The following is a 56,850-nucleotide window of genomic DNA, read 5'->3' on the forward strand; positions in this document are numbered from 1 at the left end:
ACAAAATGAGCGTTAATATCATTTATTGACTCTTTCGATTCCTCCGTGTCGGGCACGCCTTCAGTAGCCGGCATGGCTTCTTCCGGATCAGCTTCTACCTCGGCAGAATCCTCTTCCGTAACGGGTGTCTCTGACGGCTCAGCAGCTGGTGTTTCCACAGGTGGGATATGGGGCAGCGGCGGCCGTGATGAGCGGGCCGCGTTGGCTGGCCATGCTGGGCGCCGGGCTCGGCTCAGCATGGCGCTTTCTTCGTCAACAGGCCTTGCAGTTCTTGCCGGTAATAGACCACGGCCACGTACGCGTAATAGAGCACGAGCAGGATTGTCACAGTAAGCAGGTACTGCGACCAGGTGAACATCTTGAGCATGGCAGGAAGGGGTATAGTGGATAGAAAAAGGCAAGGCAGTAGCCAGCGCACTAGTAATTAGTGCGTGTAAATCAAATAGTTATAGGGGTGTTGCTAGTAAGGCAGACGCTTCTTCTTCTGGTTTTCTATGCTATCCAGAAAGCTGCGAATATCCTTGCCGTAGGTTTCGAAGTGATGGTTGACGATGTTGATAATCAAGTCGGATAGACCCACGCCATCGGCCGCCCGGGTGATGACAGATAGTGCCTCGTGGGTATCTTCGTCCACGTAAATAGTTTTCGGCTTACGGCTGCGAATCGGAACCAGGAAGGTATCAGCGTAGGTATCCTGCTCTGGCGTCTGCTGCTCTACAGCGGCGCGCTGTTTCTTCTGCTTTTGCTTGCTGCTTTCTGCCGGCGGGGCGGGCGGCGGCGCAACGGGCGCGGGCGCTACAGATGCCTCAGGCTCAGGCGTTGGCTCTGGAGCCGGGGCGGGTGCCGCCGGCTTTTCTTCTACTGGCGCGGCTGGTCGGTTGGCAACGAACGCCATCACATTGCGCAGATTCGGGGTTTCCTTAGTGGCCATTGGATCGGTCGTTACAGGGCTTCGTTAGGAGCGGCAGCATCTTCGGGCGCAGTGGCCGCGGCAGCATCGGGGAATATAATGCGCGCCATTTCTTCAACCAAGCTACTGATTCCCAGGCGCATGTACTCTTTGCCTAGCGGGAACATCGTCGAGCGCATGCCCTCTTTCTTGTAGTTCACGCTCTGCTCTACCCGGCTTTGCAGGAACGGAATGCCCTGGGCCGCAAACACCTCTTCCGTGCGGGTATAGAAGTCCTGCTTTTCGCTCTTGATGTGCTTGTTCCAGAACGCATAAAACTGCTTCAGGCGGCTATCGGGCTGACCCATAATGAATTGTTGCAGCACGGAAGCATAGGTAAGCGTAGCCGAAATGCTGAGCTTATCCGCTTCCACCGGAATGAAGATGTAGTCTGTCTGTTTCCACAGCTCAATAATACCCGGCACGTTGATGGTGCCCGGCGTGTCGATGAACACCAGGTCAAACTGCCCCTCCATCTGCTGGGCAATGTCCAGCGCGTCCTTTACCTCGCAGGCAACAACGGGGTAGGCCTGCCGGTCAAGTGCCTCAAATTCAGCCGCTCGTTGTGGATTGTTCTCCAACTGCTCCAAGTCACCATTGCGCATTCCCTCCAACGAGTGCTGCGGATAGTCGCAGTCGATGACGGCCACCTTCTGGTTGGCTAGGAAGTGAAAGACCGAGGCCGCCAGCACGTTGATGGTGGTTTTGCCTACCCCGCCCTTTTGCGACGAAATGGAAATGTACGTGGTCTTACTCATAGGGGGAAAGTGCTAGAGAGTGGCAAGGTGGGCAGCAGGGAAACTCTGCACCCAGCAAAGAAATTGTGTAACTCTTTCACTGTTTACAAATTTAGGTGAGTAATTGAATAAAGCAATAACAAAGAATTTAAAAATGCATAAATCAATTTATGTATCTACGCATTTTGTTAGCTTTGGAAATGCTTGTGCATGGAAATGCACACGATTATACGCGTTTGCTTGCTCACCTATCTAGCTGCTTATCTATCTATGGATTTACCCACACACGGATTTACATAAATCTATACGCAGACAAATGCACAGTTATACAACTGCACAATTGCACAACTACCTAATTGCGCAGTTGCACAAACATTTATTTGCACAAATGTACGTGTGCGCATATGTCTTTCTATATGCATTGCTATTGCTACCAGAATTAGCAATTTTGCCGGGTCGGTGGCGGCCGGTGTTACGGAGCCGCGCCACCCGTTGCCGGTCGTGTTTTTCTACTACCAAAAGTTGTTCAGCAAGCCATGTCTTTGTGCGCACAATCCTTCGGATTATCCGCCCCAGACTTCGGGAGAAATGACGCAAGCTATCTCCCGGTTTTGCTTGCTGCGCAGCCCTATCATACCCCCACCATGGAACAAGCTATAGTGCCCACTACCGGGGCAGATACAGAGGAAGAGGCCGTCAAGGACCGGCACATAAACGTTCGTATTTCAGCCGCTGATAAGCGCATAATTGAGGAAAAGGCCAAAAAAGCGGGGCTGAAAACGGGTGATTTCATGCGCCGCGCCCGCCCTGGGGCGCAGCATCACCGAGAAAGTGCCGAACGAATTGCGCCGCCAAATAGCCACTGTTGGGAGCAATATCAACCAGCTTGCACGCCTCGCAAACGCGGGTAAACTGTCGGGCGCGAGCACGGAACAGTTGAATCAGTTGGTGGCGGGCCTGTTGCAGACGCTGAAATGATAGCGAAAACGGTCACAGGAAACGACTTCAGCGGGGCGCTGGAGTATGGGGCCGGCCTGCGCTCCGACCGCACCAACAAGCAGGCAGAACTACTGAGCGTTGCCAACGTGGGCAGCGTAGACGCCCCCGGCATCGCAGCCGAAATGCGGGCCGTGGCGGCACTTAGTGACCGCATCCGAAAACCGGTATGGCATACGGTGCTATCGTGGGCTCCTGAGGAGCAGGTGAGCCGAGAGCAAAAGATCCAGGCGGCGGCCCTGTACTGCGAGTTGATGGGGGCCAGTTTGGAGCGCCATCAGGTGGCCGTCTACGAGCACAAGGACAAAGACCATCCCCACATTCACATCTACCTCAACCGGGTACCCATCGACGGCGGCGCGGCCCTGCGCAGTGATCAGAACTTCGCCCGCAACGTGGTGGCCACGCGCCAGATTCGGGAGCAGCTGGGCATGGCGCCGTTACCCGCCCGGCGCGTGAGCACGAAGGACCTTGGCCCCGAACGGGAGGCCGCGCGCGGCTACGTGCGAGAGCAGCTGACAGCTGCCATGCAGGACGCTTCTGTGCGAACACTGGCCGGGTTGCTGGACCGCCTGCACCAGCGCCAGATAAGCACCTACCTCAAACGCGACGCTAAGGGTGTGCTGGTAGGCACCAGCTTTGAATATGCTGGCCAGCGCGTCAAAGGCACGGAGGTAGGAGTACGAGCCAAAGAGCTGCGGTCACACTTTGCCCCCTTCGGCCGCGAGGCCCTGCGCACCCCCGAGCACAGCAACCCAGTGGCCCGCCAAGACAGCGCGGCCCTGCTGACGCTCACCGACCAATACGCCGAGGTGCCCGCGCCGGCCACCGACGACGCCCAGGTGAATGAGAACAGATTGAAGAAACGTCGGCGCCGGCCGAAACTATAACCCCAGCTCAAACACGATGGAAGACGAAAGAGGAATGCGCAAGATCATGGACTTTATGCGGCTAATCAGCCTGCTACTGGTCCTAGTCCACGTCTACTACTACTGCTACGGCTACTTTGTCGAGCAGCACCTAACGGCGGGGTGGCTTGAAAAGCTACTCACGCGCTTCAGCACGAAAACCGCCCTGTTCCACGCGCCCTACGTGACGAAGGCGGCGGCAGCGGTGTTTCTGATGCTGTCCTGCCTGGGCACCCGCGGCAAGCCCAATGAGCACCAGACGTGGAAACCCATTGCCGGGTACTTTCTTGCGGGCCTGGTGGTGTTTTTCGGTAATGGGTGGCTACTGGCCCAGCCCTACACGGCTACGGCGCTGGCGACGCTCTACGTGAGCACAACGGCTACTGGGTATCTGCTATTGCTGCGGGCGGGCAACACGCTCGGGCGGCTGCTGAAGGTGAACCTGATGGGCGACATTTTCAACGCGGCTAACGAGAGCTTTCCGCAGGAGGAACGCAACATGCCCAACGAGTACTCGGTGAACCTGCCGACCACCTACCAGCTCCGGGGCAAACAGCGCCGGGGGTGGGTAAACATCGTGAATCCGTTTCGGGGCACGGTGGTGTACGGCACCCCCGGCTCGGGTAAGTCGTTTGCCGTCATCAATCAATTCATCAAGCAGCACCTGGCCAAAGGGTTTGCCATGTACGTGTACGACTTCAAGTTTGACGACCTGAGCCGCATCGTCTACAACGAGCTGCTGAAGAATCAGGATAAGTACGCGCAGCCGGTACGCTTCTACGTCATCAATTTCGACAACCCGCGCAAGAGCCACCGCTGCAACCCGCTGCTGCCGTCGATGATGACCGACATTGTAGACGCCTACGAGTCGGCCGCCACGATCATGCTCAACCTCAATAAAAAGTGGATTGAGAAGCAGGGGGAATTCTTTGTCGAGTCGCCCATCAACTTTGTGGCCGCCATCATCTGGTTTCTCAAACTCTACGAAAAGGGCAAGTACTGCACCTTTCCCCACGTGATTGAATTTCTGGGCCGCGAGTATCAGGAGATGTTCCCCATCCTGGGCAGCTACCCCGAGATTGAAAACTACGTGCGGCCCTTCATCAGTGCCTTCGAGGGCGACGCGATGGAGCAGTTGGAGGGCCAGATTGCCAGCGCCCGCATTCCGCTCAGCCGCCTAGCCAGCCCGCAACTCTACTGGGTGATGAGTGGCAATGACTTCACCTTGGATATCAACAACCCCGAGGAACCCAAGGTCCTGTGCGTGGGCAACAACCCCGACCGGGAAGTGATCTACGGGGCCGCCCTGGGCCTTTACAACGCGCGCCTCGTGAAGCTGGTCAACAAGAAGGGCAAGCTTAAAACTTCCATCATCATCGACGAGCTACCGACCATCTACTTCAAAGGACTGGATAAGCTCATTGCGACGGCCCGCAGCAACAAGGTATCTACCTGCCTGGGCATTCAGGACAAGAGCCAGCTGGACCGCGATTATGGCAAGGCCGAGTCCGCCGTGATTCAGAACACCATCGGCAACGTGATTGCCGGCCAGGTAACGGGGGAGAGTGCCGAGGCCTTGAGCAAACGATTCGGCCGCATCGTGCAGCGCCGACAGTCGGTGAGCATCAACAGCCGCGACACGTCGAACAGCATTTCTACCCAGTTGGACAGTATGATTCCCGCCAGCAAGATTTCCAATCTGACGCAGGGGACGTTTGTCGGCGCAGTGGCCGACAACTTCGGGGAGGAAATTGAGCAGAAGGTGTTCCATGCCCGAATTATGGTAGACGTGGCGAAGGTAAAGGCGGAAGAAGCTGCCTATGAGGAGATTCCGGATATCACTAACTTCCGCCACCCCGAAACCGGCGAAGATCAGACCGAGGAAGTCATTCGCCGGAATTACAAATCAATCAAGGATGATATAGCTTTGATTGTGCAAACGGAATTGAGCCGTATTGCTGCCGACCCTGACTTACTACACCTAATTAAAAACAACAAAGCCAAGGCCAAATGAACAGAGACCTGATAGGCAAGCGCCTCGCCCAGCTGCGCGACGAGCTGGCAGCACCCGGAGAAGCGAAGTGGAGCCAGGTACGCCTAGCCAACGAGTTAGGGCTGACGCAGAACGTGGTAGCCCGCCTGGAGAAGTCCGCCGCGGGCAGTAATGAATCCCTGCTGACCCTGCTATTATTCTACCACCAGCGCGGGTTCAACATCACCTGGATTCTGCTTGATGACAACTCGCACGTGTCCAGAATGCGACTCGACGAAACGACGCCTACCCTGGATAAACGCAGTGTGTTGGAGAAGTTGGCCGGCCTGCGCGAGACGGTAGACAGTGAAGTAGTGAAGCTGATGGAGACGATTGCGGACTAAATAAATATTGATTTAAGCATTACTCAAAGTTCTATTAGTAAAATAACGAGTCGACCGGAGCAAATCAGTATATTTGTTTATGCTGGCTCCTACGCAGGGTGCGAGTGGTATAACTCACTTACTAACAAGACTATGCTTGAACAAAACGACCGCAAGGCCACGCCCGAGCAGGCACCGGCCCCGCAAGTAGTAGGGCCAGCCACGCCAAAGAAAACCGAACCGCTCGCCGTGGACGAACTGCGAGATGAGTTCCTTCGCAATGCCCCCGAGGTGGTCGATGCCCTACGCCGAAAAGGCAAGGGGCAGGAAGCGGCTCAACTAGAGCAGGCGGCCAAGCTCATCGGGGTAGCGGTTGGCGCCCAGCCCCAGCAGCCTACCCAGGCAGACGCGCTGAAAGGCGAGTCGGTAAGCAGCGTGCTCAAGAATATCTGGGACGTAATCGACAAAGACCCTGAGTTGAGGAAGATGCCGCAGGCGCAGGGCTTGCGGCGCTCAGGTAAGGCACTCGATGATGCGGGCCTACTCAACATCACCCTTCGCAACGGGGTGGTGGTGAGCTTCGTCGGCAATTTTATGGAGAACTTCAGCCTGGCCCAGCGGGCGGCCCCAGCCCCAGCCGAGAAGAAGGACGCGCCGCAGGTGAAGGAGTCGCCGGCATCGGCCGCCCGCGCCATGGCCACGCCCACTGTTGCAACAGAACGCCCCGCCTCGTTGCTCAAAAGCGAGTCCATGCAGAAAGCCAAGGAGCTGTTTGAGCAGCGCAACCACGAAGTTACCCAGCACACGATTCCCGGCACTGGCTTCACGAAGGCTGATCTGCCGGTGGAACTGCTGAGTAAGATGGGGGTGCAGGTAGACGAACTGGAGCGGTCGGGCCAGCTGGCCAAGCTGCTGAAGGGAGAGAAAACGGATCTGATTTCTTCGTTCACCCTACGCGGTGAGCAGGGGGAGCCGATACCGTTTGCGGCCAAGCTCGTGTTGCGCCGTGATGCCGCCGGCGCGCCCAGCTTGCAGTTCGACCTACCCAAGCACACGCTGGTTATTCCTCAGCAGATTCTAGGCAAGGACATAACGCCGGTGATGAAAGAGCAGCTGGCTACTACCGGCGTGGTGCCGCTGGCGGAAGGCTTTCGCGATGGCCAGGGCAAGACGTTCGCCGCATACGTGGCCGTGGATAAGGAAATGAACCGGGTGGTGGCCGTGCGCCGGGAGGGCATCGAATTGCCCAAGCAGGTGCTGGGCGTGCAGCTCAGTCCCCAGCAAAACAAGCAACTGCTCGACGGCTACCCTACCCGAGTGGAGGGCATGACCAATGCTAAAAACCAGGTGTTTGATGCCGTGGTGCAGCTGGACCCGATCAAGCGCCAGCTTACGTTCCGTGACGCGCAGCCCCAGCAGAAGCAGGAAGAGAAGCAACAGGCTCCACGTGCGAAAGTGCGGCTGTAGTGCTTTCTTTGGCTAGCCCAAACTCGGGACTGGCTTGACAATAGAAAATCAGCCATGTACTCACATCGGCTGATTTTTCTGTTTTTGGTGCTTCCTGAAATTTAGGGAGCTATAGTTGATTAATAATCAGCATCTTTCATGGAATTGGAAATTTCCGATTCTCTGGGAAACCTACTCTGCCTACCTACTTTCTATACAACCCGAGATATCGGAGTTTATAGAATACCGCCCTACTCTATTGCAACGCTCTTTGTCTTACCTCTCATGCAACAACCCCGCGAGCCTGAACTAAATTTTACCCAAGTAAAGAAGGAAGTGAATCTGGTTGACCTGGTGCTGACGCTGGGTTATCAGCACAACCGCGCTAAGAGTGGCCCCGACATCAACAAGGGGAAGTTCCACGTCTTCGATTACCAGGGCAACCCGAGCCTAGACCAAGTGATTATCTACAAGGCTCCCAGTGGCGACTACCTGTACTTTAACCGGGCCAACGACCAGGACAAGGGCAGTGTAATTGACTTCCTGAAGCACCGCATTGAGCACCCGCGCATTGCCGGTATTCAGGCCACGCCGGGCAAGAACATCTGGGCCAGCATCATCGAGAATGCCCGCCGCTTCCTCAACCTGCCAGCGCCCAGCCGGGCCAACAGCCCCGCACTGAAAGCCGCTATTCCGGCCGTCGAGCGCGGGGATCAGTTTATTCCGGACTTTCTGCAGAAGACCACTCAGCTTCAGGACACGCGCTACCTCAATAGCCGCGGCCTCACAACGGAAACGCTAACCAACGGCTGCTTTGCCGGTGTGATTCTCAACCACGTGCACGAGGGAAGAACCAAGGATGGGCAGCCCTACAAGTTTGTGAACACGGCCTTTCCGCAGCTATACAATGATAAGGTGGTCGGACTGGAAATAAAGGCCAAGGGCTTCAAGGGGCAGGCCGCCAATTCGCAGAACTCGGCGGCGCTGTGGCTCTCCAATAGTGGGTCTAAGACGCGCACGCTGATTATCTCCGAGAGTGCTATTGATAGCCTTTCTCACTACCAGTTGAGACAGCCCGCCTATACCATGTACGCTTCTACGTCGGGCAACTTAACGGATAATAAGGTAGCTGAGGTGCGACGGCTCATCGACAACCGCAACCTGAAGACAGTCAAGCTGGCGTTCGACAACGATCTACAGGGCCACCTGTTCGATACACAGTTGATAACAGGCCTCTCCCATGCGTCGGCTCCGATGCGTATCGAGCGCAACCTACCGGGCACCCTGACGGTGGGTATCTACTCTGACCAGCCGCAGTACTTTGCACAGCTACGGGAAGCCACGCGCAGCTACAACGAGCAGGTAAGCAACGGCTACTACCAGGCTGGTGGAGCGCAGGCCACGGCCAACACCGTCTTGGCTACCGAGCTGATCACGGCGGCCGTCGATGCGCCCAACAGCTACAAGTTTCATGTTCCCAAACGCTTGGAGGCGCTGGCCTTCTTCAACCAAGCGCTGGCCCAGCACTACCCTATGAAGGTGCGGCTGGAGATGGAGAAGTCGCGGGCACACGATTGGAACGACCAATTGAAAGAAAGCTTACGAGGACAGGCCGTAGCTGCAGGGCAAGCCCTTGAAAAGTTTCCGATCTCAGACCTATCTAAAAAAGACAGTGCCGAGACGATTATGAAGAGAGGAATACGACGGTAGATTGCCCAGAACTTGTCAAACCAGTTAGTGGCTTTGAGTCAAGTCATCTTTGATTAATAATTGTGCGATAGATGGGTAATTGAGTAAGCGGCTATTGAGGAGTCGGATGCTCCTTAACATATGATACTTTTTCTCACGGTGCTGAAGCAAACGTATAGCGTTAGGGCATCAATCTGCTATTGAGAATGCTGATCGGCAGTGCCTACCCGGGAATAATAGCCTTAACCTATTCTCGTAAAGTCAGTGCTTCGAAGTTTCTGAGAATGTAGAATAGTGAGAATAAGTAATGAGACAGTTTAATGTAAAACTTACCAATAGCTTGGAGAAACTCGGGTTACGACGATTTAATATCCGTATGTTGAGACGACCGGCCCGCGCAGATTTTCTGCCGATCCCTTCTATTCCTACGTTTTAGTATCTGCGCCACCGCGACGTCATGATCTATAGCTGTCGAAAAGGACCCACATCACTAGCCACACCAGAGGGATGGTTCCTAGTTTTTTTCGGTCGGATCTATCTTAGCAGGAGCCTGTAAGGCCGCTGTCACCGCATCCAGGCGGCGGACCAGTTCTTCATTGCTCGGAAAAAAAGGGCGCAACTCGGTGGGTAGCGTATCGGTGAGCGTGTACGTGGCCACGCCAATGGGTTTACTCACGTCACGCAGGGCAAACTCCACAATGGTGCGCTGTTTACTGCGACAGATGATGATGCCGATACTGGGCTGCTCATGCGGTTTACGCACCTGTTCGTTGAGTAGCGACAGGTAGAAGTTCATCTTGCCCGCGTACTCGGGGCGAAACTCCGTTATCTTGAGTTCCAAGGCTACTAAACACTGCAAGCCCCGATGGTAGAAGAGTAGATCGATGAAGTACTCGTTGCCTTCCAGCTCCAGCCGATACTGATTGCCGACAAAAGTGAAGTCACCCCCCATCTCCTGCAGAAAGCGACGTACGTTACTGAGCAACTGCTGCTCCAGTTCATATTCTGAGTACTCTTCCGTGAGAGCTAGAAAATCAAACGTATACTCGTCTTTGATGGCCAACGTAGCAGTAGGGAGCTGCTCTGGGGGCAAGGTCGTCGCAAAGTTGTGCTGGGCCTGCAGCATCTTCTGGTACGCCCGGGTGCTAATCTGGTGACTGAGTACGTGTCGGCTCCAGCTATGGCGTTGCGCCTGGACAGCATAAAACAAGCGTTCCGCGGGGTCGGCACACTGTTCGAGCAGCGTGATGTTGTGTCCCCACCCTAATTCTCGCACAGCCTGTGCGAGTTTTTCCTCCGGCTGCGGGTAAGCTAGGTAGAAGCTGCGCATGCGCCAGAGATTCGTTGCCGAGAAGCCGCGTAGACCCGCCAACTCCCGCTGCAGGTCCCGAGCCAGCGTTTCAACTACCTGCTTGCCCCAGCCATATTGTTGCTGTCGCTCGACGATGAGGCGGCCGAGTTCCCAGTAGAGCTCCAACTGTTGCCGGTTGACCAGGCGTAGCGCTTGATACTGGGCCTGACGCACACGTGCCGTCATGTCCAGCAACAGTTGTTGATAATCGGGCGCTAGGGGAGAGGTCATGAACAAGAGGGGAAAGAGTAAGATCCCCAAACATACACGATCCCTGGGACGTGCACCGCGATGCGCCAGCCGATCCAAAACCATTCGAGTCTGCACGGTCAGAGTGAAAGCACCCGGCAGGCCATGAGAATAGGCCGTATCAAGTGCTATTCCCTGTATTTCGTATCTTGTGGAATAAGTTGTCGCATCAATAAGTGTCGGTTCGACCCCGGCTCTGGGTACTTTTAGCTGTTAAATCAGCGCCTATTGGCCAGAAAACGGCCTTTCCAGCTCACTGGAAGGGTCGCTTTCTGGCCATTTTTGCTTTCAGCGCTTAGCAAACGCTTAGCACGCGATATTATCATGAGTTATTCAGCCGCTATCAAGCTACGCCGCCCCGCCCGGACGGACGGTACCTGCCAAATTTTATTGCAGGTGGTTATCCACCGCAAGCCCCACCCCATTGGCCTCGGCATCGGGTGGTTTCCGGAATTGTTCGACGAGAAGGATGGGCGCTGCCTGGCCAGTGTGCCGAAGCGGGCGCGGGCGGCTGGTTACGACGCGGCCGTGCGCACGGCCACAGCGTGGGCCGGGGGCACGGCCGAAGCCTTGGAGAAGAAGGCTGCCGACTATAATCTGATACTCGGCAAGGCCCTGAGCAAGGCCAACGACGTGTTCGTGGAGTTTCGGCTCAGCGGCCAAACCGTCACCAGCGAAGGGTTTCTGTACGCCTACAATACAGAGGGCACCAAGAAAGACTTCATTGCCTACATGGAGCGCAAGATTGCCGAGCGCTACCGCAAGGGGAAAGGGCACCGCGACGGCATCAGCGAAATCACCAAGAAGAATCACACCAGCTCGCTGAACGCACTGAAGGAATTTCGTTCGGATCTACCCTTCTTCGGTCTCAATACCAGGTTTGCGGATGATTTCGATGCATTTCTACGCAAGCGCATCAAGTCGGTGAACACGATTTGGGGGCGGCACAAGGATGTGAAAGCCTACCTTAGCTTGGCCCGCAAGGACCGCATCAAGTTTGAAGACCCTTACCAGGACTTTCAAAACAAGTCAGCACCTGGGCAGTGGAAACCGCTGAAGCCCGGTGAGCAGTTTCTACTGGATGCCTACTACCAGCAATGCGCGCCCCGTTCGCCCCAACGCCGCATCCTGGCGAAGTTTCTTTTCAGCTGCTGCTCCAGCTTGCGGCTGAGCGACTTGAAAGGGCTGCGCCACGCCCGGCTGGAAGGCCAGGAGCTACACTTTCGGATTTACAAGACTTACGATAAGAAGCTGCGCGAAATGATGCTGCCGCTCACCAAGAAGGCGCTGAGCTACTTGGAGGATGCTGAGCGGGAGGAAGGCGTGCCGGGCTTCTATCACTATACTGATCAATATTCCAACCGGGCCTTGAAAATCATTGCTCAGCACGTGGGCGTCGAAACCCGCCTGCATCACCACGTCGGCCGCGAGACGTTTGCCACGGAGTTTATTCGGCGGGGCGGAAAGGTGGAGGTGTTGCAGAGGCTGATGGACCATGAGAAGATAGCCACCACCATGAAATACGTGCACGTGGATAACGACATGAAACGGGATGCCATCAAGATGCTCGATGCGCTGGATGATGTGCCGCTGATGAAAGTGAGTTAAAGAAAAGGGCCGGCTGCACTTGCAGCCGGCCCTTTTTTGTAGCAGTCACTATACGATTGGTAGATACAGCATATGCGGCATCACCACGCTTACCCGACCGCTGAAGTAGCGGTTGTGGCGCACCATCCAGCTGCGCGAGTGGTAGCGATGCGTCACGCGCCGGATGCGGTAGAACTTTGGTAGAATACCATCAGTCATACTGAGCGTCGCCAGGGCGCGGGGCGATAGGTCACCAGCACCTACAACAACGGTAGTAGGCTTCAGAAACTTGATCGTGGAAATCAGGTCGTAGTGGCGCGGCGTCTCAATGTGTATGGGCAGGCGCGGCGGCAGCTTCTCTACAGGTAGAGCTGCTGAGCACGTAGACGCGAACAGAGCGCCAAAGGATGACAGAGCAAGCAACAATAGTTTGCTTCGCATAAAAATGAAGTTTGGATTGGGGTTGTAAACCGTTGAAGTGGATCCAAACTTCACCATCTCTAGCTGCTAGGCGAAGGACAGAAAAATACTTACTCTTCTTCTCGTTTCTTTTCTGCTGCTCTTCTAGCTATGTCTCTAGCTATTTTTCCTGTCAGCCCACCGGAAAGACTTCCTAAACTTCTTTTCGCTCTGGCTACCTCCTCTCGCTCCTTCTTCTTCTCTCTCTCATTAACTATCAAACCAAGTAGCGCCCCTAGTGAGCCGATAGCAGCAATGATAGGTTCAAAATCAAAAGTGAAAGAAGCCCATACACAACTGATTATAAATGCCAACGCGGAAACCGCTTTTAACAGAACATTCATCAACTGTCTGATAAAGTATATTTGGTCACTGTGCTAGGGAACTTTAGCATCAACACTTGCTACTCAGATAAAGCGGCAGAAAATGCGTGATTCCTGCTAGTGCAAACCGCGCCACACCAGCACCCCTACCCCGGCTAGAATAAGGAGCCAGATAGTATAGCCGATGATGCGCTCTACCCAGTAGAGCCGGGGGTAGCGGTCTAGTAGATTATTCCAAAGGTTGCCGAGGTCAAGGCGTTTGGGCATATGACAACATTAAAGACCTGCCATTAAAAAATCATCTGATTGCTCTATACTTATTTCTTTATTGATATCATTCAAAATACGATCCGCATCTTTTTTCTTTATATATAGAATATAAAACGAAAATGATTTTAAAAACTTATCAATATCATTTGAATTAAAAAAACCATCATCACGATCAGCACTTAACACATAAAACTCACCTTCCACTATTGTATTTTTAAGAATATTGCGATTCGGAAAATAATCATATGCAGGCTCATTTTTGATTTCATCATATCCGATAATTCGTCTTGAATCATACATATTTATAATATCTGAACCTCTATCATGCAAAAAATCTATGATCTGATTAAAACTATTACTATGTGTGGCAATTTTTATATAATCTAATTTTTCTTGATGCTCTTCAAAAACACTAAATATACCCCAACCTCTCAAACTGTTGTTTGTAACATTATTAGTATTTTCAAATTCATTTATTTTATTTAAGAAAAACGTGAAAAAGTTTTTTCCATTAAATTTTATTTTAGTAAATAAATAAACGTTAGTAAATAATAAATTTATAACAACCTCTGACGCTTTTGGATATTTTATCTTTGTCTTATTATAAAAATCAACATATTTATTCAATAAATCATAAATCACGTACCTTCTGTATGATTTATAATCCATAGTATAGTATATATCCAATATATTATAGTATCTATAGTCATCATTCATTGCTATTCTAAGTAATATTTCACCTTGCTTCGCCTTTGAATCGTGATAGATAAAGCTAGCAGCAAAATATTCTTGTATGGACTTATGAGCCCATTTAAAATATAGCCCATCTTCTACAAAAAGAGGCACTTTTGATGTTATATCCTTTAGAAAATCTGATTCGGAAAACTTAAGATCTGCACAAAAATTTTTCGCAATATTTATTAACTTTAATATTTCTTCTTTACCGAATTCTATCCTATCAATTCTCATACAATGATACCCTATATACCGTAAAACTCTACTAAAATCATCGCTTTCTAATTTAGAGTATTTATTTCTTATATATGAGTCACCTTTAGTTAAATCATGTTTTTCAAAGAATGCATCATATACTTGCCTATAAAACATGTGCTTTTTTAAAGGTATAGTATTTTTAAATTCAAATGCTATATATAATAAAGACACCAGCAATGGATTTTCCAAAAACTCCTCTATTGCCTCATTCTCTTTTTCTGATATCTTTCTTATAAGAAGTTCGGACTGTAAATCTCCAGAATCATATTTCCTTATAAGAGCAAATGCTTCTTCTTTTTTAAGTGGCCTAATATTAAATCCCATAAAATCACTAAAGGCCCCTAAAGAGTCTTCAGGTCTAGAAGTCATAATAAAATAGTTTTTTCTAGACTTATCTATAAAATCTCTAATATCTTCTACAACATATTTACGCTCATCATTTTCAATCTCATCATATCCATCTAGCAGAAAAACAAATCCGCCACGTTTTATCATCTCTAAAACAAATTCCTCATTAACTTTCTCATTAATCATAGATAACTGTCGAAATATTTCATCCAGCATCTTTTTACTTTTACTCAATCTCCTTAATTCAATCAAAACAGGAATACTATTCCTGTTGTCAACAATAGATAAAAATAAAATTTTAGATATCGTTGACTTTCCCATCCCTGCCGTATCGGTAATCAACACACGTCCATATTTAGGTATAAATTCATCATCATATCCAAGTATTTTATATTTAATATTTTTATCTTTTTCATGAATTACTTCGAGAGGTATGTATATATCTTTCAATAATTTTTGCTGTTTTCCTAATGCTAATATATTTGGGAAAGAATATTTTTTATATGATTCTAATAAACAATCAGCAAATTGATTTTCAAAAGAGTGAGCAGTCGCTTTATACGAGACTCCTTTTTTTCTAACTACACTTTTGATTTTAGGAGATATTATTTCATCTACTAAGACCTTTATTATAGGACCAGCTATTGTGGCAATATCTTTCACTTGGTTTAAATCCATGACTTAGGATTATTAAATTTTTTACAAATATTTAGCCACTGTACTAGGCGAAATCTGCATAACCCGTGCAATAGCCTGATTAGAAATACCCGTCGCCTTCAGCCGCCGCACCTGCTCTACTACCTGCGCATCTTTCGCGGGCGCCCCAATCAGCTTGCCTTTCTCTCTGGCCCGGGCCATACCGGACTTCGTTCGCTCACTAAGACGCACCCGCTCTTGCTTTGCAATTGTAGCCAGCACCGAAATGATGGCATCTTTGAAAATGCCAGTCGAATCCATGTACTGTTCGGTGTAGGATTTATATCCCACCCCATACGACTCCAACTGATTTAAGTATTGTAGGGTAGGCAGCGCCCCTTCACGACTGAAGCGGTCCAGGCTCCAGAATAGCACCATATCGAAGCGGCGGCGGTGGGCATCCGCGAGCATCAGCTGAAACTCGGCCCGCTTGCCAGTGCCACCTGATTCCTCTTCGACATATTCCTTCTGGATAGTCCAGCCGTGTACCTCAGCGAAGCGACGCAGGTCGTGCAATTGGTTATCGGTATTTTGGCCTTTGTCTTTGGTCGATACCCGGGCGTAGATGGCTACTCTCATTGTATCCAAGCAGCTATTTTGTTAGTGAGTGCTACTTCCAACTCGTCTGCTTCACTATATAGAATATGCTGAAAAGGCTTTAGATCAAAATGGCTGTTCTCATTAAAATCATCCTTGTCACATATATATATGATAGGCTTCCCCAAGCCTAAGGCAAATCCGGCTTCGAAGTAAACTCCGTTACGCTGAAGAGTGAAGTCTGCAATACAGAACTTGCTCTTTCTTATTTCAGCAATAATCTGATCGTTAATTGTTTTATCACTCTCTATGTGCTTAACATCGATAATTATGGCCTCATAACCGGACTTTTTAATTGAATTAATAATGGCTGCACGATAAGGGGCTCGATCATTAGAGAAGGCCATCGCTACAAAACATCTGTTTGATTGGCTACCTTCTTCTTCTAGAGAAGCTAAATATGACAAGCCCTTGTAGGTTATGCCATAGTAGTATTCAGTATAGGTTTTTCCAAGATTTATGAATCCTTGAAATGATAGAGTCTCTAAATAGGAAAAGAACTCATCCTTATTTCTGAAATATAGCTCTACTATCCTATTGCTAAATACTTCAGCAATAGGATCGGGTCCCACATATAGATGCGTTACCGATGCTCCAGGGTACTGAACATCTTCTTCTATAAACCGCAGAAGGTTATCTAGCTTCATCTTTGGTGTATGCGGAATGGTAGACGAAGTAACTCTTTGTTTGACTAAAGCTAAATCAACTACCTCCTCCTCATCAAATAGAGCTAGCCCGTTATACATGGCACTAACCACTAAATGTTTGTTTTTCCGAAACCACGAATCTTCATTCCAATCGCCTCTAAGTGCTCGGCGCTTAATTGTAAAGCTATAATAGTGTTTCCCAACAGCGATACTATAGCCTATCGCATCTCTATTACTAACTCTCCATTGGTTTCCCTCAGGAATATGTATACCTGTAAAGGGGCAATTTGATTCAATCATTCTATATGAGATAAGGTACTCTTAAAGCTACTGAAAGCCCTCCAAAAACGGGGCGGTTCTTGAATGGCTTTCGGTAGTTTTATACAACACTTCAAGCCAACATATTATAAAAATGAGGATAGCAGATCTGATAAAGCGAGTAGACCAATTGATCAATCAAGTTGACACTCTGCTAAGTACTAGCAGAGCACACAGAGCTGATATGATCATTTCAACTCGAAATAGTGTCTATAACTCTGTAGATAAAGAACTCTACCAATCCTTCCGGACATCAAGCTTATCATTTATAAGCAAGACTTTCGGAGAAAGTCATCCTTACTACAAGGAGTTCGACAAAAGCGTCAATGATAATAGCCCTACGGAAGTAAAAGAGGGTCGTGGTATCCTCAATGCTATAAAGCAGGAGATAGAAGGCGGCTGGATGTTTACTATAAAAGGGCTAGTATCCGCTGAAATATTCTCTGACTTCTTAGAGATGGCGGGTTATCTACTTGAGCAGGGTTACAAAGACCCAGCAGCAGTTATGATTGGTAGCGTGCTGGAAGAGCATTTACGACAGTTATGCCTGAAAAATGGTATTGAGACTACTATCCATTCAAAGGATGGTAAGGAAATACATAAAAAGGCAGACAGAATGAATAATGACTTAGTCGGTGCAGACATCTACAATAAGCTCTATCAGAAGAGTGTAACTGGCTGGCTAGATCTTAGGAATAAAGCTGCCCATGGCGAGTATACTGAATACGATAAGCTGCAAGTCCATCTTATGGAAGCAGGAGTTACAGACTTCATAGCCAAAACGGCATGATAGCAAAATGTATGTTTCTATTCGTGGTAAGTCATTAGCGCATATAGAATTAGCGAAAATAGATGGAGTGAGTTCCGCTGAAAGCTGGCCGTAGCAGGAAACGCTCGATAGGTGTACCTTTTAATGATACTACCCTTGGACATTTTCTAAACGGTCGTGGCTGTTGCAGAAGTGCTAGCTTGTTGCTGCGTGCTCTCGTAGAGAGAAGATGCAAGGCAAGAAGCAGTTTACCGATCAAGTGGTCACTCAGTTCCGCCTCTCCGAGCGGGTGCCCGCGCATAATCTCTACCGGCGGCTCGACGAGCTACTGGATCTAGCATTCCTCTATGAGGCTACCCACGATCTGTATAGTCACACGGGCCAGCCCTCGCTCGATCCCGTGGTGTTTTTCAAGCTCGTCCTAGTAGGGTACTTGGAAAACATCACCAGTGACCGCCGCCTGCTCGAGCACTGTGCCCTGCGCTTGGACCTGCTCTATTTTCTGGGCTACGAGCTCGACGAAGCCCTGCCCTGGCACTCCACCGTGAGCCGCACGCGCCAGCTCTACCCGGCCGCGCTGTTCGAGCAGCTCTTCGACCGAGTCTTTCGCCTCTGTGTGGCGCAGGGCTTGGTCGCGGGCGACACGCAAGTTGTGGACTCGGCGCCCGTGAAAGCGAATGCTTCCCTCGATAGCGTGCGCGAAAAGAAGGCCGTGCCCGCGCTAGTGCCACCCTTGACGGTCGTCGGCCACGAGCCGGTTCCCGCCCCACCGGCCGCAGCTGTTTTCTCGGCGCCCGCCCATCAACTGCGCTACGAGGCCGCGCGCAAAGCCAAACGGCAGCAGGCGCCCAGCGGCGCCTTGGGGGCGCACCATCCCAAGGCGCGCTTGCTGAGCAACAAGACGCACTACAGCCCCACTGATCCAGAAGCCCGCATCCCCATCAAGCCTGGCAAAGCGCGCGCCTTGAACTACCTGTGTAGTCTAGCCGTGGATACCGCTACGGGCATCATCAGCCACGTACAAGCCGACTTAGCGGACTCCCGCGACAGCTTGCACTTGCCCGGCCTGGTGCAGCACCTGCAGCACCGCTTGCAGGCCAATGAGCTGCACCTGCGCGACCTGGTGGCTGACACGGGCTACTCCAACGGCTTCAACTATGCGTGGCTCGAACACCAGGGTGTCACGCCGTGGATCCCCGTCTTCGGGGCCTACAAACCCGAAGCGGAGGGATTTACCTATCAAGCTGCGGCTGATGCCTATCACTGTCGGGCCGGTAAGCTGCTGCTCTTTCGTAAGTATAGCACCAAGGCCGACGGTGGCTGGGTCAAGCACTATCGCGCGGACTATCACGATTGCCAGCATTGCTCGCTCAAAGCGAGTTGTGTACCCTACGCCGATTATAAGCAGCTCGTGCGCTCCGCCTTTGATGCGGCCTACCGCCGGGCGTGGCAGCGACAGCGCAGCCACCAAGGCCACCATATGCGCCGGGTGCGGCAACGCACCGTGGAACCCGTATTTGGCAACTTACTTCACCACTATGGCCTGCGCCGCATCAGCGTGCGGGGGCACGCCGGCGCGCACAAATCCATGCTGCTGGCCGCCAGTGCGTATAACCTGAAAAAACTCCTGCGTTATCATCCCAAGCAGCAGCTAGGAATGGCGCTGGTACTACCCCTGCCACCGCCTAGACCATTCCTTCTACTTCGCTGTGGGCGACGCGCCCGACACAAACACGCGAAGCAGCTACAGAAGTAATGACTCGTCCGCACTAGTTGCGAGTTCTGCAACAGCCACGGTCCCCGTAAAATGTCCAAGTAAGATGTCATTAGGTCAGCTGCTCTCCGCCCAACTGCCCCAGCATGGGCAGACACCATGCACTCCACTGTCCCCGGATTCTTTCTGCTGGGCCCAGCAGCGAACAGCATTTCAGCCATGCACGCGAGTAGAGCACTTGCCGCTGTATACTGCCAGTCTCGTGGCCTTTCTCAACTGGGTGGGTCAACAGTTGATGGCTATTCGTTAAGTTGGCAGACTTGAAACTCCTTGGCTCTTTCCCACACAGCGTAGCTTGTCAGCGAAGCGAGCAAGCGGAGCCGTGTGCAACCCGTACCCCCTGTATGCTACCTCGCCCGCTCGCCTGGCTCCTGCTGTGCCTGATCGGGTGGGGGACGACGCCCCTGGCCGCCAGGCCCCGGCTGTTGTCGCCCGCCGCAACTGTTCGCCTGGTGACCTGCGCCCCCGGTACGGAAGCGTATGCCCTGTTTGGCCACTCCGCCCTGCGTATCACCGACCCCAGGCAGGGGCTGGACCACGTCTACAATTACGGCACCTTCGACTTCCACACGCCGAATTTCTATGGGCGCTTTCTGCGCGGAGATTTACGCTATTTTCTGTCGGCCACCTCGTTCGCCACCTTTTGTGCAGCCTATCAGGCGGAGCAGCGCCCCCTCACCGAACAGGTCCTGGCGCTCCAACCAGCGGAAACCCAACGAGTATATGACGAGCTGGAAGCCACGCTGGCCTCGCCGGCCCGCTTCTATCGGTATCAATTCTTTGCCGATAACTGCACCACGCGCTTGTATGAGTTGATCACGCGCAGCGTGACCGGCTCGCTGCAACTCGACTCCACTTACATACCCGCTGGGCAAACCTACCGCCAGCTGCTCGCCCCTTACCTGGCCCCAGCTCCCTGGGTCAAGGTAGGGATGAATCTGGGGTTGGGCTGGCCCGCGGACCAACCCACCGTCTTCCGACAACGACTCTTTTTACCCACGGAGCTAAGCCAGGCGTGGGCACATACCAGCCGGCAGCACCGCCCTTTTGTGACGCGCACCCGTTCCCTATTCGCCGCTCCGATCCTTTCGGAGCAATCGCCGGGCTGGGCTACCCCTGGGCGGGTCTTGGGCAGCTTGGCTATCCTGTTTGCCCTCGCCGCCAGCCTACCGGCCCGCTATTCCTTGCTTGCAGCGGTGCTAGGGCGCGGCGTACTGGCCGTCGTGGGCCTAACCGGGTGTCTGATCGCGGGCCTGCAGCTGTTTTCGCTGCATACGCCGGCGCACTACAACTACCAGCTGTTGTGGCTGCTGCCTACACATCTGCTCGTGGCAGTCTCCCCCGTGCGCCGCTGGTGGCGGCCCTATGCGGCGGGGGCCATCGGGCTGTTGGTGGTGGGCAGTCTGCTGGGGTACGGGGTGTACTACGCCCGTCTGCTGCCGGAGATCGGGTGGCTGCTGGGGGTACTGTTCGGCCAGTTGCTGCTGCTGCGAAAGCAGCCGTTCGGCGTTGTTCAGCAAACGGGTGCGTGAACGCATGAACGGGCGAGCCCTTCGGTTAACCCATCACCCCGCAGAAATAGATCAACAAGTGAACGATGATAAAGAGAACGTTTTCATCCGAAGCGAGCTAGGTAGCAAGAGCGAAGATCCGTCTTGTATCATTACATAAACGCAGGATCATGTGATGATACAAGCTACAGGCGTGGTAGGGCCTTTCACTGCTCTGCAGCGAGTAGTACAAAACCTCGTTTTTTAACGCATCCCAAGAGCTATCTTGTATCTTGATCCATAGGGTCTATCTGCTGGTGTAAAGACCGGCCAGGATGTTGTTCTTTGTGCGGATGAACCAGCAAAAGAATTGTTTTCAACGCATCCCGAAGCGGCTCCTCTTGCTGCCCTTGCTGCTTCTTCGTAACATCCTGTGTGCGTGGGCGCAGCCCAACGTCGCCGAGGTGGAGGTGCGCGTGCCGTACCCCCCGCAGGCGGTCATCGGCAGCGACGGGCGGGCCCACCTGGCCTACGAGCTGCACCTGACCAATTTTTATCAAAGTACGGGCACCTTGTTCCTGCAGCAGATGAGCGTGTCGGGCAACGAACGCTCCGAACCACTCGCTGTCTTCACCGCCGCGCAACTCCCCACCCTACTGGCTCACCCTGTCCAACGCCGCGACACAACTGGGAACGGCGTACCGATTGAGGCCGGTAAGCGGCTCGTCTTGTTCGTGTGGCTTACCTTGCCCGCACCGAGAACAGCTATTCAAGCTCTAGAGCACCATCTAGTTTTTCAAACCAGTCAGGGCAACCGCCAAGTTGTCAACGGGGTGCGCACGCCCCTCGCCGCTGCCCCTGCTCTCGTCTTGGGACCACCGCTGGAGGCAGGCGTCTGGCTAACGCATGAAGGGCCAGGCAATCCGCACGCGCACCATTGGGGCAGCGGCGTGGTGGTGGCCAACGGCCACACGACCATTCCGCAACGCTACGCCATTGACTTTTTTGGCTTGGACTCCACCGGGCATGCCGTGCGAGTAGAGCGCAATCAGCTCGCGGCATCTGCTAGGACGGACTGGAACGGCTATGGGGCGTCTGTGTTCGCCGTGGCGAATGGCATAGTGCGGGACGTACGTGACGGCGAGCCGGACCAGGTACCCCTCGCTCCGCTCCCCCCGCCCACGGCCCTAACCGAGCGCGGGCTGATGGGCAATTTCGTAGTGCTGGAAATTGCGCCCCACGTCTACGTGCATTACGCGCATCTGCAACCGGGCAGCGTGCGGGTGAGAGTAGGCGATCGGGTCCGGCGCGGGGACGTGCTAGGCCGTATCGGCCAATCGGGCAACGCGAATGCCCCGCACCTGCATTTTCAGGTGTCTACTGCCGTGACGTTCGAGGAATCGGAAGGCACCCCCTTCGTTTTCCGCTTCTTTGAGCGGTTGGGTACGGCGACACTGGGAGATGTGCTCGATCGTTCCCGGCCCGTGCCCCTGGATACGGTTCCCGCCTGCCCTCATCGACGTCAGCTACCCTTAGATGGCGACATGATTAAGTTCCCGTAGCAGGCCATCCGCCGCGGGCTCGCTCCTAGAAGTGGCCGAAATATCAGTTGGTAAAAATGCCCTTCGAAGCACTTTGCTCAAAAGTTACATTCTAAGGACGGTGGACCATAAGACGTTACGGCGCGCTTTACTTGTCAACTGACTCATTGAGAAACGTACAAGGAAAGGTAGCGTGCTCGTCTGCTTTTCGATAGCGCACACGGGCGAGCAGCTATTGCACCAGTTGAATGCTTTGCTCCAGCAACGCATCCTGGCCCGCTGGTCCTTCGCTGGCAGCGCGGTAGTACGCCGGCACGAAGGCTTCGCGCGGTGCGCCCGTGACTTGCAATAGCTGCTCTTCGCCCAGGTCTACCCGGGCGTCGCACTGCGTGAGCCGCTCGTTGAAGAGGGCCCCGAGTAAGTGGGCCAGCTCCGAGCCCGCCGTCGGCACCCCGAGGGCGGCAAAGCCAATGAGCAGGCCCTCGCCCATACTGCCGGTCCAGTGGCCTCCGAGCACGATGACCTTCCCGGTATAATAGGGCGCCAGCGGCAGCACATACTCCACAAACTTGCGCGGTACCCCGTAGAGGCGTTGCTCGCTGGGCACCACGTGCACTTGATAGGGCTGCTCTACCCGCACGAAATGGCCCAGAATGCTGCGGGCTACCGTCGTATTGCCGCCACTGGGCGTGTTGCGAAAATCCAGGACCAGCCCTGTAGAAGACTGTACTTGCTGCAGGGCCGCCTGGAAGGCGGCAATGGTGGCATTGTTGCCCAGCGAATTATTGAAGCGAATAATGGCCACGCTCCCACGCTGCGTGACATGCACAGGGGGCAGCGTGCGCACACGCTGGGCTTGCTCGCCGGGGGAGCGCAGCGTATAGGTGCGGCGCTGGTGCCCGACCCGTACGGTCAGCTGGCGGGAATGCCCCCGCACGCCCGCCAGGGCAATGTTCAGCCCTGCCTCGCATTGTACCGGTGACAAGGTAGCGACGGGGCGCCCCATGACCCGCTCAATGGCCTCCCGCGGCGACAGCCCGTCGACGCGCACGAGTTGTGCGCCGGGCCGAAGGCCTTGCTGCTCGGCGTCACTCTCGTGTCGCACGTCCACCAGGTGCCCCTGCCCATCCCGGTAGCTGGCCACCAGATCCGAGCTAGTCGGCACGACATTGTAGTCCGTGGAATCGAGTGGCCCGACGATGAAATGCGGGTCGGCGAAGTTGTGGGCCACGAGTTGGAGCACGTCGCGAAAGGCCGCTTTGGTGGGCGCCGCGTGCGCGGCCGGGGCAAAGGCGGTCAGAATCGCTTCCCCCTCCACCCCGGGGCGCGTGAAATACGCGTAGCGGGTCCGTAGCAAGGCTGTAAACTCCTCCCAAGCGGCCGTCGCCGCAAAGGGTTCGTCCCCGTTGGGGGCAACTGCGCGAGCAGGGGGGGGAGGGGGCGTCGTAGAAGGCACTGTGCCAACGACGAGGGACGCACTGAAACGGAACCCAAACAGCAAGGGGAGGAAGTAAGAACGAAGCAAGAGCAGCATGGGCCAGCAAGGGGGCGGAGCGAAGCGGTCACGCCGGCCTCAAAATAACCGCTTTCCAACGAATTATTTCGCTCCCCTCACCCAGCAAATGCATGCGCTACACGATGCCATTCACCGAGCAGGTAGCCGCTCGGTTCAAACGCAGGAAGCCAGTGAAGGTGCGGCCCGTGCGCTACCCTTACTACGCCTGTCTAACAGTGGTGATGCTTTATGGTATGGTGAAAAAGTCCTCTCACACAAGGCGCTTTCTGTTAGGTGAACAGTGTGAGAATGATAAAAGAATTTGTACTGCGCTTGCCGAGAGGTGTTGAAGTAACGGATGATAGAATAAGGTGAAAGATGATGGCCTACTTTTAGTAGGGCCAGGATGACGCTTTTTACCTTCACTTTCTACCCCTTTATATGAAACATTTTTCCTCTTGGCTTTACAGGTGGCAGATCATTGGACTGCTATGTACACTACTAGGAATAAGTCGGACCCAGGCGCAAACTTGGCAGACTGCAGTAGCCGTGAAACAGGGCCCCGGTGATAACTCGTATGTAGACGCCACCGCTGCTGATGCGAATGGCAATGTGTACCTCGTGGGAAGTTTCAGTGGCACAGCCGTTTTTGGCACGATCAGTCTGACCAGTGTTGGCGCTTACGATGCATTTGTGGCAAAGTGGAGCACCGCTACGAACAGTTTTTTGTGGGCCCAGCGTGTAGGCGAAAGTACTGCAGCTAGAGCAGTAGCGCTAAATGGCTCAAGCATCTACATAGCCGGTGATTTTGTCGGGTCTACTGCCAGATTTGGGGGCATCACCTTAACAAATGCAGGGGACACGAACGGGCGTAGCGACGGATTTATTGCCAAGCTGACAGAGGTAGGCACCACCGCTACCTTCGAGTGGGCTCAGCAGCTAGGAGGCACGGAGTACGATGCCGTTAGCACCATAGCGGTGAGTGGAAACAACATCTACGTAGCCGGTTCCTTTGCCAATACGGCCACTTTTGGGAGCTTGAACCTTACCAGTGCGGGAGATAGTGATGCATTTGTAGCCAAGCTGATGGATGCCGGTACTACCAGTAACTTTGCTTGGGTACAAAGAGGGGGAGGGATAGCAAATGATGGTGTAGCAGCCTTAGCTGTAAGTGGAACTAGCCTTTATGTAACGGGTTGGCTTCGGAGCGTTCCGGCCGACTTCGGCAATATGACTGTATCGAATGGGGGGAATCTATTTGTAGCGAAGTTAACGGACGCCGGCAACGCTGGTCGTTTCATGTGGGCTGAGCGAACGGGCGGCACTGGCGCTACCTCAAGCGCGCTGGCTGTCTCTGGTAGTAATGTATATGTGGTCGGATCATTTACCGGAGCTACCGTAAATTTTGGTACGACGACACTAACGACTACCACCAGGAGCACCAGGAATGCATTTGTGACTAAACTAACCGATGCAGGAAGCAGTGGCAGCTTCATCTGGTCCTTATGGGCAGGAGCCTCTGAGCAGGGGACGGTTACCGCTACGGATGTAGCCGCAACCGGCTCGAGCGTCTACTTGACCGGCCAGTACGATGGCACCACCACTACCTTCGGCAATACGACGCTGACAAATAACGGGCTCGTGGGAACTATGAACGCCTTGGTAGCCAAAGTGATAGACGCGGGTAGTACGGGTAGTTTTATCTGGACGCAGCAGGGCGGCGGTATGGCAGACGACGATGCCTCTGCTATAGCCATAAGCGGGGCCACTATCTATGTAGCTGGATCAGCTGGGATGATGGCCCGCTTTGGTAGCCAGACGCTCCTGGACATACCCGGTAATAGCCAGGTAGCCTACCTCGCTAAGCTAACGGAACAACCTTTGGCCGTTGGTGCGCCTAAGCGGGCGGTGCTAGGAATCTATCCCAACCCCGCGCGCACTTTAGCACGAGTAGCAGTCCCCAGCGGTATAGCAGTGGTACAATTGCAGGATGTGTTGGGGCATGTACTGCAGAACGTTCCCGTAAAACCAAATACTCCGGAAGCAGTGCTTTCCTTAGATGGGCTTCCTACGGGGGTGTATTTGGTTCGGGTAGGTGCTAGTACCGGCAAATTATTGGTTGAGTAAGCGCTTCATCAACCACCTGGATACAGTCTATGTCTATACACTTCCCTTATATAAGGAGCCTATGGTCGGCTGCGCAACTGGTATCCGGCGCCCCCTTACTGGGTCACCGGATACCAGTTGCGCAGCCGCACCTCAATGTTCGGGTTGGCCTGCTGCACGAGTTGCCGGAAGCGCGCTACGTCGCTCAGCCCATTCTGCCCCCGGTAGTGGTAGGGGTAGACAATGCCTGGCTGGAAAGCCAGCACGCCTTGCGCGGCCTGCGGCACGTCCATGGTGTAGGGTAGGTTCATGCACACAAACGCCACATCTATACCCTTGAGCGCGCGCATCTCGGCTGTGGCTTCCGTGTCGCCGGACAGGTAGACGTTCTTACCGCCTAAGTTCAGCACGTAGCCATTGCCCCGTCCTTTGGGGTGGCGCGCCTCCGCCGTGGCGGGCAGGTTGTACATGGCAAGGGCGGAAACGCGCAGCCCCAGCGTATCAAGCCGCTGGCCGTTGCGCAGGACGCGTACCTGCTGACGGTACTGGGCCGGCAGCTGCTCGGCCACCGCTTGGGGCACTATCAGCAGGGCGTGGTCTACGGGGAGGCCCGCGAGCGTCTTCAAGTCTAGGTGGTCACTGTGAATGTCCGTGATCAGGATCACATCCGGGGCAGCCAGCCCAGCATAGGCCGGCGCCCCGCCGTAGGGGTCCACGTAGATGGTCTTGCCGTTCCAGCTCAGCACCACACTGCCGTGCGTGATGGGCTGCACCGTGAGCGGGCCTTTGGCGGTGGTCAGCTGGTCGGCGGCTACGCGCGACGGGGCCGCCTTCGGCGCCGTTTGGGCCGGCACTTGAAAAGCCGCGAAAGTGGCCAGCACGGCCGGGAGCAGGAAAGGAAATTTCATTAGGTAGTGGCGGGAGTGTAAGAATGAGTACGGGATGTTGGCAGTAGTTGGTCACCATAGACGTCGCTGCTATTGAAACCTGGGACAATAGCCAAATTCCCCGCACAAGGGTCAGCCGAGTAGCCGCTAACCCCCACGAAGCCTAGATACGTGTACGCTCCCGATGCGCCGTGGTTCACCGGGTAGTCCACCCGTCGCTTGGGATTCGTGGGTGAGGACGGCCAATCTTATTCGCCCCGCTTGCTCCTTCAGGCATGTTACAAGCCCAATGCTTGGGCGGCATTGTAGGACACGACGTTGTTGAGCTGGGTGTAGCGCTCAATCATGGCATCGGTCTTCTGCTTGGTCTGGTTCTTAATGGCCTTGTGCGACTGCCCATTGAGCACGGCCACTGTCACAAACGACACGCGCAAGGAGTGCGCCGAGTAGCCCGGTCCCAAGCGCTTTTGCACGAGCTTGTTGATGGAAATGTCCGAAAGCCGTTTCTCGGACGGCGTGGCCATCTGCCCTGGCGTAGTGCGCGGAATCTTCACGAACAGTGGCCCACTGGTGCGATCCAACAAGTTGAGCCAAGCCCGCAGGCAGCGCACGGGACAGAAATCCAGCGTAGGCGCATAGAAAATGGCCTTGTCCTCGACGGCCCCGTACTGGTTGGTCTTGCTTTTGGCTAGGTGCACCAGCAAGGCCCGCTCGGTGAACTCCAGCTGCTCAATGTTCAGGTTCACTAGCTCCGAACGCCGGAAGGCCCCGGCGAAGCCCAATAGCAGTAGGGCCCGGTCCCGAATGCCCGAAGACGTCTCCAGGTCGATGCGACGAATGGCTAGCTTGAGCTCTTCGACGGTGAAGGCCGGGGCTTGGTCCTGGCGCTTGCCCAAGGTACGGGCAATGCCATCCATCACTACGTTCAAGGCATCCAGCGTGGCGGGCAGCCGGTAGCCGGCGAGCTGGTGGGCTTTGCGGATGGCGGCCAGGTGGCGCTGGATGGTGGCCAGGGAGTGGGGCCGGGTGAGTGGCTGCTGGCCTTTTCGTTTCTTGTTCTCCCCACCGCCCCCAATACCGGGTTCCGGGGCAGGCTTCTCGGTGGCCAGGTAGGCTACGTACTCGGTCAGGGTGTCCACGTCGGCGGGCACGGCTTGCAGGCCGTGCCGCTCGCAAAAGCTGACGTAGCTTTTCAGGTCCGAAGTATAAGCCCGCTCGGTGTTGGCCGCGCCCTGTAGGCCGGCTTCGAGAAAGCCCGCCACCTTAGCCGAAGCCCGCGCCAACTGGGCACTGATCGTTTGGTTCGTGTTTGGCGCCGGGATGAGGGACAGATCTTCGCTCATGGAATAGATTGTAAGGGCGGATCAGGCGAGTTGTTTCGAGCGTTAGCCAGACCACTGTTTCGGCACCTATATTATATAGGAGTGAAAACCGAAAAAACGGGGTCTTTTTGCTCGGTAAATATAAGTTATGATAAGTAAGGATTATCATAACTTGTTTTCTGTTTGTTCGAACGACTACTGAGCATGGTTTGAAAGCTAGTCATTCACCTTGATACTTTTGCCGTGCGAAGTGGCGGCATCTGATAAGCAGCACTCGAGCCTTTGCCTCGCCATTATGTTGTGCTCGTATGACTGAATCCACCAAACGCCCCCGAGTGCGCAGACCCGTTACCGAATCGTCTACACCACCACTATCTGCCGCCGAACACTTGGCAACGTTGCACGCCCGGGAAGTGGGCAAAACGATCATGTACCACGTGGATGCCTGGGGCCATGTGGAGACGCGCTTCGTACGAGCGCAGAACGTGGCCGCCTGGCTCGCCAAAGGCTTCTTCGTTCCTAAGGCGGCATGGGGTCACTGTATACCCGAAGGAGTTGACGAATAGCACGTTCTGGAAGGATGTTCACAAACAGCTGCTCTTGCCCTCTTTCTCGTAGCTTTGAGCATGAATCGTATTTCTGAAATGGCAATGGCTTGCCCGCCAGGCAGGTGTATGTATCCCTTTTCACGTCGTACGTGAAGCCTTTAACGTCCGGCTTGTGACCGAAGACGGGTATCCAAGGCGTAAGCCCTTGCTGCTCTAGTAATGCGTAATTGAAACCATTGGCATAGCCGGCATCGGCCAGAATCTCGCGCCAAAGCAAGTCCTGTGCTCGCAAACGCGGCAACAGCTGGTGCATAATGCTGGGTAAATGCACACTGTCGCGGCTATCAGCGAAGTCGGCCTGCACATGGCTGATCACACCGGCCGCGGTATCCACAGACCAAGCTGCACAGATAATTCAGTGCTCGGGCCTTACCGGGCTTGATCGATACGCGTGCAGCCGAATTGGTGAGGCTATTGTGTGTCTTATTGCTTAATAAACGTGCTTGGGTGTGGGTCGCACCCAACGCACCTGGTGTCTTTTGTCGCTTGGCTTGGCGAGCGGCTTCGTTCCGCAGCTGGTGTGCTGGAGCCGTGAGCACGGCAGCAGATGCTGGTGTATCTGCCATGGCCAGCTGCTTTGGCTGCATACTCTCCAAGGAAACGTTGGCCTTAACCGGGGTCGAGTCGACGGCTTGCATATCGCCGGCCACCAGCCCCAGGACCACACACTGGGCAAAGACGTGGTCGAACAAGTGCTCGAAGACCTGGGCAGGATACAACTGCCTAGTGCGGCTGATCGTGGAATGCCAGGGCAACTCCTCATCCACCTCGTAGCCGAGAAAATAGAGAATATCCAAACGCAAGGCGCAGTGCTCCATGAGGCGACGGTCGCTGACTAGATTCTCTAACCGGCCCACCAGCAGCAGTTCAAAGAACACGACCGGGTCGAGCGAGGGCTGGCCAGTATGGCTATAGAGCGTTTTGGTCTCCTGGTAAAGAAAGTGCCAGTCGATAAGCTTCGCCAATCGGCGATAGAAATTATGGACGGGTACGCGCTCGGAAAGCCGAAAGTGCGTGACCTCTTTGTCGGTGAACTGCTTCTTACCTTGCATCTTCCTGCTACGAGCACAGCAGCAAACAGGATAATGAGTTCTGCAACAGCCACGACCGATTTTATTTGTAAACAGTCAATCTTTTAGAGCACGACAACTATGAAGCTGTTTAGAAAGTCCTGAACGGTCATGCTGAGCTTGCCGAAGCATCTCTACCGCTTCGCCTGATAGCACTCAACGAAGCGGTAGAGATGCTTCGGCAAGCTCAGCATGACCGTTCAGGACTTTCTAAACAGGTTCTATATCAGGTATAGAGCGTCAATCTATTTTTCGAGCAAAAGATACGCATGTTATCCGCCTCAGATTTACAACAGAATCGTTCACTACTCTTGCCTACCTGCCAATGCGCAGGAGCCTGTACCAATGATGGGCTATGGTGAACCGTGTTTTGTTACCTGATGCGTTCTTTTTGGCTAACCAGTGCTGTCGTGCTGTCTTTATTAGTGCATGCCCCAGCACCTGCTTCTGCGCAAGTGCAATCGGTACCGGCTGCGGCCGCCGATACGTTGCACAAATTTGAAAATCCAATCCCCACTACCAACGACCATAAATCATGGTATGAGCAGCGGTTGGTACGTACAAGCATTGTGCCTGCCGTGCTGATTGCTTATGGTGTTTATACCTTCAACGGTGGGGGATTCTACACCAATCAACAAGCTAACCGGGACATTCACAAGCTGTTCCCAACTTATCGTACTGGTCTCGATAATTACCTGATTTTTGCACCGTATGCCGAGCTAGGTTTAGTAGCCCTGGCGGGTGTAGAATCGCATAATGACCGCCTTAACACCTTGTTAGTCATCGGTAAAGCTGAGGCTATCATGCTTGCTAGTGTTTATAGCGTGAAATTCCTGACCCGCGAAACCCGTCCCGATGGCTCTGATAATCTCTCATTTCCATCGGGCCACACGGCGCAGGCATTTCTGGCCGCTAGCATTGTGCACACCGAGTTTCGGGACAAAAGTCAATGGTATGGCATCGGGGCCTACACCATTGCCACCGGTGTGGCCGCGCTACGCATGATTAATAGCAAGCATTGGCAGAGCGACGTTGTGGCGGGCGCAGGTTTCGGCATACTTTCGGCTCACCTAGCTTACCTGACGCACCGTAACCGTTGGGGACGCAAACCTATCGGCCGCGACGTGGGGCTCACTCCCTTATGGGTACCAGGAGGGGCTGGTATAGGCTTGGTATGGCGTCCTTCGAAGTAGGCTTTTCCTTATTCTATAAAATGATAGAATTTACTCATTTAGAGAACATGCTATTTGATAGTGAGCTAGATACAGTTTACTAAGTGTAGTTTAAATACTAACTTTTAAAATATGAGGTTATCCGGGCTTGCTTCTCTTTACCGGCAGCTACGTGCAGTACTTTGGGAGCACTGGGCGTTGATAACACTGCTCGTGCTAGGCATTGCCGGACCCTGGTTTGTGTTTATTGCGGTAGCCGAAGATATTTGGGAGAGTGGAGGGTTTATCGGCGACCAGCCGCTACTTATGTGGGTGCACCAGCAGCAGAGTCCCAGCCTTGATCAGGTAGCCCTGATTCTGACTTACATAGGCGGACCATGGGTGATAGGTGGGGCGACCGTCGCTATTGGCGGGGTGCTGCTATGGCGGCACCACTGTGCCAAAACCTGGTTTTTTGTCCTATCGATGGGCGGGGCCATGCTGTTCAACCTCCTAGCTAAAGTCATCTTTGGCCGGCCTCGACCAGCACTGTGGGCGTCCATTGCGCCGGCCAAGTTCTATAGTTTCCCCAGTGGCCACGCGATGGGTTCGGCGGCACTAGCCGCGGCGCTGGTCTTTCTCCTCTGGGATACGCACTGGCGCTGGACGGTGGTGTGTAGTAGCAGCTTGTTCGCGCTGGGTGTAGGTCTGTCGCGAGTATATCTAGGTGTGCACTACCCCTCCGATGTATTGGCCGGCTGGGTGTGCTCGCTGGGCTGGGTAGCCAGCCTGCACGTCTTCTTCTCGCCCGACTGGGCGCAACTACGCCAGTGGTGGCGCGCTGGGATAGCCTACTGGCAGTAGGCACTCAGAAATCTGGACCACGGACTAGCCTTCAATCTATCACTCTCCTTTCCCTATTTATGAACTATTGGCAAGCCATAATTTTAGCCGTCGTCGAAGGGCTAACAGAATTTCTACCTGTGTCGAGCACCGGGCACATGATTATTGTGGCGAACATGCTCGGTATTGGCCAATTGCCCTTCACGGAAACGTACATCACCACTATTCAACTCGGGGCCATTTTATCGGTAGTTGCGCTCTACTGGCGGCGATTTCTGCAAAGCTTTGACCTTTACTTGAAGTTGGCGGTGGCCTTCTTGCCTTTCGGTATTCTGGGTTTTCTACTTAAAGATGTGATTGCCGAATTACTGAAAAGCGTAAAAGTAGTAGCCGTTTCATTGGTGCTTGGTGGCATTGTATTGTTAATGGTAGACCGGTGGTTTTCGGGGTTACGCAAACAGGTAACGACACCCAGCTTCGTACAGGCTTTGAAAATAGGTCTGTTCCAGTGCTTTGCGCTAGTACCAGGTGTGTCGCGTTCGGCGGCAACCATCGTAGGGGGCTTGGCCCAAGGCCTTGACCGCCGCGCGGCCGCTGATTTCTCTTTCCTGCTGGCCGTGCCTACCATGGTTGTCATTACGGGTTACGAACTGTATAAAGCATACAAAATAAATCCACCCCAACTCGATGATCTGTATTTGTTGTTTTTAGGAAATGCAGTAGCCTTTTGGGTAGCTCTACTGGCCGTACGCTCATTTATAGCGTTCATCACCCGCTATGGCTTTCGGGCTTTTGGCATTTACCGCATCGTATTAGGTGGCCTACTTCTGCTACTACTTAGCCTAGGCTACGACCTGAGCTTACTTTGAATTTTACCGTTCAATAACTACTTCTCTGTATTTACATCTTCTCATTTATTGCTACTCAGTTCTTCACTACTCATGAAAATCCTGATAATTGAAGACGAAACAGCACTACGTATCATGCTGCTGAATTTTTTGCGGCATGAAGGCTACGTATGCGAGACAGCGGACACATATGAGCAAGCACATGAGAAAATTAAGCTGTACCAGTACGACTGCGTATTGGTGGACCTTACACTACCCGACGGATCGGGCCTTGATTTGATACGTACGCTCAAAGCTGATCATTCCGTCGCAGGCGTATTCATTCTATCGGCGCGCGGCTCGTTGGATGACAAAGTATTAGGTCTGGAATTAGGAGCTGATGACTACTTACCGAAACCCTTTCATCTAGCCGAACTAAACGCTCGGTTACGCTCCGTGCTGCGGCGACGACAGTTTCAAGGACAGCATCACTTAGTGTTTCGCGACCTGACTGTATTTCCCGATCAGGCGTTGGTGCTGGTAAAAGAGCAACCCGTTACGTTGACGCGTAAGGAGTATGAATTACTGCTGTTTCTGTTAGTTAATCCCAACCGCCTGCTCACGAAGGAGGCCATTGCGGAGCACTTATGGGGCGATGCAGCCGACACGGCCGATTCCTTTGATTTTATCTACACCCACCTGAAGAACCTGCGCAAAAAACTCCAGGAACTGGGAGCTGATAATTATATCCGTACGGTTTACGGATTAGGGTACAAGTTGGAAATAGCATGAAACTGCTGACCACCACCAATCGCTATTACCTTGTATTAGCCATGGTGCTTTTCACGCTGGGTACGGGTTTGCTATATGGCGGTATTCAGCGGGCACTGGCCCATGAAATAGATGAGCAACTAGAACTGAATCAACTCTACCTTCGTCAGCAGATTCGCGCTACAAACCGCCTGCCAGCGGTAAACAACCCCAATGACTTAGCTATCAGCGCAGTCCCCATAGCCACGGGATTTAGTGATACCACTTTAACTGACCCTGTAGAGCACGCGTCGGTACCCTTCCGACAACTGTCTTTCCCTGTCACCATTGAGGGGCGCCTGTATTGGCTTACCCTACGTAGCTCCTTGCTGGAAACGCAGGACTTACTGAAAGTGGTTCTCTTCGTGATGCTGACCGTCATGGGATTATTATTTGGCAGCCTCATACTGCTAAATCAGTGGTTATCACGCTGGTTGTGGTCGCCATTTCAACGTACCCTGACCGCTCTACGGGAGTATCAGTTGCAGTTTCCGCAGTCATTGTCGCTGCCCCCCACGCGCATTGATGAGTTTAGTGAGTTAAATTTAGCGGTAGCTCAATTGACGGAGCGACTGGCAGCTGACTACCGGGCCCTGAAGGAATTCACCGAGAATGCCGCCCACGAAACGCAAACGCCCTTAGCCATTATGCATGCGCAGCTAGAGCAGTTAATGCAACTACCAGATCTACCTGAAACGGCGGTTGGATCGGTTCAGGAGCTATACCGCACAACGCATCGACTTTCCCGCCTGCACCAAGCGTTAACGCTATTAAGTAAGGGGCTTAGGAAGCAAAAAGCGAGGAATGGGGCATAACTTCCTGTTATGCAGCAAACTAACCGCTATTATAAGTGCAGCAAAATTTCCGAGGTCAAATTTCGCTACTTGTTGCGTCTTTTCGCGCTGGATTTGACGGCTTCGGACGCGGCCCGGCTGACGGGTCTGAGCGTACGCGCGGTCAACGACATATACCTGCGCCTGCGCCACCGGCTGCTAGCTTGCAGCCCGGTGCCGGCTGACCTGGACGGGGCCGTCGAACTGGACGAGAGCTACTTCGGCCCGCGGCGCGTACGCGGCAAACGGGGCCGGGGAGCGGGGGGTAAAACCATTGTCTTTGGCCTGTTCAAACGCGGGGCTCAGGTATACACGGAAATCGTCCCGGATTGCTCGAAAAAGACCCTGCAAGCTATTATTCGGGGTAAGATTGATGTCACGGCGATGGTCAACACCGATGGCTGGCGCGGCTATGATGGCTTGGTGGACGTGGGCTACGACCGTCATTTTCGGGTGCATCATGGGCAGAACGAGTTTGTCCAGGGAGCCTCGCATATCAACGGGATTGAATCATTTTGGAGCTTTGCCAAAGCCCATCTGCAACGCTTCAAGGGCGTGCCCAACCATACGTTTTTACTACACTTGAAAGAGGCCGAGTTTCGCTTCAATCATCGCCACGAAGACCTGTACAAACTCTTACTTAAATTGCTTCGTCAACAGCCCCTCTAATTAGTTTTGCTTCCTAAGCCCCTAAGTAAAATTGAGAATCGACAGTTCAGCCAAGGTACGTCATTATGCCTGGAGGAGGTATTAACGGAAAAACTGAGTCAATTCCAGGATTTTATGGACGCGAAAGAGCTGGTACCTACTCTGCAGGTAGTGGGGGATACAACGCGCACGATGCACCCGGCACTGGCCGATTCGCTGGTGGGCAATCTGTTGCAGAATGCTGTAAAGCACAACTATTGTGGTGGCCAGCTTCAAGTGCTATTGAGTCCTACGGTTTTAGAGATTAGCAATAGTGGCCCAGTGCTCACCACGGACCCTATGCAACTACTTGGGCGCTTCCGCAAGCACAACGCCGCTTCCGACTCACCGGGTCTAGGGCTATCGATTGTTGCGCAAATTTGCGCTTATTACGGCTTTCGACTTACGTATTCCTTCACTGCTGCTACTTCGCTGCACACACTACGCGTGCAGTTTTAAAGGGGCGCCGCGAGTTCTTACAACTTCATCGTCTGTCCCCTCACTTATCCAGCGCGATGCAATGCGGACAGCGGGCACGCGTTTCAGCTACGGTGGTCGGATTGTAATAACGCCACTCACCACTCTGTTTTATGGCTTGCCCAAAGGGACACTCCATGACGTCGTGATAAGGGTAGCGTTCGGGAATGGGGGCCAACGCATTTACCCCGGTAACGTGCGCACGGTGACGATAAAATGGCGGTGTTTTCATAGCTAAGGACGCTAAACGGCAACTGCCTCTTGTAAAGACAATCAAACTTTAGCGGCAAGCTACAGGACGATTCTGTGCAGAATCCGTAGTGCTCGAAAACAGAGAAAAGGCACAAGGAAAAGCTGTACTCCAGATTATCACCAGAATCAGCACCTAAACTACGGCTTGAATAACTGGAGGATATTATGTCCTCTAAAGCCACGGTAGTTCTGGTAGCTTATGTTGACTAATGATACAAGGTTTGCTTTCTTCCCGCGGGTCGGCTATTTAGTATTCTGGTTGTTGCTGAACACAATAAGGGTAGCTCAGGCGCAAACCGGCACAACGGCCGACTCCAGCTTTCAGTATCATCTCCAGCCCGTGTCGCGAGTGAAAGGCTGGTCGAGGGCAGTCCGTACGTCGCTGGCAGTAACGCCCGAAGCGCGTTCGAGGCCCTCTTTTGTACGGCAGGCAGCTGTGCCAACTATTTTACTGACGCTAGCTGTGCTGAGTACCGAGAGAGTAGAGGTACTGGAAACGGACGAAAATCTACGTGAAGAAGTGCAGAAACATGTCCGCATTCGCACGAACATCGACGATCAGCTGCGTAACCTGCCTGCCTACACTAGCATCGGATTGAGTCTGGCGGGAGTGAAGGGGCAACATAATACCCTGAATCAAGCGTTGCTTTTCGGGTTAACCTACACAATCAATAACACGCTCACCAGCAACCTCAAACGCCTGACGCATGTAGAGCGGCCCCAGGGTAATAGCTTCGACTCCTTCCCGAGTCAGCATACGAGCGCCGCATTTTCGGCGGCTACGCTATTATACAAAGAGTACGGCCAACAAAGCATTTGGTACAGCATAGGTGGCTATTCAGTGGCTACTGTTACTGGTGGACTGCGCATCGCGAAGGATAACCATTGGTTATCCGACGTACTAGCGGGAGCCGGGGTAGGCATCATTTCCACTGAGCTGGCCTACTGGGCCTATCCATGGCTACATCGTCAACTGCTACGGGGCTTGGGTGACCGCACTGTATTGCTACCTAACTATTGGAATGGTACGGTAGGAGCGACCATGATTGTGGTACTGTGAAAAGCAAGAAGTTGAAAAACAGCTAAAATTCTGGGGAAAGCCGGCTTTTCTTCCGACTGGAAACCCCCTTCTCACTACCTTAGAATAGCCGAGTACTACCAGCGTGCTTTCGAGCCAAAGCCTAGCGTAAGCAACTCCGTGAAAGAGGGAGCACCTTTGTTAGGCAAACGACTGAGCAGATACAAATCATTAGTACCCAATTCGGCGTAGGCAGCTAAGGGAGGAAAACCAGAAGTTTGCCGTATGTCATAATTAGCAAGGCGTGGCGTTAGAAATAAGCCAGTGCGAATTTTTGTGGAAAACCAGTAATAGCCACGCTGGTAAGTAGTCGGATCCTTACTATCACGTATCGTAGCGCCGGTAGTGTAGGTTAGATAAGCCCCCACGCCGATGCTGGTGCGCCAGTGCTTTCCAAACGCGTAATTAACAGGTAAATAGGTGGTTTTAAACGTAAAAATGGTAAGCGGTTGCCCGCTGAAACGACTCGGCACGTAGCCTACCAATAGCTCGGGCTCTACTCGTTGCCGCACCAGTTGCACGCCCCCTCCGATTGCTACTGTCCCGGCACCCCCACCTATTTGCACCGTCAGGAAGAAGGGTGCCTTGCGCGCCTGAAAGGGTGTTTGTTGTGCTTGCGAGAAATGGCAGATAATTACCCCTGTTACCACTAACAGTTTCTTCAAAAAAAGTGGTAGCAGTGAAAAAGAAATACGCAAGGGTTAAATAGTGAAAAGTACCACGCACTACAGCTGAAAGCAACGTATTAACTTCGTAACGGCAGAAAACTACCGATACACTAAAATGCTATTTTTTTAAGCCGATAGTTTGGCTGGTCGTGCGCGTCGTTCCAGACGGTCAGGATAATATACTGATTTTTCTCAAAGGAATAAGAATTTATATACGTAACACCATCTTTAAATGTCTCTCCTATTCGAAACGAATGCCGATGTCCATTCAACTCGAAGAGCAGTTTCGGGGCTACAGCCAAGGTGTGCGCGTATGCCACAACAAGGCAGGAGTCAAAGTCGGGGTCATCAGGCGGCACGTGTGCTATAACTACTTGACGTTTCGCGCCGTCTAGGTTGTTCACTTGCTGTTGCAGCCAGGGTACATCCGGTACTTGGCCATTGAAGTGGTACTCACGGCTGTTAGTATCAATACAAATAAATTTGGTATCGCTGTACACAAACGAATAATTCAGGGGACCGAAAACATGCTGGTAAGCAGCACGACCATTGCCCACTTGATCATGGTTGCCAATTACAGTGAGGTAAGGAACGTTGAGTTTACGAAGACGATTGTCTATCCAGCGCATTTCGCGAGTCAATCCGAAATCAGAGACATCCCCAGCTAATAGGAGCAACGCTACACCCGATTGCTGATTTACACTCTTCACTAGATTTTCGGCGTGGTCATAAAAGCGTTGTGAATCGCCGGTAAATGCGAAGCGGAGCGTATCCCCAACCGGCAGAGGATGTGCTGCCAGCAATGCCAGATTCTTTGCGGTAAGATTCGTCTGGCTGTTAGCGCCATTGAAAGCGCTAGGGCTGAATTCTAAAAGTGTGCAGCTAGTAAGTAGTAGCCCCTGCACTATCATACTATATACATTTTTCAATCTAGAAATAGAAACAATGAGCATATCAATGAGGGGCAGTAGATTGGGTTGAAACGCTAGAAGAATCTATATAATAAGCACGGCCATTCATAGCAAATTCACTCGCCTTAGCAGGATGCGCCCGTCAAAAAAGACAGTGAGTTGAGGTCGGTCATATTCCCAGTAAGGCCTACCTGAAGTGCGCCAGCGCTGACTGGCTGAGCAACCCGTTTTCAGTCGTCTCCCGCAGCTGGGGCGGCCTGCGTCGTGCGAACGTGCTTAGAATGGTAACGAGGGTGCAATCGTTAATTGTCAGCTGCTATTGCAATATACAAAGCGTATCTGTCAGCCTTCGGTCTACCATTCCGCACGCAGACGGTAATCCGGCACTGGTGTGCATACTAGCGGGAACATACCCAGGCTTTGGAGAGCACAACCTATAGGTGACATCACTACGGATTCTCTTCAGAATTGACCAGTAGTCTTGTGTAGATAGCATTCCTAATAGACTATGCCCCAACTTCTCCTACTTCAGCTATTCATATTCACTTACAAACGCCTCTGGCAATCCAACTGCCGTCTGGCTGTACTCAGCTGCGGTATCGGCATGTTACTGGTGAGTACTACCGTACGAGCACAGAATGAAACAGTACGTATTACCGTACGTGACAGCCTCAGCCGTACGCCGCTGGTAGGAGCAAGCGTAGGCATCCCAGGTACCAGCACAGGTGGCCAGACCAATACCAGCGGCATCGTTATGCTTACGCTGTCACCACCACTCGGCGTAGTGCTCACCGTAACGGCTCTTGGTTACCGCTCACAGCAAGTGCGGCTGTCAACTACCACCGTTACAGTTTTGTTAGCGCCTGCTGCTGAGCAGATTGCGGAGGTAGTCGTAACGGCTACACGCACTAATTCGCGCCTAGAGGATTTACCTACCCGAGTAGAGGTGCTAGGAGAAGAAGAAATGCGAGAGGAGAATGGCATTAAACCGGGCAACATTGCCTCCTTATTGGGCGATATTGCGGGCACTCAGATTCAACCTACTTCGCCTACTACGGGCAACGCTGACCTGCGTATTCAAGGGTTGCAAGGCCGCTATTCCCAAATTCTGCGCGATGGACTACCCTTGTTAGGGGGCTATGCCGGTGGCTTTGGCATCTTGCAAATTCCGCCGCTGGATCTGCGTCAGATTGAGTTGATCAAAGGTTCGTCGAGCACCTTATATGGCGGAGGGGCCATTGCGGGCCTGGTAAACCTAGTCAGCCGGACGCCGACGCTAGGTAGTCCGCACTACTCCTGGACCGTCAACCAAAGCACGCTGCGTGAAAGCAACGTGAACGGATTTGCCGCGGCCCGCAATCAGCAGCTAGGCTATACCATGTACGGCGGCTTCACCCGCCAACAGGCAGTTGATGTAGATGGTGACGGATTCGTGGATGTACCGCGTCTGCTCAATGTGACGGTACACCCCCGCCTATTCTGGTATCCTACTGCGTACAGCCAATTAGTAGTAGGGTATACTGGGACTGCCGAAAGTCGTCGGGGCGGCGATGCACAACGACTTCGTGAAGGGTTGGCCGCTGGTAGCAACCATGAATACTTTGTTACGAATCTGTTACAACGCCACACCGCAGATGCCATTTACACGCAAGATAGTCTTGGCGGGGGTAGCCTGACGCTCAAGGGCACGGCCAGTAGCTTTAGCCGACGGGTGCGCACCAACACGGTGGGCTTCGATGCCCGGCAACTGTCTTACTTCGGCGAAGCCAATTACTTACGTCGGTTTGGTACGCAACATACACTGGTAGGGGGGCTAAGCCTGAGTGGTGAGCGGCTACACCCAGACGCAGCAAGTTATACACCGCTACTTAACTCCTATTCTTATGCCACGGTGGGTGTTTTCGCGCAAGACGATTGGCAAGTTTTGTCTTCATTAACGATGCAAGCAGGTCTACGCCTTGACCACCATAACCGCTACGGTTCCTTCCTACTGCCCCGGCTGGCGTTACTCTACAAAGCGACGGAACACTTGACCTTCCGGCTTAATGGCGGCGCCGGCTACCGGGCCCCCGTACCTTACGTAAATGAATTAGACGAGCGGGAGTACCCCTACGTATTACCACTCACCGGTCAGCGGGCCGAACGTTCCCTGGGTACGAATGGGGACATCAACTGGTCCCACAGCTTCGCCTCTGGGCTGCATTTGACACTTAATCAAGGCTTTTTCTACACCCGCCTTAATCATCCCTCAACGCTAGGGCCGGATTCTCAGTTTCCTCTACTGCTGAGTTGGCGTACGCAGGTTCAACCTGTAATAAGCCAAGGATTGGAAACGTACGTGCGTATGGAGGCCGCCGAGACGGAAGTGTACCTAGGGTACGTCTTTACCGATGCCCGCCGTCGCTACAATCCAGTGAACCCACATGTAGAATTAGCTGCTCGTCATAAATTGGCGGCCGTGTTAGTCCGGGAATTTTCGGCGCATTGGGGTGCGGGTATCGAGGCATCCTATACCGGCCAACAATACCTCAACAACGGAGAACAGACACCAGGGTATCCATTGGTGGCCGCTTTAGTACGCTACCGTACAGGTCCCTGGACAGTAGTGCTAAACGGCGAAAACTTGTTTGACTACCGTCAAACTCGTCGCGAAGCCGTAGTCCTACCACCTTTGGACAACCCTGTTTTCCGACCGTTGTGGGCGCCAGTAGAAGGACGGGTTATTAATCTATCAGTCAACTGGCGGTTTCGAGCCAAATCGTGAACGTACATAGTGGTTAGCCCAGCTACCTACGCGCGCATCGCGGCCGCAAACAGCTCGGCTGTAAAGAGGAAGCAGGAGAGCTAGTCAATAAAACCAATAGTTTGTAAACTAGCTAATTGTTAAAGACTTAACCTCTGTTCGCTCCGCACGGAGTGAGTGTCATGATTAGACGTTACCTTGTATCTATTAGGGGTAGGAGGTACGGCAATTCGGGGGAGCCTTCTACCGAATAGCAAAAGCGTTTCGCGAGTAGTACAGGGCGCTAGAATAGTCTTTAACTGAAGCAGTTGAGCGCCCTGTACTACTCGCGAATGTTGACTGATTTTATCCGGCCTTTTTCGTTGAAATACGCTTCGTAATAGTGGTCATTCAGTTTCCATACCTCTTCGAGTTTGATGAGGGGCCGCCCTTGCTGCACGCGTTGTACTTCGGCTTGCGCCGGAGGAGGTAATTCGGCAAAAATGACCGGCTGCTCAATGGCCGGGCTGTCATCGATTTCTAACTCAAGTGTGACGCTGCCGCTCCGCCACCAACCTGTGATTTCCAGGTCGCCGCCGAAAATGTGGGTGGTAGCCCGCAGATTCTCCGTCGTGCGCAGTTCCTGTCCGGCTGAGGCCAGCATAAACAGGCCGCTCAATGCCATAGCTCCGTAGCCGATGCGCTGGAATAAGCTTTCCGATAAATATTTCACTAAGCGCTTGGCCCCTGCCGTAGCAAGTAAGGCCGCCACAGCTACCACGGCCCCTGCTCGCCAGGCCGGCCCCGTCAACAGCCCCAGGTATAGGTAGAGCAGCAGCTTAATGCCGTGCAGCAGTACCTCGTTGGCCGCGCGCGTAGCAATAACCTCGTCGCGGCTCAGTCCGTAGCGGAAGTAAAACTTATTGAACAGCAACCCTACTGCCCCGGTCAGCCCCGAGAGAAAACCGGCCAGAAAGCCAATGATGCTCAGTTTCAGCCAGCCCGCTCGTTCGGAGGTAGCGGCCTCATCCGCTGGCTGGCTCCGTTTGAACGCGGCCGGCAGGTTAGAGAGCAGAAACAGCCCGATTAGCACCTCCAAGTATAATGGGTTGAGGTACTTGAGCAAATAGGCCCCGAGCAGTACGCCCGGCACCGCGCCCGGTACGAAACGTCGCGTGACGGCCCAGGCAATATGGCGCCAGAACAGCGCCAGCTTGGAAAGCGTACTCACGGCGGTGCCCACTGTTAGGGCCGCCGGTACGTTGGACGTTGGTACTACCCGTCCGAGCACGGGCAGCAGCAGCAGCCCGGCGCCTCCCCCGCTCACGGTGCTCACCCCAAAGGCCAGCACTGCTGCCAGAAAAACCAGTAGTAATCCCATGCGTTAATTGTCGCTGCCGCCCTCGTCGTCGGCGTTGCGGCGCCTAGGCTGATTGTCCTGATTTTGGCCGAAGCGGTAGGTGAAGCCTAGGTAGGCAATGCGCGACTCGCGCTTGAAGCGGCTGACGGTGGCAAAATCCACCCCGCTGTCGCTCGAATCAAAGCGCAGCGTGTTGAATATATCGGCTACCCGTAGCGTAAACGTACCCCGCTCACCTAGCACGTTGTAGCGGGCCGCCGCATCAATGTTGAAACTCTCGCCCCGCGTGCCCTGGGCCGAGTTGATGGGCGAGCGGTAGTTAACGGCCAGTTGCGCGTCTAGGCGCTTGTTGAAGGCAAACGTGTTGTTCAAGCGCCCCGTGAAGGCCAGACTGGCCGTGTTGATACTTGTGCCGGCCGCCGTGCCCCGGATGGTGCGCCGGAAGACGGACGTCGTGCCGTTCACTTTCCAGAACGTCGTCAGGGGAGTAGCCCCTACCACCTCCAGACCGTAGGACGTTTCGTCGCCCACGTTCAGGCGGGTAGTCAAGGTCACCAGGTTGCCCGTGAGTGGATCCGTAATAACGGAGCGGAAAGGCTTGGCCGTGGCCGTTTCGAGGCGGTAGAACACCGTGGTGCCCAGGCTGCGCCCGCCCGCCCAGTCTTTTAGGTGGCCCAGTTCGAAGGAGTTCACGAATTCGGGTAGCAACTGTGGATTGCCGACCACGAGGTTTAGCTGGTCCGTGCGGTCGGTGAAAGGGTTGACTTCGCCCGCGTCGGGGCGGCCAATGCGCCGCGAGTAGCTCAGGCGCAGCTGCTGGTCGTGGGGAAAGTCGTAGGCCAGCACCGCGGTCGGGAATAAGCTCAGGTAGCGCTGTGTAAACTGCTCATTGGTGGTGCGCTGGTCGCCCGTGACGGTGGTATGCTCGGCCCGCAGGCCGGCCTGATAGCCGAGCTTGCCGCGGCTGCCGGCGTAGAGGCCATAGGCCGCCTGCACGTACTGCCGGTAGAGAAAGCGGTTACTGGGGTCAAAGGCTAGCGCCGGCACGCTGCTTAGCTGGTAGTCAATATCATACCGCCGCAGGGTGCTGCGCACCCCGGCCTCCAGGCGGCTTGTTTCTCCCAGGGGGTGCACGTAGTCAACCTGCGCCGTCGCCTGGGCGGTACGGTTGGTGGTGCGCTGCTGCTGGGTGCGCTGATTGCCGTCGAGAAAACGCAAATCGGAGTGCACCGCGTTGTCGCTGAGTAGGGGCGTATACACGGCCAGGGCCGTCAGCTCGCGGCCTTTGTGGGCAGCGTACTCGCGGCGGTAGTCCAGGGTGATGTCGGCCGAGCGGAAGGTACCACGGCTGGCATTCTGCCTGTCGCTGGTGCCCGCCACTACGGGCTGGTCGCCGACCGTAGCATTCACCTGGCGCGAGCGGAGGGTCTCGTCATTGGCATTCAGGTTGAGGCGGGGCTGCACGGCCAGCGTGAGCGTCTGCTCGGGCGTCAGGGCATAGTCCAGGCCCAGGCGGGCAGCGTGCGAGTTTTGCAGGCTTACCCCCGTGCGGTCCTGGCGCAGCAGCAGGGTACTATCGCGGCCCAGAGTGGTTTGGTTCACCGTGCCGTCGAAGCGGCGCCGGTCGCGCCGGTAGTCGTACTGGCCAAACACATTGAACTTGCCTTTGCGGTAGTTGAGCAGCAGCGAGGAGTTGGCCTTGTCGCGGGTGCCACCCGTGACGCTCACTTGCCCATTCAACCCGTCGCGCCGCTCTTTTTTTAATACGATATTCAGAATACCCCCCGCCCCGCTGGCGTCATACTTAGCCGAGGGGTTGGTGATAACCTCTACGCTCTGGATGCTACTAGCCGGAATCTGGTCGAGTGTGGTACCGGTGGGCTTCCCGTCAATAAAGATGATGACATTGCTGGCTCCCCGAATGCTGACGGCTCCTGCCTGATCTACCGTCACGGAGGGCACATTCTGCAGCACGTCTACGGCCGTGCCGCCGGTGGCAGTTAGGTCTTTGGTTACATCTACCACTCGCTTGTCGAGCCCTCCGCTCACGATAGGCCGTTCGGCCGTCACCACCACGTCCTGGAGTTGGGTAGCTGCCGAGCGCAGGCGCAACACGCCCAGCACCAGCGTCGGCGCGGCAGCCGTTAGGCGGAGCGTGCGCCGGAGGGGATGGTAGCCTACGGCGGTGGCCCGCAAAACGTAGGCCCCCAACGGCACATCCGCCACCGCAAAAGCCCCGCTCTCATTAGCCTGCGCGCCGGCTACGAAGGTAGAATCAGTAGCGCGCAGCAGCACGATGCTAGCAAAGGATACGGGCTGTTTGTTGCCAATTTCTTGCAAGGAGCCGTGCACGGCTCCGGTCTGTGCCCGCGCTGTCAGCGTCAGCATCATTAGCCCGATGACTACCCACACGCTTTTTCTTATTCCTACCACTACTATACCATTAGGCCTCCCCGGCACAGTAACAATGCACTAGTTAGCCGCACCACTATTGAGAAATCGGGTCTACTACTATATACCGCGCAGTGACTACGTTACGGCGTCACTACTGCTGGAAACGCCGCGTTGCTTACCGCGGAGCTACCCGACCGTCGGCCGTGAATAGTACGTCTTGCTTTTTGCTGCCACGGCGAACTTCAGCTTCGTACACAGTGCTACCATCGGCGCGTACGATGCTAGCCGCCTCCCCCACGGTATACGTCTTGTAGTCGCGAGCCAGCGTGGCGCGCACGGCCGCCGGTAGCTGAGCGGGCGACATGTCCGTTTCGGTTTCCTTCAGTTGGCCGGTTGGCGTAATTACAGCCGACATTTCTTTGCCCGCCTGCTTAAAGCCTACTTCGTAGTCAACGCCTTCTTTTTCCCAGCTCACCGATTTGGCGCCAGCAAATTTCCCTTGGAAGGTAGCTTTGGCTGCGGCCGGTACCTGGGCCAGGGTTACTTTTTGGGCGAAGGCAGGGACTGTCAGTAGCAAGGCGGCACTCAAGGGAAGCAGGGGAAGGGTCATCGTCGTAATTGAAAAGAAGGTGAAGGAGTTAACGTAGCCCAAACCTAGTTGTTAATTCTGGTGGCAATCTGGAGAAGACGGTTGGCGACCAGTAATACAAGTGCCTGGTTTGATAGTATCTCTAATTCAGAATTACGCCAGAATCGGTGGCTATTTTTGACGTGCGTATTCCCTTAGAATAATGACGGTGGCGCGTTTGCCCTCATGCACCGTGCTCCTTCTTTTATTTGCTTGCTATTATGCTGGCAGGCGGTGACTTAGCCGCTCTGGCTTCGTGCCTGTACTCCTTACATGCTGGTAGCCACACCTGTCTGATAAGTCGGGACTATTGTGAGAAGTGTGCGGCATTAGTCTGTCGAGCCGGTGACGACTACAGTTGAAAAGCCTGGTAGTAGGGTTTCTTAATTTTTTCGCGTCTGTCCTCACCTCGTATTCGTTTTTGCATGAAAAATCTACTGGCCGCCGTCTCGCTAACTTGTTGGGCCAGCTTCGGCTTGCTACCTGTTGCCCGCGCCCAATCGACTACTGCCCCCTACCGTGTGCTCAGCACCATTCCTATTAGGGGCGACGGGGGGTGGGATTTTCTCACTACCGACCCGGCCGGCGAGCGTCTTTACGTGGCCCACGGCACTCAGACGGAAGTTATCGACCTCAAAACCAAGCGGCTACTGGGCACTATTCCTAATACACCCGGTGTTCACGGCGTAGCGGTGGTACCCAGCGCCAACCGGGGCTATGTGAGTTGCGGGCGCAACAATACCTGCATAGTCTTTGACCTGAAAACCCTGCGGAATCTGGGTACTATTTCCACCGGTCCAAAGCCTGACGCCATGCTATACGATGCGTACTCCAAGCGCGTATTCGCCTTCAGCAACGATGGGGGCCAGAGCACAGTGATAAATGCCACCACCGGGAAAGTGGTAGGCACGGCCGAGCTGGGCGGCGACGCGGAAGTTCCGGCCACCGATGGTAAGGGGCATCTGTTTGTGAATTTAGAAGATAAGAGTGAAGTGGTGGAAGTAGACACCCGGAGTCTGGCCGTGCTACACCGTTATTCCTTAGCTTCCGGTAACGCGCCTACCGGCCTCGCCTTCGACGCCCATGCTAATCGCCTATTCAGCGGCTGCGCCAACGAGCAGCTGGTGGTGACCGATAGCAAAACCGGCAAGCAAATGGCGGTTCTGCCTATCGGCAAGGGGGTTGACGGCGTTGCTTTCGACCCCACCAGCGGCAACGTACTCAGCTTCAACGGCGGCGATGGAACCATCACGGTTATTCATCAGGACTCGCCTACTGCGTACAGGGTAGTGGCCACTGTGCCCACTGCTCCCGGTGCCCGCACCGTGGCCGAAAATCCCAAGACCCATCATTTCTACACTTGCACAGCCGACTTAGGTCCGGCTCCCGCCGCCACGGTCGACAACCCCAAGCCGCGCCCGAGCATCGTGCCGGGTACATTTCGGGTGCTGGAAATCGGCAAGTAAAAGAATAGTCCGTGATTAGCGGAAGACTACTCAGGTTTTCTTTTACACCTCTGCCAACCATCGTCTTATGTGGTGGATATATGCTCTGCTGTCTGCCTTCTTTGCTGCTCTCACCGCCATTTTAGCCAAAATAGGGATTAAAGGAGTGGATTCTAACTTGGCTACCGCCATCCGCTCCTTCATTATCTTATTGCTAGCTTGGGGCATCGTGTATTTTCAGGGTGGTGTCGAAAAGCTAAGCCTCCTCACGCGTACCAATCTGATCTTTTTTGGTCCTTTCGGGCGTGGCCACGGGCCTGTCGTGGATATTCTACTTTCGCGCCCTGCAACTGGGGCAAGTGTCACAGGTAGCACCTGTTGATAAACTCAGCGTCGCCGTTGCCATCATGCTTTCAGTCGTATTTCTGGGCGAAAAGCTGACGTGGTACACTGGTATCGGTGCCTTGCTCATCATTGTGGGTACACTAGTGCTTAGTCAGGCAAATTACCCAACAAAATGAGGTGGTGGGGGTTGCGCTTGTATGGCACGACCTTTCACTCCCTTTAGGCTGCCGGCTGCTGACCAGTCGGCCCTCGAACAGTTCACGCGTACCGGTCGGCGCACCGCGCGTGCGGTGCGCCGCGCCCAGGCCCTGCTGGCGCTGGCCACGGGCATTGGCCAACAGGCGGCCGGGAAGGCTGCTGGCCTGAGCCGGCAGACCGTCAGCCAACTGCGCTCTCGCTACGAGCAAGCCGGCTGGCAAGCCGCCCTGACCGAGGCGCCGCGCCGCGGCACGCCCGCGCGCTTCGATGGCCCCCAACGGGCGGCTGTCACGGCCCTGGCTTGCACGCCCGCCCCTACCGGGCACAGCCGCTGGACGTTGCGCCTGCTGGCCGACAAAGCCGTGGAACTGCAACTGGTCGACTCGATTTCCCACGAGACGGTGAGCCAAGTGCTCAAAAAAACGAATTGCAGCCCCACCGCCAGCAGCACTGGTGTCTGGGGGCGATGAATGCCGCCTTCGTGGCCCGCATGGAAGACGTGCTGACCGTCTACGAGCGGCCGTATGACCCGCGGTTTCCGGTGGTGTGCTTCGACGAGCGGCCCTGCGTGCTGCATGGCCAGCCCACGGAGCCGCTGCCGCCCGTGCCGGCCCAGCCTGCCGTGGGTGAGCAACCGGCCAAAGCCGGGCGGCCCCGACGCGAGAGCAGCACCTACGTGCGCCAGGGCACGGCCTGCCTGCTGGCCGCTTTTGAACCGGGCAGTGGCCAGCGCCTGGTCGAGGTCTCGGCCCGCCGCACCGGGGCCGACTACTGCCGTTTCCTGCAGCGCCTGGCCGCCGCCTACCCCCAGGCCGAGAAAATCGTGCTGGTGCAGGATAACCTGAACACGCACACCGACGCCGTCTTTTACCAGTACCTGCCCGCCCAAGCGGCCCGCGCCCTGGCCGCCCGCTTCGAGGTGCATTACACGCCCAAAAACGCGTCCTGGCTCAACATGGTCGAGTTGGCACTCTCGGCCATCGCCCGCCAGTGCCTGCACCAGCGCATCCCTACCCTGGAGGAACTCACGGCTCACGTGGCCGCCTGCGTGGCCGAGCGCAATGCCGCCCGGGCCACCGTGAAATGGCAATTCACCCTGGAAAAAGCCCGCGTCAAACTCGACCGCCACTATCAGAAAATTAGGACAACTAATTTACCTGACTAAGCACTAGTCGCGGCTGCGCAGCAGGGCTGTAAGCTTGCCCGGGATCAGCTCGTGCACGACGTGGGTCACCACGCCCCAGATGCGCAGGTGTTCGGGGTCGGTGATTTCGTAGTCGGGATAGGCCGGGTTCTCGGCCTGTAGCCACCAGCTGCTGCCGCGCCGCACTAGGCGCTTGACGGTGCATTCGCCCTCGACGACGGCCACGACGATGTGGTTATGATCTGCCTCCAGGTGCTTGTCCACGGCCAGCAGGTCACCGGCGTGGATCTCCGCGCCCCGCATGCTCTCCCCGCTCACGCGCACCAGATAGGTGGCCTCGGGATGCCGAAACAGCAGGCGGTTCAGATCGAACAGGCCTTCGAGTTCGTCGGAGGCGGGGGAGGGAAAGCCCGCGGGCACCAGCGTCACAAACAGGGGGAGCCACACGGTGGTAATCGGGGTACCTACTTCAATCAAATCAAGCGTTGCCATGCTGCACAGAAAATAAGCTGCTAGGCAAGTATACTAAATATATTAGCAATAAGGTTGCGTCATGCGCAAAAGAGCACGCTGGCTATCGGTATTAGTAGTATAGAGCTTCTGTGACTTATACAGATCGTATCAGTGGAAGTAGGCCTTTTTACCAAGCTTGAACGAAGGCTATCTATGATTATGTGACGATTTATTTTTGAAGGATTCTAAAAATATCCATGTTAAATTGTTGCTGATTCAGCAACAAAGTAGTATCTTTAGGGTATAGAAAGAGTAACAAAGCACTTTCTTAAACCCCTTCTCAAATGAAAAGGACTCGCACCACCCCAGGCACCGGCACTGCAAAAGCCGACGCCTACCAAATCATCACAGACCGCATCCTAGTGAAAATGGAAGGCGGGCAAATTCCGTGGCAAAAGCCGTGGCACTCCTTTGGTGCCCCGCGCAACTACGTAACAGGTCACGTGTACACGGGCATCAACGCCTTCTTGTTGCACTTTCTGAGCGAGGGCATACCGTTGTTCATGACCTTCCGGCAGGCCAAGCAGCTCGGCGGCTACATTCGGCAGGGCGCCAAAGGCTTTCCTATCATTTACTACAACGTGATGGAGAAGGAAACCGAGGAAGGCAAAACCAAGCGGACGCCCTTCGTCAACTATTGCACGGTGTTCAATATTGCCGACGTGGAGGGTGTGAACCTGATTCTGCCTGAGGCCACCGCACAGCCGCTGGCCCCCATCGAAGCGGCAGAATCTATTGTGAGCAGCTGGGCTGATCGCCCCCGCATCACGCACATGGATCAGAAAGCCTATTATGTGCCCGCGCTGGACTACGTGAATATGCCCGCCTTCAGCAGCTTTAAATCGGCCGAGCAGTACTACCAGACACTGTTCCACGAGCTGACCCACAGCACCGGCCACCGCGCTCGCCTGAACCGCACCGACTTAGCCGACAACATGGCCACCAAGGGCGCCGCCGGATATGCCCGCGAAGAGTTGACGGCCGAGATGGGCGCAGCCTTCTTGTGTGGTGCTGCGGGCCTTGACCCAGCTGCAACGGAGGAAAACACCGTGGCCTACCTACAAACGTGGATAGCTCGCCTCAAGAACGACAAGAAGCTGTTGGTGCAGGCGGCCAGCCACGCGCAGAAAGCGGCCAATTTGATTTTAGGGGATCAGGATAAGCCTGACCCCGACCCCTGCCAACTTGCGCAGGCTGCGTAGCTCACAGCGCACCGGGTGGCCCAGCTGCCCGGTGCCTCAGCGCCGGCCACCCAATTACTATAGTAATACTCCTAATTGGGGTATTGTTAAACAAATAGGGTAAAACCTCCGACTCGTTAGCCATTTGGCCTGAATGATTGCGATAAGGTGCAAGAGCGGCGGCGGGTACGTTTCGGATTAAGGTAGCCCGCCTGAACTATCTAATTTCTAGGGAGTACTACACATGTTGAATTAGCAGGCGCGCAGGGTGGGAATGGGGTAGTGCATCGGATTGCTATCTTAGCGCATGGTCGTACTTATGCGTGTGCTACTAGTCCTGTTCTCTATCCTTCTGCTGTTAGCAGGCCTAGCCTATTGTGTGCATGTGGCCTTCGAATGGGACGAGCCACTATTCTGGGCGTTGGCTTTCTTCTGGTTTGGATCGATGATCTGGTTGCCCGCCTTGCTTTTGCTGATCGTGACATGCCTCTGGAATCTAGGGGTATGGTTGACAGGGCAATTCCAGCAGTAGCCGGATTTTCCTTGACTGAAGGGCTAGGCCTACAACGTATACGCCGAAATTGGCTACTACTTGCGCCCCAACGATACGCCTTATGGTCTGAGTTTGAACTTGAGCCCCGCTTTATTGGTGGCCATTGGGGGGCTGCTTGTTTCCAAAGCTACGCTGAAATCCTATACTGATTAGGAGGGGTTGACGCTGATGAAGCTTGATACTAATAAGGACGACTTTCGCCCCATGGCAGACAAAGAAACGACTCGTTATTCGCGCCAACAGGAAGCTGAGGTTTAGTTTTGTGGCGGGGCTTACTTACTGCTGCTCGATATGTGATCTTTTTCCCTTTTGTTACTTCTACCAATGGCCGCACATCAAACCTTTTCCCAGCTACTACGAGAGGGCGACCGCTTTACCGACCGGGATTTTATGCGGGTGCTTAGTATTGGGCACCCCTCACTGAAGCGTAAGGAGTCCGATCCGTCGCAGCTCACTATCGGTGAAGTGGTGCTATTGGCTGCACTCGTTGAGAAGCCAGTGAGTCAGTTGCTTGAAGCCGCCGCACGGCAGGCCAGCCAAAATAAAGAGGGCGCCCAGCAGCGGGAGGCGGCTGTGAGTCAGGCCGAGGGCCGCAAGTATCAACGTCGGCAGATTAAGCCGAGCGAACAGGACTAAATCAGCCAGCGCAATTTTGCGTCGGTCGGCCGGCTGCGCAACTGGTCGTAAGATTGACGACCAGTCCGATTGTCTACCGCTCAATTCCGAGTAAAAGCATTTTTGTTGCTGAGGTAGAAACAAGGCCCGCCAAAAAGGCTACCTTCGCTCACGTCCGCTACAGGCATAACCGGTTTGGTTAGACCTGGCGACAGGACGCTATAAACACAACGGGAGCCCCTGTGCAACCAAGGACTCCCGTCAAATAAAGGTACTCGCATGGCAAATGTAGATAAAATCTACTTGGATTCTAATATCTGTCGGTACCCGCATGAGGTCCGTCAGTACGGCCCCTATGCGGGGCTGGCCATTGATTTGGTGATGTGGACGGCAAAGGAGACGTTCATCCCCAGCTTTCGCCAGAACCTGGCGCTGCTGCTGGAAACGCCCAGCGTCACCTTCCACGCCGCCGACTTCTACGGCTTCTTTGGGCACAGCCGCAGCTCCCTGCTACAGCCACTAAGCAAGGGTGGCCTGGCCATCTTCGCCTTCCGCGAGAATCACCGGGAGGAGTACGGCCGTTGCATCCTGGACGCCATCTTATACAGCATGTCGATCAATTCAATCGGCTACCTCACCAAAGAGTACCGGGTAGCTGGTCCCGCCCGCGAAACCCGGTACATACTCGATACGCTGAAGCTATTCAAGCAGCTGGTCATTGCCCGGCGGGAGCGGGCCTACGTGCGCTACACGTTGCAGGTAAACCCCGACTTCGTGCAGAACAATCACTTTCAAAGCCAACTCGTCTACCTGCCGGATTATGTGAGCCTGCGCACCGCGGGCACGGAGAACGAACCCGCCGGCACGAGTTGGACGGTGGGCCGGTTCCTATACCTGCGCATGCGCTATGCCTGGGGGCTATGGTGCACGAAGGAGAACAAAAGCAAAAATGCTTTTATCGAAAACTTTGACGAGCTGAAGGAAATTGCTGGCTTCAAAAAGACCGCAACCAAGAAAGCAGCGAGTCTGCTGCGGGGGTACCTGGCCAAGGTGTGCGCGCTCGATAGTATTCCGTTCACGGCCCAGGTAAACAAGGTGGAGGCGTCGCCCAAACGGCAAGCTGACGGCACCCAGCAGGACGCCTACGAAGTGGTGCTGACCAAGAAGCCTACCCAGTCACAGGCGGAAAAAGAGCAGCGCCGGCAGCAGCAGATCCAGCAGCAAGCGCAGTCCGAAATTCGGGCGCTGAATAGCAAGATACGGGTATAAGAAAACCGCCCTAACAGGTATAAAAAGGCACATTTGCTAGAATGCGGGTTGTGCTTTTTTATACTGTCTTATTTCATTCACCGGCCTGTTTTATTTCGTTCACCAGCTGTCTTATTTCGTTCACCACTGTTTTATTTCGTTCACCGGAATTGTCTTATCTGATTCACCAATCTGTCTTATTTCATTCACCTACTCCTTATAGGTAGAAAAGAAGAAGATTAAGAATACTATCTACCGACCACAGAGAAGCGGTAGAGAAAAAGCTTTTAGGGTGATGTTCTATCGGGGCCGACCCGGCAAGACCGGCCGGATTCGCTTCGCAGATGGCGCAGGGTGCACGAACGACAGCGTAGCGTCTACCAGAGCACCCAAGAAAACAGCCGCCTGCAGTGGGCAGAAAACGAGGGCGTATAGAATGGCTCCGCGCACTGGGCCGCGCGGGCCGTCGACCACCGGAACGTTGTGCTTTTGCCTAGAGTTGATACCCCAGATCAGCAACCTTTATTCTTTCGACATGATGACCGATCAAATCACTTTCCTGGAAGACATGCTGGAGAGCACGGAGTTGCTGTACTGCACCAGCTGTGGCGAAGAAACCCTGCACGCGCACGAGGAGGTCCTGACGCGCACCGCCGACCTAACGGAAGTGCTCATGCGCTGCACCCAGTGTATGGAAACCCGCACGTGGATTGACGAATAAAAAGTAGTAGCTGAAGATAGAACCAGCTGATAATCAGCGCCCAAATTTGAGCACGCAATCTCCTGAAAAGTAAGGAGATTGAAACACGTGAAATCTACAGGTTTGATTGAGTCCGCATCGTGTCGTAACGTGCTGAGAAATAAGCACGTTGAATCCAAGCCGGCCGAGTGACGCATAAATCCGTATGTTTAGCAATATGTATCTTACCTAATATTCTTACTATGAAAACCTTCCTGCTTATTCTGACCCTGGCCATCTTCCTCTATAGCCCCTACGGCCCCAGCTGGGGGCAGTTGGTAGTGAACGCTGGGGTAGTGCTGGCGCTGCTGAGCTTTCTGGGCAGAGGCGCCGCAACCAATCGTATTTACACCGAAGAAGAAGAGGAGTGAGGTGGTCGGATAAATCTGGACAGAATAGGGTCTTATCTTTCCCATGTCATGAAAGCCAGCCCCCAACCTGCCAAACGTCGGCGTTATGATGCCGCCTTCCGTGCCGAAGCCTTGCGCTTAGCTGGCGAAAGCCGCTCGACGCAGGCCGCCGCGCGCGCCTTGAACATCAGTCCCAAGCTGCTCTACAAGTGGCAGAAAGAGGCGCTCACCCCCATAGCAGCCGCCCGCGGGGCAGAACTAGACCCGGCCACGGCAGCCGAATTGCGCCAGCTGCGGGCCTTGGCGCGCCGGCAGGCGCAAGAGCTGGATATTTTAAAAAAAGCCATTGCCATCTTTTCGCAGACCCCAGACCAATGAGCCACTACCGCTTTATTGAGGCGCAACGCGAGCATTACCCCGTGCGCCTGCTGTGCCACGTGTTGGGCGTGGTGGTCAGTGGGTATTACGCCTGGCACCACGCGCAAAGACAAGCTGTAAAGCAGGAAGCGCCCGTTTGGGAAACGGCGCTGGTCAAAGTGTTTGGCGTGCATAAACGCCGCTACGGTACCCGTCGGCTGCAGGTAGCCTTGCGCCAAAAGGGCCATCACGTAGGTCGTCAGCGCCTGCGCGCAGCGATGCGTCGGCAGGGCCTCCACGCCTTGCAGCCCAAGGCCTACACCCCGCGCACGACCGATTCGACCCACGGGCTGCGCTGCGCCCCCAACCGCCTGCTCGACCAGCCCAAGCCGACCCACGCGAACCGCGTGTGGGTCAGTGACATCACCTATCTGCCGCTGGCTAACGGCGAGTGGGCCTACTTGTGCGCGTACCAGGATATGACCAGCAAACAGGTGGTCGGCTGGCAAGTCGGAGCCACCATGCCCGAAGAACTGATTACCACCGCCTTGCAACGGGCTTTATGGGCGCAGCCACCGACGCCGGGCCTGCTCGTGCACTCGGATCGGGGTGGGCAGTACTGCGGTAACGCCTACCGGCAACTGCTGCACGACCACGGAGCCGTGCGCTCGCAGAGCCGCCGTGGCGATTGTTACGATAATGCGCAGGCCGAAAGCCTGTGGTCCCGCCTCAAAACGGAGGTACTCGAACTGCGCGAACGACCCGTTTTTGCCGACCTGTCGGACGCCCAACGCAGCGTCGCCGACTATTTTGACTATTATAATCACGAGCGCCTGCACTCCAGCATCGACTACCAGACGCCCTATCTTACTCACCAACAACTACTTCAAGCTAACGCCCTAAACTGTCCAGCGTAACTGGACCACCTCAGAGCCCTATCATTAAGTTGAATTTCTCCTATAGCTGATTTATAAAAGCAGAAGGGGTGCACCGAAACGGTACACCCCTTCTCTCGTTTCATGTTGCACTGAAGCGAGGCGAGTTGCTGTTTTGATAAAAGTAGATTTCTCTACTTTTATGGAATCCCTACTGATTGAGCTTGCGGGCCTTCAGAATGTCGCGGTTGGTGAGGTTGAAGAAAAGATGACGGCCGCCGCCCTTCTCGAACATTTCCACCACCAGGTACTTATCGTCGGGAATGGTGAACTTATTCAAGGCGTAAACCTGGGCCATCTTGCCCGGGCCGGGTATCTTGGTTTCGCCGGCATTGTAGACGAACAGCGGCGTCAGTTCCGTTTCCTGAATAGCCGTGCGCTTTGCCACCTTCTTATCCCGGATATAGAACTTGACGAAATCCACATCATAGCTGATGTTCGAGGAGTTGGCCATGTGCAGCGGGAAAAAGAACACGTCGTTCTGGGTATACATACCCTGGAGCGCCAACGTGATATTGTCCTTCGCTTTGCGGCGGCGCAGCCCCCCGGTGTAGGTGAGCACCTGGTGGGAGTAGTCTTCGAGCTGGGTTTGCGTCAGGCTCTGGTTGGAAAGCCGGGCCAGGGGGATAACGGCCGAGGCATTCGACACTTCACTAGCAGCCAGGTTGTAGTTGAGTACCCGCGGGCTGGCCTCGTAGTCGACGATAAACGAGTACAGCCGGCCATCGGTGGTAACGACGGTCATGTTGGTTTGGGGAAAACCCTGCTGCTGGCTGGCCTTCACGCGCACGATGTTTTCCGCGCCCTGGGCTTTGTCGGCAATGATGCCGCCGTTGCCCAGGTCCACGTAGGAGACGGCGTAGGGAAAGATCAGGTGGGTGGTTTTCTGAAAGCCCACGCTCATGCGGTAGGAGCCGATGTAGTTCTCTTCCTCCAAAGACAAGATCTTCTGTGCTGAGGCAAACGCCGGGGCGGCGGCAGTGGCTTCCGGCAGGCGGGCCGGGGAGGCTACCGCTAGTCGGGCGCCCGAGCTACGCCGATGGGTAGACTTCTGGGCAGTGGCTGGGAAGGTGAGCAGGGCCAGACCCAGGCAGGCAAGCGAGGTGATATTTTTCATGACTTGAGCAGTAGTTTATAGTTGGCTTTGAGGTGAATTTTGATCAGCTTGATCTTCTTGCCGGCCAGGGCCTTGCCGGTCTGCACGGCGATGCCGGCGGCCTGCGCTGCCAAACTAGGCGACATGGTGAGCAGGTCAGCCGAGCTGGCGCCGTTGGCCATGCCCTGCTTGGCGGCATCCCGTTCGGCGGAGCCGGGAATGCTCAGGCCCTCGCCACCGTCAATATCGAAGGCCCGCAGGCTAACGGGTAGTAGGCTGTTCTGATACTGCACCGACGTGGCCTCGATGGTGAGGCGGTTTCCCGACACGTTGCACACGCCATACAGGAAGCTATTGCGCGGAATCATGCGGCCTTCGAGCAGTACATCCGTGAGCAGGCGCAGCTTCACAGTAGATCCCTGACTGACTACCTGGTCGTTGTGCACCACGGCCGGCACCGCGTTCAGCTCGATACCGGCCGTCGTCTCACCCACGGTGTGGAAGCCGTTG

At 54.4% G+C, this 56,850-nt stretch carries 55 protein-coding genes and 1 pseudogene (1 of these 56 only partly in view); 33 read left to right on the plus strand and 23 right to left on the minus strand.

Annotation, left to right across the window (positions count from 1 at the left end):
- Positions 1–232: 232 nt before the first annotated feature.
- From F1C16_RS23180 to F1C16_RS21450, 3 genes are all read right to left on the minus strand, one after another.
- Positions 233–367, minus strand: coding sequence for a hypothetical protein (locus F1C16_RS23180; protein WP_258049183.1), 135 nt, complete (start codon positions 365–367; stop codon positions 233–235).
- A gap of 93 nt (positions 368–460) precedes the next feature.
- Positions 461–931: a DUF3408 domain-containing protein gene (locus tag F1C16_RS21445; protein WP_185284590.1), complete on the minus strand. Its 471-nt coding sequence runs from the start codon at positions 929–931 to the stop codon at positions 461–463.
- Positions 932–942: 11 nt separating this feature from the next.
- Positions 943–1,707, minus strand: coding sequence for a ParA family protein (locus tag F1C16_RS21450; protein ID WP_185284591.1), 765 nt, complete (start codon positions 1,705–1,707; stop codon positions 943–945).
- Between the two features lie 623 nt (positions 1,708–2,330).
- Between F1C16_RS21450 and F1C16_RS23440 the strand changes: the two genes are divergently transcribed.
- From F1C16_RS23440 to F1C16_RS21480, 7 genes are all read left to right on the plus strand, one after another.
- The gene (locus F1C16_RS23440) at positions 2,331–2,597 is read left to right on the plus strand and encodes a hypothetical protein (protein ID WP_374940615.1); all 267 of its coding nucleotides are present in this window, start codon (positions 2,331–2,333) and stop codon (positions 2,595–2,597) included.
- Positions 2,563–2,664, plus strand: coding sequence for a plasmid mobilization relaxosome protein MobC (gene mobC / locus F1C16_RS23445; RefSeq protein WP_374940617.1), 102 nt, complete (start codon positions 2,563–2,565; stop codon positions 2,662–2,664). The genes F1C16_RS23440 and mobC (F1C16_RS23445) overlap by 35 nt, the downstream gene beginning before the upstream one ends.
- On the plus strand, positions 2,661–3,572 hold the full coding sequence (locus F1C16_RS21460; protein WP_185284593.1) for a relaxase/mobilization nuclease domain-containing protein: 912 nt from the start codon (positions 2,661–2,663) through the stop codon (positions 3,570–3,572). The genes mobC (F1C16_RS23445) and F1C16_RS21460 overlap by 4 nt, the downstream gene beginning before the upstream one ends.
- 16 nt (positions 3,573–3,588) lie before the next feature.
- Positions 3,589–5,604: a conjugal transfer protein MobC gene (gene mobC, locus F1C16_RS21465; protein WP_185284594.1), complete on the plus strand. Its 2,016-nt coding sequence runs from the start codon at positions 3,589–3,591 to the stop codon at positions 5,602–5,604.
- A complete protein-coding gene (locus F1C16_RS21470; protein ID WP_185284595.1) occupies positions 5,601–5,966 on the plus strand; it encodes a hypothetical protein in 366 nt (121 codons plus the stop codon). The genes mobC (F1C16_RS21465) and F1C16_RS21470 overlap by 4 nt, the downstream gene beginning before the upstream one ends.
- A 132-nt stretch (positions 5,967–6,098) precedes the next feature.
- Positions 6,099–7,412, plus strand: a complete 1,314-nt coding sequence (locus F1C16_RS21475; RefSeq protein WP_185284596.1) for a DUF3945 domain-containing protein — start codon at positions 6,099–6,101, stop codon at positions 7,410–7,412.
- 264 nt (positions 7,413–7,676) lie between these two features.
- Positions 7,677–9,101, plus strand: coding sequence for a toprim domain-containing protein (locus F1C16_RS21480; protein ID WP_185284597.1), 1,425 nt, complete (start codon positions 7,677–7,679; stop codon positions 9,099–9,101).
- A gap of 493 nt (positions 9,102–9,594) precedes the next feature.
- Here F1C16_RS21480 and F1C16_RS21485 read toward each other — a convergent pair whose 3' ends face one another.
- Positions 9,595–10,662: a YhcG family protein gene (locus F1C16_RS21485; RefSeq protein ID WP_185284598.1), complete on the minus strand. Its 1,068-nt coding sequence runs from the start codon at positions 10,660–10,662 to the stop codon at positions 9,595–9,597.
- 342 nt (positions 10,663–11,004) lie between these two features.
- Here F1C16_RS21485 and F1C16_RS21490 point away from each other — a divergent pair, with 342 nt between their 5' ends.
- Positions 11,005–12,288 carry a site-specific integrase gene (locus tag F1C16_RS21490; protein WP_185284599.1) on the plus strand — a complete coding sequence of 428 codons (1,284 nt, stop codon included), beginning with the start codon at positions 11,005–11,007 and terminating at the stop codon, positions 12,286–12,288.
- Between the two features lie 48 nt (positions 12,289–12,336).
- On the opposite strand, the gene F1C16_RS21495 is transcribed toward F1C16_RS21490, so the two are convergent.
- The 6 genes from F1C16_RS21495 to F1C16_RS21520 form a co-directional block, all read right to left on the minus strand.
- Positions 12,337–12,708 carry a hypothetical protein gene (locus F1C16_RS21495; protein ID WP_185284600.1) on the minus strand — a complete coding sequence of 124 codons (372 nt, stop codon included), beginning with the start codon at positions 12,706–12,708 and terminating at the stop codon, positions 12,337–12,339.
- Positions 12,709–12,797: 89 nt separating this feature from the next.
- On the minus strand, positions 12,798–13,070 hold the full coding sequence (locus F1C16_RS21500) for a hypothetical protein (protein WP_185284601.1): 273 nt from the start codon (positions 13,068–13,070) through the stop codon (positions 12,798–12,800).
- 96 nt (positions 13,071–13,166) lie between these two features.
- A complete protein-coding gene (locus F1C16_RS21505; RefSeq protein WP_185284602.1) occupies positions 13,167–13,316 on the minus strand; it encodes a hypothetical protein in 150 nt (49 codons plus the stop codon).
- Between the two features lie 9 nt (positions 13,317–13,325).
- Positions 13,326–15,338 (minus strand): NACHT domain-containing NTPase, encoded by a 2,013-nt coding sequence (locus F1C16_RS21510; RefSeq protein ID WP_185284603.1) that lies wholly within the window; start codon positions 15,336–15,338, stop codon positions 13,326–13,328.
- A 21-nt stretch (positions 15,339–15,359) separates the two neighbouring features.
- Positions 15,360–15,935, minus strand: coding sequence for a recombinase family protein (locus F1C16_RS21515; RefSeq protein ID WP_185284604.1), 576 nt, complete (start codon positions 15,933–15,935; stop codon positions 15,360–15,362).
- The gene (locus F1C16_RS21520) at positions 15,932–16,900 is read right to left on the minus strand and encodes a hypothetical protein (protein ID WP_185284605.1); all 969 of its coding nucleotides are present in this window, start codon (positions 16,898–16,900) and stop codon (positions 15,932–15,934) included. Before F1C16_RS21520 ends, F1C16_RS21515 begins: the two co-directional genes overlap by 4 nt.
- A 202-nt stretch (positions 16,901–17,102) precedes the next feature.
- Between F1C16_RS21520 and F1C16_RS21525 the strand changes: the two genes are divergently transcribed.
- The 4 genes from F1C16_RS21525 (at position 17,103) to F1C16_RS21540 (ending at position 22,513) form a co-directional block, all read left to right on the plus strand.
- A complete protein-coding gene (locus tag F1C16_RS21525; protein ID WP_258049184.1) occupies positions 17,103–17,708 on the plus strand; it encodes a hypothetical protein in 606 nt (201 codons plus the stop codon).
- A 208-nt stretch (positions 17,709–17,916) separates the two neighbouring features.
- Complete coding sequence (locus tag F1C16_RS21530; RefSeq protein WP_185284607.1) at positions 17,917–19,443, plus strand: IS1182 family transposase; 1,527 nt, start codon at positions 17,917–17,919, stop codon at positions 19,441–19,443.
- Between the two features lie 362 nt (positions 19,444–19,805).
- Entirely contained in the window at positions 19,806–20,993 is a 1,188-nt protein-coding gene (locus F1C16_RS21535; protein WP_258049185.1) for a DUF4105 domain-containing protein, read from the plus strand.
- 791 nt (positions 20,994–21,784) lie between these two features.
- Complete coding sequence (locus F1C16_RS21540; RefSeq protein ID WP_185284609.1) at positions 21,785–22,513, plus strand: peptidoglycan DD-metalloendopeptidase family protein; 729 nt, start codon at positions 21,785–21,787, stop codon at positions 22,511–22,513.
- 211 nt (positions 22,514–22,724) lie between these two features.
- Here F1C16_RS21540 and F1C16_RS21545 read toward each other — a convergent pair whose 3' ends face one another.
- On the minus strand, positions 22,725–24,026 hold the full coding sequence (locus tag F1C16_RS21545; protein ID WP_185284610.1) for a hypothetical protein: 1,302 nt from the start codon (positions 24,024–24,026) through the stop codon (positions 22,725–22,727).
- Between the two features lie 402 nt (positions 24,027–24,428).
- Here F1C16_RS21545 and F1C16_RS21550 point away from each other — a divergent pair, with 402 nt between their 5' ends.
- The gene (locus tag F1C16_RS21550) at positions 24,429–26,114 is read left to right on the plus strand and encodes a T9SS type A sorting domain-containing protein (RefSeq protein WP_185284611.1); all 1,686 of its coding nucleotides are present in this window, start codon (positions 24,429–24,431) and stop codon (positions 26,112–26,114) included.
- A gap of 95 nt (positions 26,115–26,209) precedes the next feature.
- Here F1C16_RS21550 and F1C16_RS21555 read toward each other — a convergent pair whose 3' ends face one another.
- From F1C16_RS21555 to F1C16_RS21570, 4 genes are all read right to left on the minus strand, one after another.
- A complete protein-coding gene (locus F1C16_RS21555; protein ID WP_185284612.1) occupies positions 26,210–27,001 on the minus strand; it encodes an MBL fold metallo-hydrolase in 792 nt (263 codons plus the stop codon).
- 257 nt (positions 27,002–27,258) lie between these two features.
- Positions 27,259–28,323 (minus strand): tyrosine-type recombinase/integrase, encoded by a 1,065-nt coding sequence (locus F1C16_RS21560; protein ID WP_185284613.1) that lies wholly within the window; start codon positions 28,321–28,323, stop codon positions 27,259–27,261.
- 498 nt (positions 28,324–28,821) lie between these two features.
- Entirely contained in the window at positions 28,822–29,163 is a 342-nt protein-coding gene (locus F1C16_RS21565; RefSeq protein ID WP_185284614.1) for a hypothetical protein, read from the minus strand.
- A gap of 31 nt (positions 29,164–29,194) precedes the next feature.
- Entirely contained in the window at positions 29,195–29,962 is a 768-nt protein-coding gene (locus F1C16_RS21570) for a transposase (protein ID WP_185284615.1), read from the minus strand.
- A gap of 428 nt (positions 29,963–30,390) precedes the next feature.
- Here F1C16_RS21570 and F1C16_RS21575 point away from each other — a divergent pair, with 428 nt between their 5' ends.
- The 8 genes from F1C16_RS21575 (at position 30,391) to F1C16_RS21610 (ending at position 36,920) form a co-directional block, all read left to right on the plus strand.
- Positions 30,391–31,173, plus strand: a complete 783-nt coding sequence (locus tag F1C16_RS21575) for a phosphatase PAP2 family protein (RefSeq protein WP_185284616.1) — start codon at positions 30,391–30,393, stop codon at positions 31,171–31,173.
- A gap of 177 nt (positions 31,174–31,350) precedes the next feature.
- A complete protein-coding gene (locus tag F1C16_RS21580) occupies positions 31,351–31,995 on the plus strand; it encodes a phosphatase PAP2 family protein (RefSeq protein ID WP_185284617.1) in 645 nt (214 codons plus the stop codon).
- A gap of 59 nt (positions 31,996–32,054) precedes the next feature.
- The gene (locus tag F1C16_RS21585; protein WP_185284618.1) at positions 32,055–32,843 is read left to right on the plus strand and encodes an undecaprenyl-diphosphate phosphatase; all 789 of its coding nucleotides are present in this window, start codon (positions 32,055–32,057) and stop codon (positions 32,841–32,843) included.
- 72 nt (positions 32,844–32,915) lie between these two features.
- The gene (locus F1C16_RS21590; RefSeq protein WP_185284619.1) at positions 32,916–33,593 is read left to right on the plus strand and encodes a response regulator transcription factor; all 678 of its coding nucleotides are present in this window, start codon (positions 32,916–32,918) and stop codon (positions 33,591–33,593) included.
- Entirely contained in the window at positions 33,590–34,426 is an 837-nt protein-coding gene (locus F1C16_RS21595) for a HAMP domain-containing histidine kinase (RefSeq protein ID WP_185284620.1), read from the plus strand. Before F1C16_RS21590 ends, F1C16_RS21595 begins: the two co-directional genes overlap by 4 nt.
- Before the next feature lie 9 nt (positions 34,427–34,435).
- A complete protein-coding gene (locus tag F1C16_RS21600; RefSeq protein WP_185281262.1) occupies positions 34,436–35,113 on the plus strand; it encodes an IS1595 family transposase in 678 nt (225 codons plus the stop codon).
- A 114-nt stretch (positions 35,114–35,227) separates the two neighbouring features.
- Positions 35,228–35,590 carry an ATP-binding protein gene (locus F1C16_RS21605; RefSeq protein WP_185284621.1) on the plus strand — a complete coding sequence of 121 codons (363 nt, stop codon included), beginning with the start codon at positions 35,228–35,230 and terminating at the stop codon, positions 35,588–35,590.
- Positions 35,591–36,296: 706 nt separating this feature from the next.
- On the plus strand, positions 36,297–36,920 hold the full coding sequence (locus tag F1C16_RS21610) for a phosphatase PAP2 family protein (protein ID WP_185284622.1): 624 nt from the start codon (positions 36,297–36,299) through the stop codon (positions 36,918–36,920).
- A gap of 95 nt (positions 36,921–37,015) precedes the next feature.
- Here F1C16_RS21610 and F1C16_RS21615 read toward each other — a convergent pair whose 3' ends face one another.
- Both F1C16_RS21615 and F1C16_RS21620 read right to left on the minus strand, forming a co-directional pair.
- Positions 37,016–37,603 (minus strand): hypothetical protein, encoded by a 588-nt coding sequence (locus F1C16_RS21615; protein ID WP_185284623.1) that lies wholly within the window; start codon positions 37,601–37,603, stop codon positions 37,016–37,018.
- 113 nt (positions 37,604–37,716) lie between these two features.
- On the minus strand, positions 37,717–38,559 hold the full coding sequence (locus F1C16_RS21620) for a metallophosphoesterase (RefSeq protein ID WP_185284624.1): 843 nt from the start codon (positions 38,557–38,559) through the stop codon (positions 37,717–37,719).
- A gap of 466 nt (positions 38,560–39,025) precedes the next feature.
- On the opposite strand from F1C16_RS21620, the gene F1C16_RS21625 reads away from it, so the two are divergent.
- The gene (locus F1C16_RS21625) at positions 39,026–41,281 is read left to right on the plus strand and encodes a TonB-dependent receptor (RefSeq protein WP_185284625.1); all 2,256 of its coding nucleotides are present in this window, start codon (positions 39,026–39,028) and stop codon (positions 41,279–41,281) included.
- 301 nt (positions 41,282–41,582) lie between these two features.
- Here F1C16_RS21625 and F1C16_RS21630 read toward each other — a convergent pair whose 3' ends face one another.
- From F1C16_RS21630 to F1C16_RS21640, 3 genes are all read right to left on the minus strand, one after another.
- Positions 41,583–42,620 (minus strand): sulfite exporter TauE/SafE family protein, encoded by a 1,038-nt coding sequence (locus F1C16_RS21630; RefSeq protein ID WP_185284626.1) that lies wholly within the window; start codon positions 42,618–42,620, stop codon positions 41,583–41,585.
- Between the two features lie 3 nt (positions 42,621–42,623).
- On the minus strand, positions 42,624–44,990 hold the full coding sequence (locus tag F1C16_RS21635; RefSeq protein WP_185284627.1) for a TonB-dependent receptor domain-containing protein: 2,367 nt from the start codon (positions 44,988–44,990) through the stop codon (positions 42,624–42,626).
- A 178-nt stretch (positions 44,991–45,168) separates the two neighbouring features.
- Positions 45,169–45,603 carry a PepSY-like domain-containing protein gene (locus tag F1C16_RS21640; protein WP_185284628.1) on the minus strand — a complete coding sequence of 145 codons (435 nt, stop codon included), beginning with the start codon at positions 45,601–45,603 and terminating at the stop codon, positions 45,169–45,171.
- A gap of 443 nt (positions 45,604–46,046) precedes the next feature.
- Between F1C16_RS21640 and F1C16_RS21645 the strand changes: the two genes are divergently transcribed.
- The 4 genes and pseudogenes from F1C16_RS21645 (at position 46,047) to F1C16_RS21660 (ending at position 48,774) form a co-directional block, all read left to right on the plus strand.
- Positions 46,047–47,087, plus strand: a complete 1,041-nt coding sequence (locus F1C16_RS21645) for a YncE family protein (RefSeq protein WP_185284629.1) — start codon at positions 46,047–46,049, stop codon at positions 47,085–47,087.
- 67 nt (positions 47,088–47,154) lie between these two features.
- A pseudogene (locus F1C16_RS21650) lies at positions 47,155–47,587 on the plus strand (EamA family transporter).
- A 21-nt stretch (positions 47,588–47,608) separates the two neighbouring features.
- Positions 47,609–48,079: a helix-turn-helix domain-containing protein gene (locus F1C16_RS21655; RefSeq protein ID WP_185284630.1), complete on the plus strand. Its 471-nt coding sequence runs from the start codon at positions 47,609–47,611 to the stop codon at positions 48,077–48,079.
- Entirely contained in the window at positions 48,076–48,774 is a 699-nt protein-coding gene (locus tag F1C16_RS21660) for an IS630 family transposase (RefSeq protein ID WP_258049192.1), read from the plus strand. The genes F1C16_RS21655 and F1C16_RS21660 overlap by 4 nt, the downstream gene beginning before the upstream one ends.
- Positions 48,775–48,777: 3 nt before the next feature.
- Here F1C16_RS21660 and F1C16_RS21665 read toward each other — a convergent pair whose 3' ends face one another.
- On the minus strand, positions 48,778–49,245 hold the full coding sequence (locus tag F1C16_RS21665; RefSeq protein WP_185284632.1) for a LexA family transcriptional regulator: 468 nt from the start codon (positions 49,243–49,245) through the stop codon (positions 48,778–48,780).
- Between the two features lie 305 nt (positions 49,246–49,550).
- Here F1C16_RS21665 and F1C16_RS21670 point away from each other — a divergent pair, with 305 nt between their 5' ends.
- From F1C16_RS21670 to F1C16_RS21700, 7 genes are all read left to right on the plus strand, one after another.
- Complete coding sequence (locus F1C16_RS21670) at positions 49,551–50,468, plus strand: ArdC family protein (protein ID WP_185284633.1); 918 nt, start codon at positions 49,551–49,553, stop codon at positions 50,466–50,468.
- A gap of 856 nt (positions 50,469–51,324) precedes the next feature.
- Positions 51,325–51,636, plus strand: coding sequence for a hypothetical protein (locus tag F1C16_RS21675; protein WP_185284634.1), 312 nt, complete (start codon positions 51,325–51,327; stop codon positions 51,634–51,636).
- Between the two features lie 258 nt (positions 51,637–51,894).
- A complete protein-coding gene (locus F1C16_RS21680; RefSeq protein WP_185284635.1) occupies positions 51,895–52,884 on the plus strand; it encodes a hypothetical protein in 990 nt (329 codons plus the stop codon).
- Positions 52,885–53,398: 514 nt separating this feature from the next.
- Complete coding sequence (locus tag F1C16_RS21685; RefSeq protein WP_185284636.1) at positions 53,399–53,584, plus strand: hypothetical protein; 186 nt, start codon at positions 53,399–53,401, stop codon at positions 53,582–53,584.
- Between the two features lie 221 nt (positions 53,585–53,805).
- A complete protein-coding gene (locus F1C16_RS21690) occupies positions 53,806–53,973 on the plus strand; it encodes a hypothetical protein (protein WP_185284637.1) in 168 nt (55 codons plus the stop codon).
- 48 nt (positions 53,974–54,021) lie between these two features.
- Complete coding sequence (locus tag F1C16_RS21695; protein WP_185284638.1) at positions 54,022–54,330, plus strand: transposase; 309 nt, start codon at positions 54,022–54,024, stop codon at positions 54,328–54,330.
- Complete coding sequence (locus tag F1C16_RS21700) at positions 54,327–55,226, plus strand: IS3 family transposase (RefSeq protein ID WP_185284650.1); 900 nt, start codon at positions 54,327–54,329, stop codon at positions 55,224–55,226. The genes F1C16_RS21695 and F1C16_RS21700 overlap by 4 nt, the downstream gene beginning before the upstream one ends.
- A gap of 169 nt (positions 55,227–55,395) precedes the next feature.
- Here F1C16_RS21700 and traN read toward each other — a convergent pair whose 3' ends face one another.
- On the minus strand, positions 55,396–56,361 hold the full coding sequence (traN, locus tag F1C16_RS21705; protein WP_185284639.1) for a conjugative transposon protein TraN: 966 nt from the start codon (positions 56,359–56,361) through the stop codon (positions 55,396–55,398).
- Positions 56,358–56,850, minus strand: the final stretch of a protein-coding gene (gene traM / locus F1C16_RS21710; protein WP_185284640.1) for a conjugative transposon protein TraM. It continues 755 nt past the right edge of the window; the window shows 493 of its 1,248 coding nt (coding positions 756–1,248); its start codon lies off the right edge, out of view — the gene reads right to left on this strand; it ends in the stop codon at positions 56,358–56,360. Before traM ends, traN begins: the two co-directional genes overlap by 4 nt.

Source organism: Hymenobacter sp. NBH84 (assembly GCF_014217645.1).
GTDB lineage: Bacteria > Bacteroidota > Bacteroidia > Cytophagales > Hymenobacteraceae > Hymenobacter > Hymenobacter profundi.

Coding starts and splice junctions, on each gene's coding strand:
- F1C16_RS23180 (WP_258049183.1), bottom strand. CDS start 367: ATGCTCAAGATGTTCACCTGGTCGCAGTACCTGCTTACTGTGACAATC.
- F1C16_RS21445 (WP_185284590.1), bottom strand. CDS start 931: ATGGCCACTAAGGAAACCCCGAATCTGCGCAATGTGATGGCGTTCGTT.
- F1C16_RS21450 (WP_185284591.1), bottom strand. CDS start 1,707: ATGAGTAAGACCACGTACATTTCCATTTCGTCGCAAAAGGGCGGGGTA.
- F1C16_RS23440 (WP_374940615.1), top strand. CDS start 2,331: ATGGAACAAGCTATAGTGCCCACTACCGGGGCAGATACAGAGGAAGAG.
- F1C16_RS21460 (WP_185284593.1), top strand. CDS start 2,661: ATGATAGCGAAAACGGTCACAGGAAACGACTTCAGCGGGGCGCTGGAG.
- mobC (WP_185284594.1), top strand. CDS start 3,589: ATGGAAGACGAAAGAGGAATGCGCAAGATCATGGACTTTATGCGGCTA.
- F1C16_RS21470 (WP_185284595.1), top strand. CDS start 5,601: ATGAACAGAGACCTGATAGGCAAGCGCCTCGCCCAGCTGCGCGACGAG.
- F1C16_RS21475 (WP_185284596.1), top strand. CDS start 6,099: ATGCTTGAACAAAACGACCGCAAGGCCACGCCCGAGCAGGCACCGGCC.
- F1C16_RS21480 (WP_185284597.1), top strand. CDS start 7,677: ATGCAACAACCCCGCGAGCCTGAACTAAATTTTACCCAAGTAAAGAAG.
- F1C16_RS21485 (WP_185284598.1), bottom strand. CDS start 10,662: ATGACCTCTCCCCTAGCGCCCGATTATCAACAACTGTTGCTGGACATG.
- F1C16_RS21490 (WP_185284599.1), top strand. CDS start 11,005: ATGAGTTATTCAGCCGCTATCAAGCTACGCCGCCCCGCCCGGACGGAC.
- F1C16_RS21495 (WP_185284600.1), bottom strand. CDS start 12,708: ATGCGAAGCAAACTATTGTTGCTTGCTCTGTCATCCTTTGGCGCTCTG.
- F1C16_RS21500 (WP_185284601.1), bottom strand. CDS start 13,070: ATGAATGTTCTGTTAAAAGCGGTTTCCGCGTTGGCATTTATAATCAGT.
- F1C16_RS21505 (WP_185284602.1), bottom strand. CDS start 13,316: ATGCCCAAACGCCTTGACCTCGGCAACCTTTGGAATAATCTACTAGAC.
- F1C16_RS21510 (WP_185284603.1), bottom strand. CDS start 15,338: ATGGATTTAAACCAAGTGAAAGATATTGCCACAATAGCTGGTCCTATA.
- F1C16_RS21515 (WP_185284604.1), bottom strand. CDS start 15,935: ATGAGAGTAGCCATCTACGCCCGGGTATCGACCAAAGACAAAGGCCAA.
- F1C16_RS21520 (WP_185284605.1), bottom strand. CDS start 16,900: ATGATTGAATCAAATTGCCCCTTTACAGGTATACATATTCCTGAGGGA.
- F1C16_RS21525 (WP_258049184.1), top strand. CDS start 17,103: ATGATCATTTCAACTCGAAATAGTGTCTATAACTCTGTAGATAAAGAA.
- F1C16_RS21530 (WP_185284607.1), top strand. CDS start 17,917: ATGCAAGGCAAGAAGCAGTTTACCGATCAAGTGGTCACTCAGTTCCGC.
- F1C16_RS21535 (WP_258049185.1), top strand. CDS start 19,806: ATGCTACCTCGCCCGCTCGCCTGGCTCCTGCTGTGCCTGATCGGGTGG.
- F1C16_RS21545 (WP_185284610.1), bottom strand. CDS start 24,026: ATGCTGCTCTTGCTTCGTTCTTACTTCCTCCCCTTGCTGTTTGGGTTC.
- F1C16_RS21550 (WP_185284611.1), top strand. CDS start 24,429: ATGAAACATTTTTCCTCTTGGCTTTACAGGTGGCAGATCATTGGACTG.
- F1C16_RS21555 (WP_185284612.1), bottom strand. CDS start 27,001: ATGAAATTTCCTTTCCTGCTCCCGGCCGTGCTGGCCACTTTCGCGGCT.
- F1C16_RS21560 (WP_185284613.1), bottom strand. CDS start 28,323: ATGAGCGAAGATCTGTCCCTCATCCCGGCGCCAAACACGAACCAAACG.
- F1C16_RS21565 (WP_185284614.1), bottom strand. CDS start 29,163: ATGCACCAGCTGTTGCCGCGTTTGCGAGCACAGGACTTGCTTTGGCGC.
- F1C16_RS21570 (WP_185284615.1), bottom strand. CDS start 29,962: ATGCAAGGTAAGAAGCAGTTCACCGACAAAGAGGTCACGCACTTTCGG.
- F1C16_RS21585 (WP_185284618.1), top strand. CDS start 32,055: ATGAACTATTGGCAAGCCATAATTTTAGCCGTCGTCGAAGGGCTAACA.
- F1C16_RS21590 (WP_185284619.1), top strand. CDS start 32,916: ATGAAAATCCTGATAATTGAAGACGAAACAGCACTACGTATCATGCTG.
- F1C16_RS21595 (WP_185284620.1), top strand. CDS start 33,590: ATGAAACTGCTGACCACCACCAATCGCTATTACCTTGTATTAGCCATG.
- F1C16_RS21600 (WP_185281262.1), top strand. CDS start 34,436: ATGCAGCAAACTAACCGCTATTATAAGTGCAGCAAAATTTCCGAGGTC.
- F1C16_RS21605 (WP_185284621.1), top strand. CDS start 35,228: ATGGACGCGAAAGAGCTGGTACCTACTCTGCAGGTAGTGGGGGATACA.
- F1C16_RS21620 (WP_185284624.1), bottom strand. CDS start 38,559: ATGCTCATTGTTTCTATTTCTAGATTGAAAAATGTATATAGTATGATA.
- F1C16_RS21625 (WP_185284625.1), top strand. CDS start 39,026: ATGCCCCAACTTCTCCTACTTCAGCTATTCATATTCACTTACAAACGC.
- F1C16_RS21630 (WP_185284626.1), bottom strand. CDS start 42,620: ATGGGATTACTACTGGTTTTTCTGGCAGCAGTGCTGGCCTTTGGGGTG.
- F1C16_RS21635 (WP_185284627.1), bottom strand. CDS start 44,990: ATGATGCTGACGCTGACAGCGCGGGCACAGACCGGAGCCGTGCACGGC.
- F1C16_RS21640 (WP_185284628.1), bottom strand. CDS start 45,603: ATGACCCTTCCCCTGCTTCCCTTGAGTGCCGCCTTGCTACTGACAGTC.
- F1C16_RS21645 (WP_185284629.1), top strand. CDS start 46,047: ATGAAAAATCTACTGGCCGCCGTCTCGCTAACTTGTTGGGCCAGCTTC.
- F1C16_RS21655 (WP_185284630.1), top strand. CDS start 47,609: ATGGCACGACCTTTCACTCCCTTTAGGCTGCCGGCTGCTGACCAGTCG.
- F1C16_RS21660 (WP_258049192.1), top strand. CDS start 48,076: ATGAATGCCGCCTTCGTGGCCCGCATGGAAGACGTGCTGACCGTCTAC.
- F1C16_RS21665 (WP_185284632.1), bottom strand. CDS start 49,245: ATGGCAACGCTTGATTTGATTGAAGTAGGTACCCCGATTACCACCGTG.
- F1C16_RS21670 (WP_185284633.1), top strand. CDS start 49,551: ATGAAAAGGACTCGCACCACCCCAGGCACCGGCACTGCAAAAGCCGAC.
- F1C16_RS21675 (WP_185284634.1), top strand. CDS start 51,325: ATGGCCGCACATCAAACCTTTTCCCAGCTACTACGAGAGGGCGACCGC.
- F1C16_RS21680 (WP_185284635.1), top strand. CDS start 51,895: ATGGCAAATGTAGATAAAATCTACTTGGATTCTAATATCTGTCGGTAC.
- F1C16_RS21685 (WP_185284636.1), top strand. CDS start 53,399: ATGATGACCGATCAAATCACTTTCCTGGAAGACATGCTGGAGAGCACG.
- F1C16_RS21690 (WP_185284637.1), top strand. CDS start 53,806: ATGAAAACCTTCCTGCTTATTCTGACCCTGGCCATCTTCCTCTATAGC.
- F1C16_RS21695 (WP_185284638.1), top strand. CDS start 54,022: ATGAAAGCCAGCCCCCAACCTGCCAAACGTCGGCGTTATGATGCCGCC.
- F1C16_RS21700 (WP_185284650.1), top strand. CDS start 54,327: ATGAGCCACTACCGCTTTATTGAGGCGCAACGCGAGCATTACCCCGTG.
- traN (WP_185284639.1), bottom strand. CDS start 56,361: ATGAAAAATATCACCTCGCTTGCCTGCCTGGGTCTGGCCCTGCTCACC.